This window comes from Komagataeibacter diospyri (genome assembly GCF_006538165.1).
GTDB lineage: Bacteria > Pseudomonadota > Alphaproteobacteria > Acetobacterales > Acetobacteraceae > Komagataeibacter > Komagataeibacter diospyri.
Genome location: NZ_BDLU01000037.1, coordinates 57488 through 114931, shown reverse-complemented (window position 1 = coordinate 114931; position 57444 = coordinate 57488). Strand labels below are relative to the sequence as shown.

Sequence of the window (57444 nt, the reverse complement as noted above, 5' to 3'; positions counted from 1 at the left end):
CCACGCGACAGGCTGGGTGGAAGCCGCGGCGGAGGGCGCAGGCGTGCCGGCCGGGGCCTTCCTGGGCGGGGTCAGCTGGGCTTCCGCCTTCATGAACACCTTGTTGTCGCTCTTGGCGCGGGTCAGGGCATTGTTGGCGTCGGTCAGCAGCTTTGCCGCACCGGCAGGGTCGTTATTGGCCAGTGCGGTACGGGCCATGGCGATGTCGTCAAATGCACGGCTGCCATCCGCCGACAGCTTGGCGAAGTCACGGTTGACGGCACGGCCGTTGGAAGGGACGGCATGGGCAACACCCAGCGCGGTTCCCATCATCAGGGCTGCGGCAGGCAGTAGGGCGAATTTCTTCATGGTTCATACTCCGGTCTCTGTCACCGCATCATCGCGCGGCGCCAGATGTAACAAAAGATGTAGCAACGCAATGCCGCTGCCCTGTCTTCGCATGTCAGGCCTGACCGGGCGCAATCGGTGTAAAATGCGGTATGGTCATGTTTCCGCCATGCGTTAGTATGAAACGGTGTCGTTCCCGTCTGGAACGGACCTGTCTATCAAGGAATGAACCATGTCTGAATGTACAACCAAGTGCCCTTCCAAGTCCCCTTGCCTCAAGGGCATCCTGGTTCTTGGCGCGATCGCCGGTGTCATCGCGTATTTCCTTAAGAAGAAGAAGTGCAACGGCTGATCCGCCGTAATGTCGTGCCGGCCATGCCCCATCGGGGCGTGGCCGCGCGCGGCACGCCATGCCACCGGGCGGATGGCGCGCCGTGACGCAGCAGCCTGCGCACCGCCGTATCATCCATGTAGACATGGATGCATTCTATGCTTCGGTTGAACAGCGCGATGACCCGGCCCTGCGGGGCAGGCCCCTTGCCGTAGGGGGACTGGGCCGCCGTGGGGTGGTTGCCGCAGCCAGTTACGAAGCCCGTCGTTTCGGTGTCCGTTCGGCCATGCCGTCCGTGACCGCGCTACGTAAATGCCCAGACCTGGTGTTCGTGCCACCGCGCTTTGATGTCTATCGTGGCGTCTCGGCACAGGTTCATGACATCTTTTCGCGTTTTACCCCGCTGATCCAGCCGCTTTCCCTTGATGAAGCCTATCTGGATGTCACCCGTCCTTTGCTGCCCTATCCATCCGCCACGGCAATTGCACAGACCATTCGTGACCTGATCCGCGCGGAAACGGGGCTGACCGCATCTGCAGGCGTGTCCTACAATAAATTCCTGGCCAAGCTGGCGTCGGATTATCGCAAACCGGACGGGCAGTTTGTCATAACGCCGCGTATGGGGGGCGATTTTGTGGCGGCCCTGCCGGTGGAAGAATTTCACGGCATCGGCCCGGCCACGGCGGCGCGGATGCATGCGCTGGGCATTCGCACGGGACTGGACCTGCGGCAGCAGCCACTGTCCCGCCTGCTGCGGCATTTTGGCAAGGCGGCAGATTTCTATTATGGCATCGCGCGCGGAATTGACGAACGCCCGGTCGAGGTCAATCGTCCACGCCGTTCGGTGGGAGCCGAAAAAACATTCGAAGCTGATATCCATGACTGGCCCATGGCACGCGATATTGTGGTGGACCTGTCGGCACGTGTCTGGGACCGCTGCACGTCCCGCAGCCTGACGGGCGTTACCGTGACAGTAAAAGTAAAATACAACGATTTCCGCCAGATCGTGCGTGGGCGCACGGCGGAGGAGCCAGTGCATGACGCAACCGATCTTACGGATCGGGCACAGGCATTGCTGGCCCCCTGCTTTCCCCCGCCACGGGGCATAAGGCTACTGGGCATTACCGTATCGGGACTGCGCACCCGCGATACACAGCCTGCGCCCCGGCAACTGGCACTGTTCGGGTAAAGGAAAATGCTACCTTTTTGAAAAAAAGGCGGCATCCATGAACTTTTATCTGTCTAAGGGCATGATGGCGTTCTTTTCGTTACGGCGTGCATATGAATTCGTCAGATCGTTCGTCATGTGAAAGGATGGTACCTGTATCGATAACAAACAGGATGCAGGAAAAGCCTAGATGGTAGAATCCACACGGGTCATTATGGTTTCGGGTGCCGCACGTGGCATGGGAGCCGCCATCGCCCGCAAATTTCATGACGAGGGCTGGTGCGTCAGCCTTGGCATGCGTACCCCCCACATGCCTGCATGGGCGGATGGGGAGCGTGTGCTGGTTTCCAGCTATGATGCCCTTGACGCCACGACCGAAGCGGCATGGGTAGCCGAGACACAGGCCCGTTTCAGACGGATTGACGCTGTCGTGGCCAATGCGGGAATCGGGACATGGAACAGCGTCATCGACATTTCCGAACGTGATATGAACGACATGCTGGAGGTCCATATCAAAAGCCCCCGCAGGCTTGTGGCCGCCGCATGGGACCAGTTGGTGGCCTGTGGACAGGGGCGGGTGATCGTGATTGGTTCACTGTCCAGCAAACGTGTCTATGATGCGGATTCGGGAGCCTATGCCGTGTCCAAATTCGGGTCGCTGGCGCTGGCCCACGCCATCCGGCATGCAGGTTTTGACCATGGCATCCGCGCTACCGTCATCTGCCCGGGATTCGTCAAGACGGACATGGTGGCTGGCATGATGCCGGACCTGAAAATGACCCCGCCGGAGGAAATCGGCCGTATTGCCCATTTCCTTGTCACATCGCCCAACGAGGTCAGCATTTCCGAAGTGCCGGTCAACTGCCGGGCAGAAGAAAGCTTCTGACCCGGCAGCCCGCACAACGTCCGCCGCGTTCCGTCGCAGCCGTTCAGGCAGGCGGATAGGCGGGCAGGGGGGCGGGACGCAGGTCGGCGGGCAGGTATAACGGATGTTCCGGCCGGCCCGAACGGCGGCTCAGGCGCATGGCGCTGACGGTAATGCCGTGCTGCTGCAGCATCCGTACCACTTCCGGCCCCCGCGGCAGCAGGCTTTTGATCTGGGGGGAGCCATAGGCGGCGATTACCAGATCGGCCCGGCGCGCCATTTCCAGCAGGTGACGGTCATTATCGGGGCCAACCGGGTCGGGCACTTCCGTCAGGCGTTTCTGGTCGGTGCAGCGATAGGCGAACGTATTGCCCACCAGCAGCGTGCCGTATCCCCATGCACGTGCATAACGCTGACACTTGGCCACGGTGCGGTCGTCCCCGTCCTCGGTCGCGACCGAAGGGTTCATCATGAGCCACATGACAGCGGGACGGTCCGCATCCCACGTGCGGGTCAGTTCGTAACGATAACATCTGTCCCGGCCGCCATAGACGGCATGGCTGACCACATCATCGGCCAGGCGCAGCGGACGGGAAGACCCCACATGGTGGGTGGCAGACGGCTTGGTATCCATGGCCGTATTCATACGCATGGCCGCGTGAAGGTCCACCCCACGCGGCCATGCATCATCCCATCGGACGGAAAACTGTCTTTCGAAAAGCTTCAGGAAGAATGCCGCCTTTTTAAGAAAGGCGGCATCCAAAAATTTTATTATTTTTTATCAATGATCTGTCTTGAAACGAGTCCTCAGCGCGGCGTGCCGATCTTGTGTGGGGCAACCATGATTTCACGCCCCTTGAGCATGCCATCCCAGTACAGCGCCGGCATGACCCATTCCTTCAGCATCCATGCCAGATGCGTGGGCTTCTGGCCATTGAGCAGCCATGTCGGCAGAGTCGGTTCCAGCTTGCCGCCATAACCGAATTCCGCCAGCACGATCTTGCCGCGTTCGACCGTCAGCGGGCAGGCGCCGTAACCGTTGTAATCGGCGACGGCAGGCTTGTGGTCCAGCGTGGCCAGCACGTTGACTGCAACCACTGGGGCCTGCACGCGCACGGCTGCCGCCGTCTTGGCGTTGGACGTGCCGGCAACATCACCCAGCGCGAAGACGTTTTCGTATTTTGTATGCCGCAGGGTGGCGGGATCAACCGATACCCAGCCGCCTTCACCCGCCAGCGGGCTGTTGCGGATCACATCCGGCGCGCGCTGGGGCGGGACGACATGCAGCATGTCGAATTCCGTCTCGGTCGTGGTCTTGGTTCCGTCTTCGGCCACGTTGGTGAAGGTCGCGACCCGGTTCTTGCCATCCACCTTCGTCAGGTTGGATTTCAGGCGCAGGTCGATGTGGTAGCGCTGGATGTATTCCATAAGGGCCGGCACGAATTCCTTCACCCCGAACAGCCCCGGCGTGGCGGTGTGGAAGGAGACGTTGATATTGTCGGCCAGCCCCCGCTTGCGCCATGCGTCACAGGCCAGGTACATCGCCTTCTGCGGGGCGCCTGCGCATTTGATGGGCATGGGCGGCTGGGTGAATATGGCATTGCCACGGCCCAGCGTCTGCACCAGTTGCCATGTGTAGGGGGCAAGATCGTAACGGTAGTTGGATGTCACACCGTTGCGGCCCAGCGTTTCGTTCAGCCCCTCGATTGCGTCCCAGTCCAGCGTCAGGCCGGTGGCGACAACCAGCACGTTGTAGCGGATGGACGACCCGTTCGACAGGTGGACAAGGTTCGATTCGGGTTCAAACCCGGTCGCCGCCGCCTGCACCCAGTCGGCACCCGCGGGGATCAGCCGCTTTTCCGAACGGCGCGTCTGGGACTGCTTGAATACCCCGCCGCCCACCAGTGTCCAGCCCGGCTGGTAGAAATGCGATCCCGACGGCTCGATGATCGCGACCGTGATACCGCCCCGACGCCTGAGGATGCTGGCAGCCGTGGACAGGCCGGCCGCCCCGCCGCCTACCACGACAACATCATAGGTCAGCCCGTGTGCGGGGCTGGACAGGTTCGGGGCGGCTGCGTCGGTATCTGTCATGAAGGGTCTCCGTAACTCAGAATGAATGATCGGCTGTAATCGGCTGCGGCAGGGATGTCATGAGCCGCTGACCGGAATTTTGATATAACTTACACCATTGTCTTCCGGTTCGGGCAGGTGCCCGCCACGCATGTTGACCTGCACCGAAGGCATGATCAGGTTTGGCAGCGACAGCGTGGCGTCGCGTGCGGTACGCATCGTGACGAATGTATTTTCATCCACGCCGTCATGAACGTGGACATTGTCGCGCCGTTCCGCGCCGATTGTGGTTTCCCACGCATATTCATCGCGTCCCGGCGCCTTGTAGTCATGGCACAGGAAAACACGGGTTTCATCGGGCAGGGAAAGCAGCCGCCGGATGGAATGGTACAGCGTGCGGGCATCGCCACCGGGAAAATCGGCGCGCGCGGTGCCGTAATCGGGCATGAACAGCGTATCACCGATGAAGGCGGCGTCCCCGATCACATAAGCCATGTCCGCGGGCGTGTGGCCAGGCACATGCATGGCGATGACGGGAAGTGAACCCAGCATGAACTGCGTCCCGTCGCTGAACAGGCAGTCGAACTGCGACCCGTCGCGCGCGAAGCGTGTGCCCGCATTGAACATTTTGCCAAAGATGTCCTGCACGCGGATGATGGATTCCCCGATGCCCAGCTTTCCGCCCAGCCGTTCCTGCAGCCACGGCGCTGCGGACAGATGGTCGGCATGGACGTGGGTTTCCAGCAGCCATTCCACCTTCAGCTTTTCCGCCGTCACGTAATCCACGATTTCCTGCGCCATGGCGTGGTCGGTGCGGCCGGATGCGGGGTCGTAGTCCATCACGCTGTCCACAACGGCGCAGGCCATGGTGGCCGGATCATGGACGACATGTGTGGCGGTGAAGGTCGGATCGTCAAAAAACGTCCTGACAACAGGCGTATGGCCTGTGGCGCGGCATGTTGTGATCTGGCTGGCGGCGGCCGCGATGACAGGGTCGGTCATGGAATATTTTCCATACTTTATGAATTACATAATAAATGTATGTTATAAGATGGCTTGCGTCAAGGCGCGACAGATGCAAAAGGGCAGGGTATGAGTAACGAGGGCAGCATTCCCGCAACCGGCGGCGTGATCGAAGCACGCCCGTTGCGTATTGGTGACGTGGCGCCGGACTTTCAGGCCCGCACAACGAAAGGTGAGATACGCCTGTCGGATTTCCGTGGGCGCTGGCTTCTGTTTTTTTCGCACCCGGCGGATTTCACGCCGGTCTGCACCAGCGAATTCATGGCGCTGGCCAAGGCGCAGGACCGTTTCGATGCGCTGGACTGCGCCCTGCTGGGGCTGTCGGTTGACAGCCTGTACGCGCATCTTGCGTGGCTGGAGACGATATACGAACGCTTCGGGGTCGAGATTCCCTTTCCGCTGGTGGAAGATCCCTCCATGGCGGTATGTCGCGCCTATGGCATGCTGGACCAGACCGCGCAGGACAGCGCGACCGTGCGCGCGTGCTACGTGATCGATCCCGATGGCATTGTCCGTGCCGTGATGTGGTATCCCATGTCTGTCGGCCGTTCGGTGGAGGAACTGCTCCGTCTTGTCGAAGCCCTGCGCCGCAGTGCCGGCAACGCCGTCATGACACCCGAGGGCTGGGTGCCGGGTGGTGATGTGGTCAGGCCAGTGCCTACCACGCAGGCCGGTGTGCGCAAGGCTGCGGGTGAATGCTGGTTCTATAACAGCGTGCCCGATACGGGCCGCACCCGCTAGCGCGCCATGTCCGGCAATGGGGAAATGATGCCCGACCACAAGAACCGCGATCGCCGTTCCTATATCCTGACACTGTCATGCCCGAACCGTCCGGGCATTGTCGCCGCGATCAGCCACACACTGTTCGAACTGGGTGGGGATATCGCGGGTGCCCAGCAGTTTGACGAACGCGAAAGCCGTATCTTCTTCATGCGCGTCGTGTTCAGCGTGCCGGCCGATGGCATCGCGCGCGGGGGGCTTGACGTCGCGCTGGCCCGGGTTGCCGCCCGGTTCAGCATGAAATGGTCGCTGCGCGAGAACCCGCGTCCCACCCGCACCGTCATCATGGTCTCGCGCTTTGACCACTGCCTTGTGGACCTGCTGTACCGCTGGCGCATTGGCGAACTGGCCATCGAACCGGTGGCCATCATCGCCAACCACCCCCGGCAGACCTACGCCCATATCGATCTGGACGGCATTGCGTTCCACTACCTGCCGGTCACCGCCGCCACCCGTGGCGAACAGGAAGCCCGCATCGCGGATATCGTGCGCGAGACGGATGCTGAACTGGTGGTGCTGGCGCGGTACATGCAGATCCTGTCCGATGGCATGAGTGAATGGCTTGCCGGGCGCTGCATCAACATCCATCATTCCTTCCTGCCCGGTTTCAAGGGGGCGAAGCCCTATCATCAGGCCTTTGCGCGTGGTGTGAAGCTGATCGGGGCCACGGCCCATTTCGTGACACCCGACCTGGATGAAGGTCCGATTATCGAACAGGATGTCGAACGCATCACCCATGCCGACAGCCCTGATGACCTGATCCGCAAGGGACGTGATATCGAACGCCGGGTGCTGGCCCGCGCCGTGCGCTATTTCACCGAATGCCGGGTCATTCCCAACGGGCACAAGACGATCGTGTTCAACCCATGACGCCAGCGGGACACGGTGGCGGACCACGGCGTGACCGGCACCCGCAGCCCATGCCGGACGCCGACATGCAGTCCGCCGGTTTCCGCCAGGCGCGCCTGGCGCGCAAGACCGCCCTGATCGAGGATTATGTCGAACTGATCGATGACCTGCTCAATGACGGGCAGGAAGCGCGACAGGTGGATATCGCCGCCCGGCTGGGCGTATCACAACCTACGGTGGCCAAGATGCTGGTGCGGCTGGAAGCGGACGGGCTGGTGACGCGCCGCCCGTATCGCGGCATTTTCCTGACCGCGGCCGGGCGTGACATGGCGGCCCTGAGCCGCGCGCGGCATCATACGGTTGAACGCTTCCTGCGCGCGCTGGGCGTAAGTGAAGCCAATGCCCGTATTGATGCCGAGGGCATGGAGCATTATGTGGGCGCTGAAACGCTGGATGCTTTCCGTCACGCACTGGATGCGGGTCTTGCCGCATTCATGAAAACCGCCAGCACGCACCGCCACGACTGACCCCCGCCGGGGGGGGGGGCAGGCCACGGGGGGACGCCCACAGGGGGGGGAACGCCATGACCAGACGCGCGGGTTCTGCCGACCTGCCGCTGCATACCGGCCGCGTGCCTGCATGGCTGGGCCAGCGCATGGCGCGCCTTGGCGCGGTCATGACACAGGCGATCATCCATCATTACGGGCGTGATGAATTCCTGCGCCGCCTTGCCCATCCTTTCTGGTTCCAGTCCTTTGGCGCGGTCATGGGCATGGACTGGCATTCATCGGGCATGACCACCAGCGTGATCGGTGCGCTCAAGCGCGGGCTGGCCCCGTTGCAGGACGAACTGGGCCTGTATGTGTGTGGCGGTCGGGGCCGACATTCGCGCCGCACGCCTGATGAGCTGCTGGAAGTGGGGCAGGCGACCGGCCTTGATGCAACCCCGCTGGTGGCGACCAGCCGTATGGTGGCGAAAGTGGACAGCGCCGCCGTGCAGGATGGGTTCGATCTGTACCTGCATGGATTCATGGTGGCGGCGGATGGGCGGTGGTGTGTGGTCCAGCAGGGCATGCATGCGGGCCAGCGCATGGCGCGGCGCTATCACTGGCTGTCCGAAGGGCTGGATGATTTTGTTGAAGCCCCGCACGCGGCCATTGATGGCCAGGTCACGAAGTCTGCGATCATGAACCTGACCGACCGGCGTGCCGATGCCTCGCGCCGGGGACAGGTGGACCTGCTGCACAACATGGGGCCGGACAGGCTGACACGCGAACTCATGCGTATCGAGGGGCGTCTACCCCCACCAGTGCCCGCGCAGGGGGAACTGCCGCACCTGTCCATGCCCGGCCACCATGATGTCCAGCCACAGGATGTGAACATGCGTCGCCTGCATGGCGCGCTGGCTGCGGCGGCGGAAGCGGGGCCGCGTGATTTCGCGGGCCTGCTGCGCGTGCCCGGTGTGGGCGCGCGGACCGTGCGCGCGCTGGCGCTGGTGGCGGAGGTCGTGCATGGCGCGCCGTGCCGTTTTTCCGATCCGGCGCGGTTTTCACTGGCCCATGGCGGCAAGGACCGCCATCCCTATCCCGTGCCGGTGGCGGTATATGACCGTACGCTGTCGGTCATGAAGGCGGCGGTGACGGCGGCGAAGCTGGGGCGTGAGGAACGGCTGGACGCCATCCGCAGGCTGGATGCGGCAGCACGCCGTCTGGAACGGGACGCGACCGGCCCCACCTTTTCCGCCATCATGGCAGAGGAATACAACCGTTCACACGAATATGGCGGCCGGTCGGTGTTTGGATATGAACCACCGCCGCCTCGACGGGTTTCAGAAGAAGGGGAGCGAAACCGGGTCATGCGCCATGATGGCCAGCCACAGGACCAGCAGGGACACGATCGTGATACGTCCCGCCAGTCGGGATAGGGGTGCGTCTGTCATGCAGCCATGATACCGGGCCGAATACGGCAGAAATACGGGTCATTCCGTTCGTCACGCCTGGAGGGCAGCATCACATCCATGACCGTCATTGATCCCCGTTTGCCCCATCCGGCAAACCCCGATCCCGCGCCCGATATGGCGGGGGTGGTCGACCTGCAGCGTTACCGGCATCATCCGCTTGCCTTCATTTTCCATTACGTGCGCCTGCATGCGCGCTGGCATGTCATCATAGTCAGCGCGATTGCGGTGGCGGTTGCGTGCAACGTGGGCATGTCCGCCATCATCCGCCATCTGGTCGATGGCATGACGCAGGGCGGGCGGGGGATGGGGGCGGTATGGGTATCCATCATCCTGTTCTGCGGTACCATCATCTGTGACAACGCGGCATGGCGTGTCGCGGGGTGGATGGCGTCGGGTGTGTTCGTGCGCGTGGGTGGTGATGTGCGCCAGGACCTGTTCCGATATCTGACCGGCCACGCCGCGACCTATTTCGCGGAGCGGCTGTCCGGTGCGCTGGCGGCACGTGTATCGGCAGCCGCGGCTGCGGTGGTGGCGCTGGAAAACATGGCGGCATGGAACCTGCTGCCTTCGGTGCTGAACCTTGTGCTGGCCATCGTCACCCTTGGCACGGTCAGCCCGTGGATGGCGCTGGTTCTGGTGGGCATGACCCTGCTGCTGGGCCTTGGCATATACCGGCTGGCAGGGCGGGGGCAGTTCCTGCACCTGTCCTATGCCGCCGAGGCGGCGGAGGTGGACGGCGAAATGCTGGATGTAATGCAGAACCTGCCGCTGGTGCGTGCGTATGGCATGATCGGTTCCGAACATGGCCGCATGCGCAGGCGCATTCAGGTGGAAACGGGCATGCACAGCCGGTCGCTGCGGTACATGGAACAGCTGCGCATGATCCATTCCACCGTCACCGCCTTCATGACCACGGGGCTTCTGGTATGGACGGTGCTGCTGTGGCGCATGCACCAGGCCACGACGGGTGATGTGGTGATGGTGACGACGCTGGGGTTCCTGATCCTGAACTGCACGCGCGACCTTGCTTTTTCAATGGTCGAGGCCATGAAGCATGTCACCCGCCTGTCCGAAACGCTGGGTCACCTGCTGGTGCCGCATGAACATAGCGGTGTCGTGGAGTCCATGACCCTGCCTTCCGCCGCATGTCGGGGGCATGTGCGGCTGCGTGATGTCACCTTTGCCTATCCCGGCAGTCCGCCCGTCCTGTCGCATTTCGATCTGGATATTCCCGCAGGCAGCCGTGTCGGGCTGGTGGGGGTATCGGGATCAGGCAAAAGTACGGTCCTCGCCCTGTTGCAGCGCCAGCGTTTCGTGCAGGCGGGGGCGGTGGAAATGGATGGCATCAACATTCTGGAACTGGATGAGGCCAGCCTGCGCGCCACCATGGCGGTCGTGCCGCAGGATGTGTACCTGCTGCGCCGCTCGGTAGGGGAAAATATCCGCTATGGCCGCCCCGACGCCACCGATGCCGAAGTCCGCGCGGCGGCGGAGGCCGCGGGATGTAGCGGTTTTATAGCCGCCATGCCGCGTGGGTTCGATACCGTGGTGGGGGAGCGTGGCGTGATGCTGTCGGGTGGGCAGCGCCAGCGCATCGCCATTGCGCGTGCCTTTCTGCGCAATGCGCCGGTGCTGATCCTGGATGAGGCCACCAGCGCGCTGGATGGTGAAAGCGAGCGCCATGTCCATGCTGCCCTTGAGCGGCTGATGGTCGGGCGCACCGTGATCGCGGTGGCGCACCGCCTGTCCACGTTGCGGGGGTTTGACCGCATCGTGGTGATGGAGAAAGGACGCATCGCCCAGCAGGGCAGCATGGCGGAACTCGAACGCGTGCCCGGTCCCTATCGTGACAGGCTGCTGCCCATGGGCGGCGACCTGCCGGCATAGGGATCAGTGCGCGGCAGGCTGGGCAGCGGGGCTGTCCGTTGGCGCCAGCAGGGTGCTGCTGCCCGCAGGTGGCGGCGGGGGGGTATCGACCATGCGGGCGATGGCGGTGCGCGTGCTCAGCACGCCATGTGTCGCCTGCCCCCGGTCATCGGGCATGTCCTGCTGCGGGGTCATGAAGATCATGTCCTGTGGAAAGGCCATGAGGACCTGCCTGCGGCGCAGGAAATTCATGCCAAGGACGCTGTAGGTGGTCTTTTCCACGTTCACGTCCAGACCAAGGTTCTGCCATGTCCCCAGCGTGACATTATCGAAATGATGCCGCCGTCCGTTCAGGATCTTGCCTGCATTGGTGCGCACATGCATATCCGCATGCAGCATGGCACTGGTCAGGCCCAGCGCGCGTGCATCCCTGCGTGAAAGGGAGGAGATGTCGGCCCCCGGTTCGATTTCCATCCGGACGGTGCGCTCCCCCACCCGCAGGGCCACCCCGGTCATCCGCCCGGTGGAATCGGGCAGAAGCGGCAGCGCCGTGCTGTCCGCCCCCAGCCAGTCACGCATTGGCGGGCACGCCTTGCCCTTACGCGGCAGGAACAGGACCATGCGCCGGGCCGGAAAATCGAACAGCACGTCATAATTACCCAGCACATCATACCCGATGATTCCCAGCACCGGCCGGGTGTTGATATGCGGCAGGCCGATCCCCTCCAGCAGGGCGGGTACGTTTTCCGCCATGCCGTTGTTTATGCGCAGGGTGTTCAGGGTGGTGGCGTAAGTGGTGTCCTCGCCTGCGATGGTCTTGATGTTGACGATGGATTCCACGGGGAAATCATGTGTCGTGGCGGCGTACACGCCCACCCTGTCCTGTGTCACGCTGATATAGGACAGCCCGTCCGTCGCGTTGAACGTGACGGGAATGATGGGGCTGCCGCTATTGGTCAGCAGCGGGGCCGTGATGACATGGGCAATGCAGGCGGCAGGCAGGCCATACAGCAGTTCCGGCGCGGCTTCGGGCGGTGGCGGGGGATGGTGAATGGGACGGGCATGGGTGGACCCCGCGCAGCTCATGATACCCATGGCGCACAGGCCCGCGCGCAGGATGCGCGGAGACATGTCAGTCAGGCTGGTCAGCCAGGTATTCCGCCACATCGGCAGTTGCGTCCTGTGGGGATTCGGTCTGGTCGAAACGGGTGTAGTCAACGGTGATCCGTCCATCCGGCCCGGCGTTTATGATATCCACGAAGCGATGGTTATAGAGCATACGGTCAAATCCGTAAGCCGAGCGAGCAAATACTGTCTGGCCGGATGCTTCGTCCGTGCCGGTCAGGCTGACGATGATTTCCGCTTCCTGTGCCGACAGGTCGGCTTCCGTCATGCCATATAGCGGGCTGTCTTCATCAATGACATGTGTGGGCGTGCAGGCAAAGCGCAGCACCGGCACATGGGCCTGCTGCAGGGGCAGGGGATCAAACTGTCGCACCACCCGGCCCGCGGGCGTGCGGATCAGGCGGGCCAGAGCGAATTCCACATCCACCGACAGGATCGGGCTGCGCCTGCAGTTGGCAATGCGGATATCAAGGTGAAGCTGGTTGTTTTCGCGTAGTATGAGCGCCTTGTCACTGAACATGACCCGGGCGCGGGGGCGGGAAAAACGGGCGAAGATCAGCCCGGTCGCCAGGGCGTTTATCATCATGCCGCCCAGTACCTCCACCGTGGCGATCAGGTTGGCGGTACGGCTGATGGGGATCATGCCACCATAGCCCACGGTGGACAGGGTCTGCACGCTGAAAAAGAAGAAATCGGCAAAGCTGTGCGGATGCGTGCCGCTGATCCCGTCACTGTCCGCCATGTACAGCAGGGCGAACAGCAGGTTGATGCCGACATAAACCAGCAGGGAGCCATAGAAGAACGTGCTCCACGGTGCGGTCAGGGCATGGTGATAGAAATCGGACCAGATGCGGTCAACCTGCCCCACGCGTATGATCGTATCATGCCCGTTATCTTCCAGACGGTGGGTATTCGCAGCCCCTGATGGCGGGGGCGTGGGTCTGGTGGGCCGGGCTGTGCGGTCTGGCGCGGCATGCTGGGCCATGACGTATCCTGTGTGCGCATGTCGTATTGCATCAGGATCAGGCCGACCTGACAAGTTTTGTAATATTCCATGTCGCGCTACAGGACAACGTCCGTTCTGCTGGACGGAACGGGCATGCAGTCTACATATCCATGCAGACATGCCTGCACAGGAGACCTGCGATGACAGACGACCCAGCCCCCGAACAGATGGAACACATGGCCAGGACGCTGGAGGGTACGGGTCGTTACCGTGTCCTGCGCCCGCTGGCGCCACGCGTGCTGGACCATTATCCGGCGGGGGCGGGCACGCGGCTTGGCATGTTCCTTGATCTTGAGACAACCGGGCTGAGTGCCGCCCAGGACGAAATCATCGAATTCGGGATCGTGCCCTTCGTCTATACGCTGGACGGTCGGATACTGGGATCGCTGGAGCCCTTCAGTCGCCTGCGTGAACCGTCCTGTCCCATTCCGGCCCAGATTACCGAACTGACCGGCATTACCCCGGCCATGGTGGCGGGACAGTCCGTCACCCCGGAAGAGGTGGAGCGTTTTGTCGCGCCTGCATCATTAATTATCGCTCATAATGCAAATTTCGACCGCAAGTTTGCAGAACGCTTCACGCCTGCCTTCACTACCAAGCCGTGGGCATGTTCCATGCGCGATGTCGATTGGGCGGCGGAAGGGTATGAAGGGCGCAAGCTGTCCTATCTGGGCATGCAGGCGGGCTTCTGGTTCGATGGCCATCGGGCGGTGGATGACTGTCAGGCGGGGATTGCGATTCTGGATCGTGACCTGCCGGTATCGGGGCGTCCGGCGCTGGGGGTGCTGCTGGAAAATGCGCGGCAGATCCGTTGCCGGATCTGGGCTGAAAACGCGCCTTATGAATACAAGGATATGCTACGCCAGCGTGGTTACCGCTGGAATGATGGAACCGATGGCAACCCGCGTGCATGGTCCATCTCGCTGCCTGAAGAGCAGGTGGCGGCAGAACTGGCATTCCTGTCGGCCGAGGTCTATGCGCGCCCCGTTGAACTGCCCGTAACCCGCATCACGCCGTGGGACCGTTTTTCCACGCGGTGCTGACGGCACGACCACAGGGTATATCGGGTGGAATGATCCTCAGAGCCTGAATCAGAAAGCGGTTTGATTGATTTTTCGCAGAACCCTGCGGATATGGGCAATCATCAACCACGCATGGGATGACGAGATTGTTGCCTCGACATCCTTCGTGAGGCGGCGGCAGCGTCCGAGCCATGCAAAGCTGCGCTCCACGATCCAGCGTTTCGGCAGGACGACGAAGCCTTCGTCTCGATTGCTACGCCTGACGATTTCGATCGTCCATCGGCCGCGTTCAGCCAGCGCACCACGCAACTTCTCGCCAGCATACCCGCCGTCACCGATCAGATGGCGAAGCCAGGGGAATAATGAGCGTATTCTGGTTGCTACCAGCGGCGCACCATCACGATCCTGAACGTCGGCGGGATGCACGACAGCCGCCACGACATGGCCCGGCGTGTCGGTCGCGATATGCCGCTTGCGTCCCTTGATCTTCTTGCCCGCGTCATAACCTCGTGGATCGCCGTTTTCAGTAGTTTTAACCGACTGGCTGTCGATAATGCCCACTGAAGGCGTGGCGTCTCGCCCGTCCTGCTCACGTGACAGGATCACGAGAATATGGTTCATCGCTTCCCATCGTCCCTCGCGGATCCAACGGTAGAAATAGCCCTGTACGGTCGTGAAGGCGGGAAAGTGCCGGGGCAACTGCCGCCATTGGCAGCCGGTCGTGACGATATGGAGGATCGCCTCCATGACCCGGCGCAAATCCGTACGTCGTGGTCTCCCCGGTCGTTTCCTCTCGGGCATCAGCGGCGCAATCTGCGCCCACTCCGCATCGCGCAGGTCGCTTGCATACTCCAGATCGTCCCTTTGATACTGCGCGCGGGTGATTTCAGTCCAGGCCATCCTGATCTCATCAGGTTCTCGCAAACCCATGAATCATAACCTGCTGAAATCACTCAACTCATTTTCGGTCAGACACTCAGATTATAAATAATAAAAGTTTTTTGTGAATATTTTTTTAAATATTACAAGATAATTTCATTTAAAAAATGAAGCGATTAAAAACTTTTATTATTTTTTATCAGTATATTTATTTTGAATATTTCTTAGGGAACGCCCATAAACTCATCGCCCAGATAATTGGGCGGCCCGCCATTCAGGCCTTCCGCCTCGAAGCCATCATCATACGGCCCGGAATAGAACCCCATGCCGTAATTATGTTCGTTCCAGTCATTGTTGGCGATCATCGGCCCATCAGGTCCCGATAACTGCGGGCCGGTCGGCCCGGCGCAGGCGGCAAGGGCTGCTGCCATCCCGATCAGGGGAAGCAGTCTGCAAAAGGGATTGCGTGTCATTTTTCCGGTCATGTCGGCTTTCTTTACTCGGGCCGGGATACCGGCCTGTCCTGTCCCGCCAGCGGGCCGGGTACCTGACGCCCACGGTGCCAGACCTGCTGGATACGATCCAGCGCCGTCGGGTCCTGTGCCGGATTGCCTGAGACCACCAGCAGGTCCGCCAGTTGTCCCGCCGCGATGGTGCCCCGGTCCGTAAGCTGCATGAGGTGGGCGGCATCCCCCGTCGCCAGCGTAATGGCCTGCAGCGGGGTCAGCCCGGCCATGATCGACAGCCGGAATTCCCGATGTTCGGCAAAACCGGGAATGCGGGTTGGCGTTGCCCCCGAATCCGTACCGAACCCGATGGAGATGCCCGCACGGTAAAGGGTCAGCAGATTGCGCATGTTCATCGCCAGCGCCTTGTGTGCTGCTGCGGTCAGAGGGGCTGCCAGAACCTTTTCCCGCCATGTCGGATCCGCGAACTGCTGGCGCAACGCAGGCGACAGCCCGAATGACAGGAAGGGATCATCCAGCCATTCGGGATGCTCGGCAAAGATATAGTTGGCTTCATCAAGGTCCAGCGTCGCGATATAGCCCGTGCCCTGCTGTGTCATGGCGTGGATCAGGGTGGCGTCAACCGGTTTGTCGCGCACGCCGTGGGCAAGGATGTCCACGCCCGCGGCCACCAGCGCGCGGGCATCGGACAGGTCATGGATATGGGCGGCCACGCGCTTGCCGCGCAGATGGGCCTGCGTAATGGCGGCGCGGTATATCTCGGGCTGCATTTTGGGCAGGCCACGTGCGCCGGGCACGCCGTTGCGGAAATCATCGACCCACAGCTTGATCAGGTCCGTACCTTCATCCGCCATTTTATTGACTGCGGCGCGGGCTTCATCGGGCGTGGTGGGACGGAAAACCTGATCCGCGCCAAGGTGGAACATGTTCTGCGGTGGCACACCATCGGGTGCGCCAATGCCCTGATCCACGCCAAACAGGTCGGCGCCGGGGTTAAGGCCCGCATGCTGCTCGCGCCGCAGGTCGTCAAACAGGGGTGAGCGGTTCAGTCCCAGCGCAACAATGGTCAGCACTCCGTAACGTTCATACTGCGACAGTTCGGACAGGATGTTGGCGCGGGTATAATTGACTTCCCCATTCTGCGTGCCGCTGACCTGTCCCACATGGCTGTGGTCGGAAATCAGTCCGGGCAGCACGGTCTGGCCCGACAGGTCAATGGTCCGTGCATGTGCTGCTGACGGCAGGTTGTGACCGGTTGCCGCAATATGCCCGCCGCGGATCAGGATATCCGTATCCGCCTGCGGCGCGCTGCCCGTGCCATCAATAACGGTGGCATGGCGCAGCAGCACCGGCCGGTCGGGCCGGGCATGGGCCATGCCGTGGGCCAGCAGAAGCCCCGTCATGAAGGTCAGCAGGGCAGGGCGACGGTAACGGAACATGGCGGGATCTCCATCCGGCGGGACGGCGCAGTGTGGAACGCGTGCAAACGCGCGTCCATTCACATCTGGGCGGGCCGGGCGACTGCTTGCTAACCCTGCTTGTGGAACATCCTGCAAATTGTGAAAAAACCCTTGGAAAACGCTGCCTTTTTTCAAAAAAAGGCCGTAACTGAAAACTTTCATTATTTATCAATAAGTTGTTTTCAGTCAGCTTTTTCAGGTGAAACCTAGCGCGGCAGGCGTGTCGCCCCGCCTTCGATCAGATCGGTAAATGCGTCGGCCACGTCACCGCTTTCAGGAAAGCAGACAAGGACGTCATCGCTTTCCGATTTGGCTTCGCGGGCAGGCGTGATCACGCTGTCCCAATCGCCCGACAGTGAGGTCACGGTGCCGATTGCCGGTTCCACAAACTGCCATGACCCGCCCTTGACCGTTGATCCCATGACGGTTGTTAGCAGGAATATGCAGGCCTGCGGCGGCAGGGGCGAGGGTGTGCGCCGGAACTGGTAGATCGTGCCGGATTTTCCAAATAGCGTGAAAGAAGTCCACGGTTCCATAAGCCTGTTCCCTCCTTGGGTGGTGGTCGCACTATGCCATATCTCATCACGCCGGTGGGATAGGGGCGCGTCGTCCATCAGCCATGCGGGCCACGTTGTGTCGGGCTCTCTGTCGATGGCGCAATGGATGCCTGATATCCCCGGCAAATAAGGGGGTATCCCGTAATTGATGATGCAATGCCTGCCATGACCCTGCCGACAGGCGACCGGAATTTTTGATCATTCATGGGATGTTTCATGGGGCGGCGGCCTGAAACAGGATTTTCACCATTAGAATGGGATGATGCGGTCCTTAAGGTTGAAGTAAGACGTTTTTCCAGGTCAAGAAAATGTTTCAAGGGGTCAAGAATGTTGCCGGTGGAGCGGTCTATCGTGGTGATGGAAGCCAGTCCGGGCTTCGTGTTAAGCGGGGGCATTCATCATGCGTGTTGCCTGTACAGGCCATCCTAAGATCTGTTGTGGACAATGACCCGACCTTCCGTGACTGCTGCCGCCCCGCTGACTCCGCCGCATGATGCAGATGGCCCCGCGCCCGCGCTCCAGCGCCGGTTCGGGGTCTTTCATCTATGGGGCATTGCCGTAGGTCTGGTGATTTCGGGGGAATATTTCGGGTGGAGTTACGGGTGGGCCACGGCGGGCACGCTGGGTTTCCTTGTCACCACGTTCATGGTTGCGCTCATGTATGCGGCGTTGATTTTTTCCTATACCGAACTGACCACTTCCATACCGAAGGCAGGCGGTCCGTTTGCGTATGTTCTGGCGGCTTATGGTCCCGTACCGGCATTCCTTACGGGCTTTGCGTCGATCATGGAATTTGTCTTTGCGCCCCCCGCCATCGCGCTGGCGATCGGGGCCTATCTGCATGTGCAGTATCCCGATGTCAGCGCATCGACAGCCGCGACTGGCGCCTATGTAGTGTTCATGGCGCTGAATATATTCGGTGTGAATATTGCGGCCACATTTGAACTGGTCATTACCATAGCGGCCATTGCCGAGCTTCTTGTGTTCATGATTGTGGTGATGCCCGGTTTTTCGTGGGCGAATTTCGTCCATGATGGCTGGGCCGGGTCCGATACGTTCAGCCTGCATGCCGTTGGCGGCATTCTGGCGGCGGTTCCCTTCGCCATATGGTTTTTCCTTGCGATTGAAGGGGTGGCCATGACAGCGGAAGAAGCGCACACCCCGCACCGGACCATTCCGGTGGCCTACATCGCCGGGATCATGACCCTGATGGTTCTGGCGTTTGGCATCATGATCCTTGCAGGCGGCGTGGGTGACTGGAAGACCCTGGCCAGCCTGAACGACCCGCTGCCACAGGCCATGCTGAGCGTGGTCGGCCCCCGCAGCGGTTATGTGCATATGCTGGTGTGGCTTGGGCTGTTCGGTCTTGTGGCGTCTTTCCATGGGATCATCATGGGGTATTCGCGCCAGATCTATGCCATGGCGCGTGAAGGCTACCTGCCTGTGGTGCTGGGGCGTCTGCATCCCCGGTTCGGGACGCCGTGGGCCGCAACGCTGGCTGGCGGGATCGTGGGGATGCTGGCCATCTATGGTGACCGGTATATTACCATCGGTGGCCAGCCGCTGACCGCCAATATCGTGACCATATCGGTATTCGGTGCGCTGACCATGTACCTGTTTGCCATGGCCAGCCTGTTCCGGCTGCGGCATAGGCAGCCGGAACGGGTGCGGCCATGGTCCGTGCCGGGTTATCCTGTGGTGCCCGTGTTTGCCTTTGTCGCGGCGTCCTGTGCACTGGTAGGCATGGCAGCCAGTCATCTGGCCATTTTTGGCATCTACGTCGTGTTCATGGTCATGGGGCTTACGGTTTATCTGATCAGCCGCAGGGCTGAAGCCTGAGGGGGGGGCTGACCGGCAGGTGCTGTCCGGTCGCGTGTATCTGGTTTTTCGGTGCGCGCTTGTGTCAATACTAAGTGTCTTGTTCCTTAATATTAAGGAATTCACCATCGCGCAGCTTTTGCGACGGGAATTGAAGTATAGTAAAATGACTTCCGTCCAGATCGTCATTGCTGGCATGGGGGGCACTGACGACATGCCCTACATAATTCTGGCATCATGGCGTTTAGGCTTGTTCCAGATCGTCAAAACATGAAAACTGGCAGTCGCTTCAGGATGTGGGGAAGGGACGATGCTGTCTGGCGATATACCTGGCCCGGCAGATGGCGCGATCAGGCAGCCGCACGTGCTTGCCGCCGCTGCTACAGGGGCATACCAGTTCATTCGTGAACAGGGCTGCGATCCTGATCGCGTGGCCCTGTCTGCCGGGCTGCGGCTTGATCCGGGCCTGTCGCAGACGGCCTTGCTCGACCTTGCCGGATACTGCCTTCTGTTTGAGGAAACCACCCGGCAGAGCGGGCATGCAGGGGTGGGCCTGTCATATGGCCGGCATTTTACCCCGGACATGCTGGGCCTGATCGGTTTTATCGCCATGGCGTCCCCCACGTTGGGCAATGCGGTGGAAAATGTGGCTGAACTGTTTCCGTATCATCAGGGCGGTACCATTACCCGCCTTGTCTATCAGGATGATGGATGCGCGCGGCTGGAATACCGGATCATGACGGGTGGCATCATCGGGCGTGAGCAGGATGCGGAACTGACCATGGGTATGTTCTGTAACATATTCCGCCATGTGCTGGGGCAATACTGGGTGCCACGGGCCATCTGGCTGGAACATCGCCGCATTGCCGCGCCGGGCGAATACGATAATGCCTTTGGCGCGCCGGTGCATTTTGGCATGGGCGTCAATGCGGTCGTGTTTGACAGGGCGGAAATGGGCTGCGCCATGCCGCAGGGAAATGTGCGGCTGCTTGATGTGCTGCGGTGTAGCCTGACAGCACTGTCATCTGCCGACATGCGCCAGCAGGCGCCGCCCGCCATGGATCCGCTGCTGTTGCGTATCCGCACCGAAATCCGGTATTCCATGGGCAATGGCGTGCCAGCCCTGTCGCAGATGGCGGAAACGCTGCGCATGCCGCGCTGGACCCTGCAGCGTCGTCTGGATGCAATGGGCATCACATTTTCCGCCCTGGTGGAACGGACCCGGCAGGAAATGGCCCGCGAATACCTTGCCCGTCCCATGATGCCTGTTGGCGAAATCGCGTTACTGCTGGGATATTCGGAAATCAGCGCTTTCAGTCGCGCATTCCGCAAATGGACCGGGGTATCGCCACGCCTGTACCGCGCGGCGCGGCAGTCAGGTCAAGTCTTTGTGCCTGTCGGTCAAGATATCTGAAAACAGACGTTTATAATTCAGCCGTGGATGAACTACCTCCCGTTGGGAAGGCTATTGTACTGTGTCATATCATGCTTTTCTGGGGGGGGAGAAATTCTGCTTTTCCTCCCTGAAACAGGTGCTTGCCTATGCTTCACCCTATCGCAGCGGTGATGAACTGGCAGGGGTTGCGGCACCTGATCCCCTGCAGCGCATCGGTGCGCGTGAAGCGCTGGCGAACATTCCGCTCCGGACCTTTCTGAACGAGGTTCCTGTCCCGTACGAGACGGATGAAGTCACGCGGCTGATTATTGACAGTCATGATGCCGCGGCCTTTGCCCCCGTCGCGCATATGACGGTGGGGGACCTGCGCGACTGGCTGCTGGATCACGAAACTGACGGCGCGACCCTTGCGGCGCTTGCGCCGGGACTGACGGCGGAAATGGTTGCGGCGGTCAGCAAGCTCATGCGCAACCAGGATCTGGTGGCGGTTGCGCGCAAGATTACGGTCCGTACGGCCTTTCGCAACACGCAGGGCCTGCCGGGATGCATGGGATCGCGGCTGCAGCCCAATCACCCGGTGGACAGCCTGCCGGGCATTGCCGCATCCATGCTGGATGGCCTGCTGCTGGGGGTGGGTGATGCCGTGGTCGGCATAAACCCCGCATCAGACAACATGGCCAATGCCAGTGACATCCTGCATATGCTTGAAGATGTGCGGGTGCGGTATGACATTCCCATACAGACCTGCCTGCTGACGCATGTGACCAATACACTCCAGCTTATGGAGCGGAATGCGCCGGTGGACCTCGTGTTCCAGTCCATATCGGGCACACAGGAGGCGAATGCCGGCTTTGGCATTTCCCTGTCAGTACTGTCGGAAGCGTATATGGCCAGCCAGTCGCTGGGGCGGGGAACGCTGGGCACGAATACCATGTATTTCGAAACGGGACAGGGGTCGGCCCTGTCGGCCGACGCCCATCATGGCATGGACCAGCAGACGGCGGAGGTACGGGCCTATGCCGTGGCGCGGGCTTTCTCGCCACTGCTGGTCAATACGGTGGTCGGCTTCATCGGCCCGGAATATCTGTACGATGGCAAACAGATCATCCGGGCGGGGCTGGAAGACCATTTCTGCGGGAAGCTCATGGGGCTGCCGATGGGGTGTGACGTCTGTTACACCAATCATGCGGAAGTGGATCAGGACGACATGGACAACCTGATGATGCTGTTATGCACCGCAGGCATCAATTTCCTTATCGCCGTACCCGGCAGTGATGACATCATGCTGAATTACCAGAGCCTGTCCTACCACGATATCCAGACCCTGCGTTCGCTGTTTGGCGTGCGGGCGGCGCCGGAGTTTGAAGAGTGGCTGGTTGCGCGTGAAATGGTTGATGCAAAGGGTCGGATACGCGTCAATTCCCCCAGCATTTTTTCCGGGATAATACCCTGTAATGACTGATGATCGTCCCATTTCCTGGCAGGCATTGCAGGCACGGACTTCGGCGCGCATCGGCCTTGCCCGTGCGGGCAACACGATTTCCGGCGCGGCGGTACGGGAATTCCAGTACGCCCATGTCCGTGCGCGTCATGCTGTCTCCATCACGCTGGATATCAACCAACTGAACCTGTCGCTGCCTCATATCGAGGTTGAAAGCAGGGCTGGGGACCGTGATGAATACGTCAGGCGTCCCGACCTTGGGCGACAGTTGTCCGACACCAGTCGGGAAAGCCTGCCACATGGGCGGTATGATATCGTGTTTGTCATTGCCGATGGACTGTCGGCTCTCGCGGCGCAGCAGCAGGGGCCTGCAGTACTGGCAGCGGTAATACCCTTGCTGGCGGACTGGTGTATCGCCCCGCTGGTTGTGGCGCAAAGGGCGCGGGTGGCGTTGGGCGATGAAATCGCGACCTGCCTGGGTGCGCGGTGCGTGGTGATGATGATCGGGGAGCGTCCCGGCCTGCGCTGTGCCGAAAGCATGAGTCTGTACATGACATGGAACCCGAAGGTCGGGATGCGGGATTCAGGACGGAACTGCATTTCCAATATCCATGGTCATGGCGGGTTATCCGCCATGACGGCAGCAAGCAGTCTGGTATGGTTGCTGAAGATGGCGCGAATGCGCAATTACAGTGGCGTCAATCTCAAAGACGAAACCTGTACTATTGAACAGACAGTCCGACCGGATGGGCAGAAAATGTTATTGGATAGAACAGACCAGTAAAAAAACGGTCGCTGAGAGGCTGGTTGGAAAGTCAAACCGGGAAACTTCCTGTAATTAAAGGAAGTTGTTTGGTGAAGCTTTGTCAGAAGCTTCATGGAATGCAGTCTTGTTTTGGCAAGGGCGGCGTCAAAATTTTTTACAATAAGTTTTGTTTTCAAACTGCCTTTATGGCCATAGGCGTGCCAGCCTATCCGCTGTAACCCGGGCAACGAAGCCCGCAGGATACAAATTAAAATAAAGCGGCAATCTGGAAAGTGCCTGTAATCAGCTTACATTCGCAAAAGACTGCGACAAAGTAGCTGGCGTCCCGTACGGGATTCGAACCCGTGTTGCCGCCGTGAAAGGGCGGTGTCCTAGGCCTCTAGACGAACGGGACTAAAGGCGTGAGCGGTAAGTATCCCGACACGGGGGTGGGGTCAACCCCCTGATTCAAAAATATTGAAATTATTGGGCGATTGCCGCGTCGCGGATAAAAAAAGTGGCGGATGTCCGGCCGTTCCAGCTTTCCGCGCGCAGCCATCCCGCCAGATGCAGCGGCGGGCTGTCGCGATCTTCCAGCACGGGGGCCAGGGGGCTTTCATTGGCGCGGAACACCAGCGCCTTCAGTCGGGGACCACGGCCTTCGCCCTGCAGCGTCAGGCGCAGGGTATTGCCTTCCCGCCCGATCCGTTCGGCATAGGCCACGCGCACGCGGGGCAGGGCGATCAGGGGTTCATCATTGCCCGCGCCAAAGGGGGCCAGACGGTCCATGTCGGTCGCCAGGGCCACATCGGCGGCAGCGACATTCACCACGGCGTCGATGGTCAGGTCCACGGCATCGGGCAGGCTGGCGGCGGTAGCCAGGTGGCGGTCAAGGAATTCCTGCAGGGCGGGAATGCCATCCGCTGGCAGGCCGAAGCCCGCCGCCATGGCATGTCCCCCCCCCGATGACAGCAGTCCCGCCTGTCGTGCCGCGATAATGGCGCCACCAAGGTCCAGCCCCGGAACGGACCGGGCGGAGCCTTTTATGCTGCCATCTTCCATTTCCGCACCCACCAGAACGGGGCGGTTGAATTTTTCCTTGATACGTCCGGCCACGATTCCGACCACGCCGGGGTGCCAGTCCCGGCCGCTCAGCACCAGTACGGCATGACCCTGCGCGCGTTGTTCGGCCGCCAGTTCCATGGCACGGTCAAGGATGCCGGATTCGACGCCCTGCCGGTTATGGTTGACGGAATTCAGCTTCTCGGCCAGTGCCTGCGCTTCCGCTGCGTCCGCGCACAGCAGCAGGCGCAGCCCCAGACCGGAATCCGCGATACGCCCGCCGGCATTGATGCGCGGCCCCAGCGCGAATCCACATGTAAATGCTGATAGCGGGTCACGTGCCCCCGCCGCATCCAGCAGTGCGGACAATCCCGTGCGCTGCCGTCGTGCCATGACTTTCAGCCCCTGGGTGACAAAGGCGCGGTTCAGGCCGCTTAACGGCATGACGTCGCATACGGTCGCCAGCGCGACGAGGTCGAGGCTGTCCATAAGCTGCGGGTCGGTATGGGTGTCGAACCACCCGTCGTGACGCAGGATGCGCACTGTGGCCACCACGGTCATGAATGTGACCGCGGCGGCACAGATGCCGTGTAGTCCCGAAGGGCAGTCGGGCCGGTTCGGGTTGACCGTGGCCAGCACGCGCGGCAGTGCGCCCTGCACCTGATGGTGGTCAAGGACAATGACGTCACCGCGCCCGCTTGCGTGTTCCAGCACCTCCACCGCCGCCGTGCCGCAGTCCAGGCAGACGATCAGGGTCGCCCCCTGGTCCTGCATGGCCGCGATTGCGGGTGCGTTCGGGCCGTAACCTTCCCGCATGCGGTCAGGAATATGGGTCAGCACCGTGCAGCCCTGACGGCGCAGGAAATCGGTCAGGAGTGCCGTGGAACACGCGCCATCCACGTCATAATCCCCGAACAGGCCCACCGTTTCTCCATTGCGGATGGCAGTGGCCAGACGGGCAGCCGCCGTATCCATATCCGTAAAGGTGGACGGATCGGGCATCAGCGCGCGCAGGGTGGGTGTCAGGTAGGTTGCAACCTGTTCGGGTGCGATACGGCGCAGGGCCAGCATGCGGCCCACGATTTCCGGTAGCCCGGTCTGCTGTGCAATGGCCATGCCCATGCGGTCGGTATGGCTGGCCTGTCCGCCTTCGCGCCAGTTCCACCGGCGGCCCGTAACACTGCGGGTAACCCCCAGCACGGCTGGCTCCTGTTCCTCCTGTGGCGCGGGGGACGCGGGAAAGGGGGCAAGCAGGTCGGCAGCGGACATGAAAACGGATCCTTGTTGGTATGCGGCGCACGGGAAGGCAGGGGGAATGGTCCGACCGGAACCATTCCCCGCCCGACGGTCAGGCCGCTTCGATACGGATCAGCGCAGGCTCATCCAGTACGGCGGACAGTTCCGCAATATGGTGCAGCGCGTGCTGCATCGCCGCCTCGCTGGTTTTGTGCGTCAGCAGCACCAGCGGCACGGCATGGGTACCATCGGCGCGGACGTCATGCGCATCGGCATGCTGGAGCATGCTGCGCAGCGATACCCCGTTGTCCCGCAGTACTGCCGTTATGTCGGCAATCACGCCGGGGCGGTCTTCCACATTCAGGCGCAGGTAGTACTCACCCGTAAACGACTTGCTGGGCAGGGCTACGGCCTGCATCAGGCTGTCAGCGGCACAACCCCAGACCGGCATGGCGGAGCCACGGGCTATGTCGATCAGGTCGGCGCATACGGCGGTGGCGGTCGGCCCTTCGCCCGCACCGCGGCCTTCCAGCATCAGGCGGCCGGCAAAGGCCCCTTCCGCCACCACGGCGTTGAAGACGCCATTGACTTCCGCGATTGGCGCATCCTGCGGCACAAGGCAGGGATGCACCCGGGCCTCGATGCCGTTTTCATGCTGGCGCGCGATGCCCAGCAGCTTGATGCGGTAACCCATCCTGCGCGCGAACTGCAGGTCCAGCGCGCCGATGCGGCGGATGCCTTCGATATAGACGGAGGCAAACACCACGGGCCGACCGAACGCCAGGCCGGCAAGAATTGCCAGCTTGTGCGCGGTATCGATGCCATCCACATCGGTCGATGGATCGGCCTCGGCATAGCCAAGCTTCTGCGCATCGGACAGAATTTCGGCAAAGTCCCGCCCGGTTTCATGCATGACGGTCAGGATGTAGTTGCACGTGCCGTTCAGGATGCCGCCGATCTTCAGGATCCGGTCCGCTGCCAGTCCCTCGCGCACGGTCTTGATGGCGGGAATGCCACCGGCCACAGCCGCCTCGAACATCAATGGCACGCCAGCTGCCTGCGCCGTGCAGGCCAGTTCGGCACCGTGAATGGCGATCAGCGCCTTGTTGGCGGTCACTACCGGGCGCCGGTTTTCCAGTGCGCGGGTCACCGTCAGGCGCGCAGCGCCTTCAGCCCCGCCAATCAGTTCTGCCACTACATCCACGTCGGGGTGGGTGGCCAGTTCCTCGGGCGTGTCACACCAGGCGACATTGCCCAGGTCTATGCCACGGTCACGCGTGCGGTCGCGCGCGCTGACGGCGGTCACCACCAGTTCGCGGCCCGCGCGGGCACGGATCAGGGACGCGTTTTCACGCAGCAGTTTTACAACGCCGGCACCAACCGTGCCCAGTCCCGCAATACCGATGCGCAGCGGCGGTTTGGGGGCGGGTTTGCAAGGGGAAGAAGTCATCTGTTTTCCGTCAACCGAGTGGGCAGTCATGAATGGGCAGGCTGCGAGTCAGGCAGCGGGGCAGCCTGCTGCGTGGTGGGGGCGATGCCGCCATGTTCCGTCATGAAATGGCGGATGGAACGGCAGGCCTGACGCAGGCGCTGGGTATTTTCCACCAGTCCGATGCGCACGAAACCCTCGCCATGTTCCCCGAAGCCAAGGCCGGGGGCCACCGCGACGCCCGCTTCCTTCAGCAGCAGCTTGGAAAAACCCACGCTGCCCAGTTCGCGGAAGCGTCCGGGGATGGGGGCCCATGCGAACATCGACCCTTCGGGGGAAGGAACCTCCCATCCTGCCGCCTGCAGTCCCTGGATCAGCACGTCACGGCGCTTGCGATAGATGTCGCGGATTTCAGCCACACAGTCCTGCGGGCCGCTGAGTGCCGCGACCGCCGCGACCTGAATGGGGGTGAACGCGCCATAGTCCAGATAGGACTTGATACGGGTAAGGGCCGCGATCAGCTTCGGGTTGCCCGCGGCAAAGCCCATGCGCCAGCCCGCCATGGAATAGGTCTTGGACAGGGACGTGAATTCAACGGCGATGTCCTTCGCCCCGGGAACCTCAAGGATGGAAGGGGGCACATTGTCGCCAAAATAGATTTCCGCATACGCAAGGTCCGACAGGATCCAGATTTCATGCTTGCGCGCAAAGGCCACAAGCTTGCGGTAGAAATCAAGGTCCGCGAGATATGCGGTGGGATTTGACGGAAAATTGACGATCAGCGCAGTGGGCTTCGGCACGGAATGGCGCACCGCGCGGTCCAGTGCTTCCAGCATTTCATCATCCGGTGTCGCAGGAATGGAGCGCACGGACGCGCCTGCGATGATGAAGCCGAACTGATGGATGGGATAGGACGGATTGGGCACCAGGATCGTATCGCCCGGGCTGGTGATGGCGGAGGCGAGATTCGCCAGCCCTTCCTTGGACCCAAGGGTCGCAATCACTTCCGTCTCGGGGTCCAGCTTTACGTTGAAACGTCGTTCGTAATACCCCGCCAGCGCCCGGCGCAGGCCCGGAATGCCACGGCTGACGGAATAACGGTGCGCGCGCGGGTCCGCCACCGTTTCCACCAGCTTCTGCACGATATGGGGCGGGGTGGGGGTGTCGGGATTGCCCATGCCCAGATCAATGATATCCTCCCCCCGCGCTCGGGCCTGGGCCTTGGCCTTGTTGACTTCAGCGAAGACATAGGGCGGCAGGCGGCGGATACGATGGAATTCTTCGGTCATGGGACGCTCTGTTGCGGGCGCACGGAAGGATGTGCGCCGGGTTGGAAAAATGACATGCCCGCCCGGCGGGGGGGCATGCACCACACTCTAGCGCACGATGGCAATTCTTGCACCATTGCCAAAGGCATGGGCGTGTACCACGATTCGGTTGGCTGGCACGCCACGCGCCCGCAGCATGTTGCTTAGGGTGCGGGTGCGCAGCAGGGCAAGATTGAGGGCCGCGGTCTGCCCTTCCGCCGTGGCGGTGGCGGCATTGCCATAACCATTCACGATCACAAAGCGGTTGCCCCGCTGTTTCACGACGTTGCCGACCACGTCTTCCTCGCCATCCTCGATCTGGTCCGACCCGGGCAGGAAGCGTACCGGGTCCCCGTCTTCCGGCGTTGCCAGATGATAGGTGGGCAGGTCCATGCCGTCTCGCGCGGCATTGTCGGGCAGGCTGATCCCACCCACGGAGGGCAGTTCGGGCGGTGCATCGGCGATCGATGGCAGGTTGGCGGGAATCGCCTCGGGCGTGTCGGATACCGTTTCCGTCACCTCCGGCATGACCAGCTGTCCATTGCTGTCACGCACGGGTTCGGCCTGATGGGACATGCCACGTTCGGATTTTGGCCTGGTGCCCGCTGCTGCCTGCCTTCCTGCCTGCGTGCCGTCATCCGCCGCCGCGAGGGAGGCGGATTGTCCCCCACCATTGCTGGCCGGGCGCGACGGGATGGGGGGAATGTCGGCAGCCGTGGGCATGGTGCCCATGATCGCGTCCTGGCGCTGGTTGAGTTCGCGCTGGGCCTCAAGGTCGGCGGTGATGTCCTGACGCAGGTCGGGTGAGGGGAGTTCGGGCGTTCTGTCCGGCCCCAGCCCGACCTTGGGATAGGGTTGGTGCGTGCCGGGTGGCGGGGGACGCTGCTGGCCGATCACGCCGCCCTGGTAGTTATGGTACCAGTCGGACACGGAATCGACCGTGTCCTGATGGTGCGCGCAGCCCGCCACACCGGTGGCAAGCAACGCCAGCAGGGCAGCCCGCGCGACGGCGGTCTGTCTGGACGGCGGAAAAAAAAATCTTCCGGGACTTGGCGATAGTGCCCGCTTTCCCAATCTTAGCTCCCATGGCCTTTTTTTGGCCTGCACACAACACGACCGGGGCAAACTAGCCTGCAATGCCGATCTTAGCGAGGGGGATCGCGCACCGGGGCCGTAGCCGGCAGCGGTCATCGTGGCTGATTGTCAGGTCGGGACTTGGCACCGGACGCAAGGCGGCGCAGGATAAGGACATGACCAGGACAGTCCCGGAGCATAGGGAGAACCCGATGAACGGCATGCAGCCGAAACACCGCATCCGCATGGATGATGAAGATCCCAGGGATCCCGATATCCCCGAACCCCAGGGCCCGGAAACCGAGGAACCTGACAAGAACCGTACGTTGTCCTCCCCCATCGGGGAACTGGAAAGTCGTCTGTTCGATCAGCGCAAGGTGCTGGTGTTCGGTCCGATCAATGACAAGATCGCCCGTGACGTGACAGGTCGCCTGCTGGCGCTGGCCGGTGCGTCGGACAAGCCGATCGATGTGTACGTGAACTCCCCCGGCGGTCATGTGGAAAGTGGCGACACCATCCATGACATGATCCGCTTTGTCGATTCGGTGGCGCCCGTCAACATGATCGGTACCGGCTGGGTCGCATCCGCTGGCGCGCTGATCTTTGCTGCGGGCAATAAGGAACGGCGCTACTGCCTGCCCAATACGCGTTTCCTGCTGCACCAGCCCATGGGCGGCGTGCGTGGCCCCGCGACCGATATCGATATCGAAGCGCGCGAGATCATCAAGATGCGTGAGCGCCTGAACCGCCTGTTCGCGCGTGAAACCGGACAGCCTTATGAAAAGGTGTGCAAGGATACGGACCGCAATTACTGGATGTCCGCGCATGAGGCGATCGAATACGGGCTGGTGACGCGCGTGATCGACAAAATCTCTGACCTGCATTGATTTAAGGCAAGGCGGACCGCCTGTCGGGTCCATAATGCTGATGGTGCGTTGTGCGGGGGGTGTTTCGGCATTCCCCGCAAATTTCAGATAACAGTTCTGCACTTCCTGGTTTGGTGTGATATGGACACCAGAAATCAGGGTGTCAGCTGTTGGGATGAATGCCACATCGGCCGGCGTATCCACGCGACACCGTTCCGAGCAGCGAGCCGACATGACGAAATCACTTTCTGACATCTACACTACTCTGCCCGAAGCCCGCGACCCGGGGGCCGCGACCCCTGATGCCGTGGCAAAGGCCGATTTCAATGCCCGTCACTGGTCCAGCCCGGTGCCGGGCCCGCTTACGCCCGGATCGGCGGAGCACAAGAAGGCGGTGGCGGACATGTTCCGCGACACCTTCAATCCCTACAAACCCTCGGTCATCGAATGGCCCAAGCTGGACAAGGAAACGCTGGAACGCGTGACCTCGCTGCCGATCTGGGACATTGCCGTGCAGACCGAAGGCAAGGCCCGCCTGCGCATGGCGGCCTATGCCCGCCTGATTGACGACCCGGACATGAAGGATGCCCTGTCACGCAACGCGTGGGAGGAAAACCGCCATAAGGAAGTCCTGTCCAAGATGGTGGCGGCCTACGATATCCCGCTGGCGTCCGAACCCCCCTACATCGAACCGCGCGATGTGGAATGGGCCTATCTGGTCACGGGTTTTTCGGAATGCGTGGACAGCTTCTTCGCGTTCGGCCTGTTCGCCATCGCGCAGAAATCCGCCTTCTTCCCCCCTGCGCTGATCGATACGTTCGAGCCGGTGATGCAGGAAGAATGCCGCCATATCCTGCTGTTCGCCAACTGGCTGGCGTGGCATCGCGCCACCATGCCGATGTGGAAGCGCCCCTGGTTCGAGGCGCGCGTGATCGGCGTATGGTTCTTCCTGCTGTATGAACGTCTGGGCATGGTCACGACGTTCGATGCCGAAGGCAACAAGCACGAACAGGACAACAACTTCACCGTGAATGGCACGAAGGAAGTCGCCAATGTCGACGTGCCGCTGCGCGACATGATCGACATCTGCCTGATCGAGAACGAACGCCGTTTTTCCGGCTACGACCCGCGCCTGCTGCGGCCGAAGCTTGCGCCCAATCTTGCGCGTCTCATCCGCTTCTTCCTGCCGCGCACGTCCAATTCCGCCAGCCTGGAAAGCCAGGCCGGCGCGGCGTAACCGTCCGGTCCCCACCCGCGAATGCGGCGGGTGGGGCCATATCCTCAGCCCAGGGTAGGGGTAGCTGTGCCTGCGCCGAAATCAAGCTGGCCCAGATAGGCCACGCGGCTTGCGGCCACGATGTCGCCGATCCGGCCACCCTCGATCCGGGCATAGGCATAGACCTTGCTTTCCTCCTCATCGGAGGAACCGATCGCAAGCCCCGCGAACTGCGTGCCCGCTTCATCCTTCAGCTGCCATACATCCCCGCGCACGACCGCATCGTATTTGTAGCGGAAGCCGGGAATGATCTTTGTCAGCAGCAGCGGCATGACTTCCGTGACATCCAGCGCCGTGCGTACGAAGGCGGTGCAGGCTTCATCGGGCACGAAATAGCCCTTGGCCGCCGCCGTCATCATGATCAGGCCGGGCGTTGTCCTGCCGTTCGTGACAAGGCGGCTGCGAATGACGATTTTCTGGTCATCGCGTGAGACTTCCGATGCAAGCATCACGGTGCCCACCGGTGCTGCCAGCAGGTCGGGCACAACGGTCATCTGGGTCAGGGGAAGGGTGGCGAGGATGGTCATCTCTCATTCTCCAGCAGGCAATGTGTCGGTAACGCTGCGGGTGGACCGTGTACAGCGTTACGTTTCATGACAACCATACGCCCGTTCACGTGTTTTAGGATGCATGGCACACGCGCGTCATATGCGTGGCAGAAATGTCCCGGTCCGGCCGTATGCGCAATACTATTGGCGCGGCGGGGTGCATGCCCCATGTAAACAGCATGAACGCCATGCGGACCAATTGCATGGCGCATAACGGGAGGAAAAGCCGGATGTCAGGTTATATTACGAAGGGTCTGGCCGCCCTGACGGTGATGGTGGCGGTCAGTCATGGTGGCGTAGCACATGCACGCAGCCATTCCAGCGGAAACAGCAGTGACATGGGCAGCTATACACCGGGTGAATCGGAAGCGAACGATGCATCCGCCGGGGTAAGGGGTAACTATAGCGCGCCGGAAACCGGTTCGGGCGGCGGCGTGCCACAGTTCCGTAATGATGGCGAGGAATCCGACCAGATGACAGGCGCCATGATGATGCCCGGCACCGCATCGGGCAGCGAAGCCCCCGGCATGAGTGACGGCAGTTATTCCAACATGCATATTGGTGGGGAAGACAGTTCGATTCTGCCCGGCGTTGACTGATACGACCGTCACGTTCCCAGTGTCTTCACGCAGCTACCAGGCCAGCAGGTGATCGGTATGGCAGCATATTCATCCGTCACGTCGCGTATGCCCCAGCGGTACAGTTGGGAAACCCGCTGGCTGCACTGGATCACCGCCGTCCTGGTGGTGGAACAGTTCGTGGTCGGGCAGGTGGCGTGGCACCTTATGGACCGCACGGCCCCCATGCGGTTGTTTCTGGCGGTTACCCATACGTCGCTGGGCGTGCTGCTGGCGGCGGTGTTCGTTACCCGCATGGCATGGGCAATGACGGGGGGGAAAGCAATTCGTTTTCCCGTTGTAACATTTCAGGATCGTGTCGCGCGCAGCATACACCGCCTGCTTTATCTGCTGCTGGGTGGGGAAATCGTGTTCGGTTACATGGCGCGCTGGACAACTGGGCGTCCCGTGATTGCATTTGGCGTGCCGATCAATTCCCCTTTTCCGGCATTGATGGGCGGGGCGCATTTCTTTTTTTCGTCGTTACATCATTGGAATGCATGGTTACTGTTCTGTCTGGCATGCTTTCACGCCGGCGCAGGATTTTATCACCTGCTGGGGATCCGGGATCAGGTTTTCCAACGCATGCTGCCCTAATGGCGGCATGCGGGGCTTGGTGGACTGCTACCGTTTGCAATCCAGCCAGAAACAAACAGAAACAATACGAAAATAGGTATAATTTAGGAAAATAAACCTATTATTGTATGTTGGTCTGGTATTTCCTTATTAATATTGGAGCAGTGTTCCTATCAGCATGATGTAGGGATGCGGGAGATTGGATATAGGATTTTGAACGGGATATTTGTTGTTGCATATTCTGGAAACCTTTACTAATATCCGATTAATCATAATAAATATAAAAATAAATATCTGATACTTTGTTAAATGCCCCTATTGTAGGCGTTTGATACCGGTCGGTTTTCCGCATTACGTGTGTGGTGGCAGATTTTACCCAGAAATCTGCTGATAACTGGATGGTATTGATCGTTGAAAAATGGAATCAATGAGCAATCATATCTATGAACTGAGGGTTTATAACCCCTTTCTGCTTTCTGGTGCGCTGATCGTTTGTGTGCTGGGTGCATGGATTACCATGCGACTGGTCGCCCGCGTATCTGAAACCAGTGGCAGGCAGCGTGTCGGCTGGTATTTTCTGACCGCCATGGCGGGCGCCAGCTTTGTCTGGTGTACTCATTTTGCGGCCATGCTGGCCTATCATGCCGGCGCCGACGTGAATCTGGACCCGCAGTATACCGTGCTTTCGCTGGTGGCCATGTTCGTGGCCATGCCCTGTGCGGTCATGGTGGCGGTCAGGCTGCGCGGGCGCGGGGGCTGCATGCTGGGGGGAATTATCCTCGGCCTTGGTATCGCCAGCATGCATTATATCGGCATGGCGGCGTACCATATCGATGCGCCCGTCGTGTGGAACATGCCGCTGGCGATCGTGTCGGTCCTGATCGGCATCGGGCTGTCCGCCGCGGCCCTGCTGCTGGCGTTGCGCCCGGTCAGCCTGCGGCGCGAGATCGAAATGACGCTGGCCATGGTGGGTGCCGTGGCCGGGCTGCATTTCACCGGCATGGCGGCCATGCATGTCACCATGCACCCGCATATGCAGATGCTGCATGACAATGAACAGTTTCAGGCCATCGGCTTCGCTGTCATTGCCGGTTCGATGCTGACAATCATTGCCGGTATCGCCTGCTTTGTCATTGACGGCAGCGTGCGGCAGGAATCGTATGACGAACTGCACCGCATGGCCATGTCCGATGCGCTGACCGGCCTGCCCAACCGCATAAGCTTCAATGAACGCCTCAATCAGGAAGTCGCAACGGCTGACCAGAATGGCGAACAGTTTGCGGTCATTGGTATTGACCTTAATAAATTTAAGGAAATCAACGATACCCGTGGCCATGCGGCTGGCGATGTCGTGCTGACCACACTGGCCGGGCGTTTCAGCGCGCTACTGGGGGAAGGAGAATTCGTGGCTCGCCTGGGGGGGGATGAATTCATAGCCATCCACCGCACGTCGGATCAGGCGGAACTGCATGATTTCGTAAACCGCATCCAGCAGGCGCTGAACCAGCCCATTCCCATTGATGATTACATGGTGACCAGTGGCGGCAGCATCGGGGTTGCGGTCTATCCGGTTGATGCGACGGACAGTGAAACCCTGATCTCGCGTGCCGATCTTGCCATGTATCGCGCCAAGACCGACCTGCAGCATACGATCTGGTATTATGAAAGCTCGCTGGACCAGAACGTGCGTGAACGCCGTGCGATGGGTGATGACCTGCGCGACGCCATGACCAATGGCCAGCTTTCGCTGTTCTTTCAGGTGCAGACTGTCGTCGCGACGGGCGCGGTTTCGGGATATGAGGCCCTGCTGCGGTGGGAACATCCGGTGCGTGGCAGCGTTCCCCCCACGGAAATCCTGGACCTTGCCTATGAAAACGGCCTGATTATCGAACTGGGTGAATGGGTGCTGGACCAGGCGTGCCAGGCTGCGGTGGGCTGGGATGGGGATGTCCGTGTCGCGGTCAACATGTCCGCATCGCAGTTCCTGCTGCCGCGTTTTGCCGATACGGTGCAGGCGACCCTTGCACGCACTGGCCTGCCCGCGGGCCGCCTTGTCATCGAAATTACCGAGGCAACGATACAGCGTGACCGTCCGCGTGCCCTGGCCATGGCCCGTAAGGTGCATGCGCTTGGGGTCAGGCTTGCGCTGGACGAATTCGGTGGCCCGAAATCGGTCCTGTCGATGCTGCGCGAATTCCCCTTTGGCAAGATCAAGATCGACCGCACCCTCATGCAGCAGGTGGGCACGGACCCGGCCATGGCCGAACTGGTGCGCTCCGTCATGATCGCGGGTCATGCGCTGCAGGTCTCTGTTCTGGCGCAGGGGATCGAGACGCCGGCCCAGCTTGCGCTGCTGTCATCCGAAGGGTGTGACGAAGGGCAGGGCTACCTGCTTGGCCGTCCCGCGCATGCCCCCATGGCGGCAACCGTGCCAGCGCCTGCAGCCCCCACGATGCCACAGGCGTTCGCTGCGACGCCCATGCGTGCGGCGTGCGCCCCGTCATTCTATCCCGCCGCCTGATTGCCGGCTGGAATATTCCTATGAAACTGTGTGAGAAAGTAATGAACCCCCACGAAGCGCCTGCCATGACTGACGACCACAAGCCTGCCACCAAGCTGGACATGACAGCGGATGTCAGCCTCCAGCTGCTGGAGCAGGCAACGGATGGCGTCGTGATCATCAATGAGCGCAACGAGGTCGTGTTTTTCAACCCGGCAGCGGAAAAACTGTGGGGTTTCACCGAGGAAGAGGTGATTGGCCGCAATGTCAGCTGCCTCGTTCCCTCGGTCTATCGCGCCGATCATGACAGCTATATCTACAAGAACCGCAAGACGGGCGTGAACCGTATTGTCGGCACCTCACGCGAAGTCACGTTCGAGAACAAGGCCGGGGACTACATTTCGGGCGAGATGTCGATCTCGACCGCGCTGCTGGGGCCGGAAAAGAAGCGCTACTACATGGCCTTCATGAAGGGCGTGACCGAGGAAAGCCACCGCCGCAAGCTGCTGGACCTGCAGAATACGGTATTCCAGGCCATTTCCAATGACATGCAGGTGGAGGACGTAGCCGACCTCGTCTGCCGTGAAGTGGAAAGCTTTGTTCCCAACACGGTGTCCGCCATCATCCTGCTGGATGAAAACAACCGCCTGAGCATCCTGTCCGGTCCCGGCCTGCCGCGGCGTTATGCCGCAGCCCTTGAAAACATGTCCCTGACCGAAGGGGATCTTGCCGCACTGGGCAATGACCTGTCCGAAGCGAACAGCATCGTGTGGGACAGCTACCGCTCGCTCGGGATCTCGCTGGGGCTGCATAATTGCTGGGCTTCGGCCATCAAGTCGCGCAACGGGCGGATTTCGGGCATTTTCGCGCTGTATTCGCGCAACCAGTACAAGCTGAGCGACTGGCCGCAGAAGATCGTCACCGGTTGCGTGCCGTTCTGTAGCGTCGTGATCGAGAATTATGAGGCCCAGCAGCATATCTCGCAGCTGGCCAACCATGATTCCCTGACGGGTTTCCTGAACCGGACCGCCATCCACAAGGTCATCAAGTCGATGATCGACCGGCCGGGTGACAATCAGTTCGCGGTCTTCATGATCGACGTGGACCGTTTCCGCGATATCAACGACACCCTTGGCCACCAGAATGGCGATGCCTTCCTCAAGGCGATTGCCGAACGGCTGAAGGGCATGTCACGCAGCAACTATATCCTCAGCCGTTCGGGCGGTGATGAATTCGTCATCGTCATGCCCGACAGTGATGAAGCAAAGGCATCCGCCTTTGCCGAAAGCCTGATCAAGGCCATGCAGGAACCCATCGAGATTGCGGGCAACCTGCTTGTCGTCTCGCTTGGCATCGGCATCAGCGTGTTCCCTGAAAACGGGCCGGATGGCGAATCCCTGCTGGGCCATGCCGAAATCGCCATGCGCCGGTGCAAGAAGGAGGCGCGTGGTGGCTACTGTGTGTCCAGCACGGCGGATAACCGCGCGGCACAGGACCGGCTGCTGCTGGGGTCCGCGCTGCGTGAGTCGCTGGCCAAGGGCATGCTCAACCTGAATTACCAGCCGCAGGTCGATATCAAGACGGGCAGGCTGTATGGCGTGGAGGCCCTGTCGCGGTGGCAGCATCCGACGCTGGGCAACATCTACCCTTCACGTTTCATCGCGGTGGCGGAAGATACCGGGCAGATCGAGACGATCGGCACGTGGTCGCTGGAAGAAGCGACGCGCCAGATCATTGACTGGGAACGCCAGGGGCTGCATGTCCCTACGGTTTCGGTCAACCTGTCGGCAGCACACTTCCGCAACCGTGGCCTGCCTGCGCTGATCGAGCGTATCCTCAAGGAGCGCAAGCTGCAGCCTGAACGCCTGTGTGTCGAGATTACCGAAAGCGTCATGATGGACGAAAACGAGGACACGATGGAGGGGCTGGCCGCCATCCGTAACCTTGGCGTCGGGTTGTCGATGGATGATTTCGGGACGGGTTATTCATCCCTGTCACGGCTGACGCGCCTGCCGCTGACGGAAATCAAGATCGACCGCAGTTTCATCATGAACCTTGAACACGATCCCAATGCGCAGGCCGTGACCACGGCGGTGATCGGGATTGGCAACCGCCTGAACATGACCGTCGTGACCGAAGGGGTCGAGACGGAGGCGCAGCTCAAGCTGCTGCGGGGGCTGAACTGTGATGTGGTGCAGGGTTACCTGTTTGCCCGTCCCATGGCGCCCGATGCCCTGCTGAAATGGGCGAAAGGGCCGGACATGAAGCGCGTGTCCGACATGGCGCGCGATGTCCCGCATGAAGGCGAGCAGACAAAATAGGTCCCCGGGCGGTCCATGACCGCCCGCCCGTCCTGGTGCCTGCCTGGAAACAGGCATTTATAATTTTGGATTACCATGAAAACCGAGAACCCCAAGCCGCTTCCAGCTACCGAGACCATTCCTGACATCAGCTTTGAACTGCTGAATCAGGCCCGCGACGGGATGGTCATAATCGATGATCATAACATGATCCTGTATGCCAACCCTGCGGCTGAAACGCTGTGGGGTTACGACACCGGCGCGCTGGCGGGCAGGCCGGTGGGTGAACTTCTGGCCGCATCGGTCGGGAACAGCAGCCTGCCGATCGCCGTGGAGGCACCGGCACTGGAGCCGGTCGCGGGTGAGGTCACGTTTGAAAACCGCAGCGGGGATTACATCTCCGCCGAGGTCAGCCTGACGGCGGCACGGCTGGGGAAGGGTGGACGCACCTATCGCCTGATGATGGTGCGTGGCATTACCGGCGCGGGCCATCGCAGCCGGGTGATGGAACTGCAGAATACTGTTTTCCGCTCCCTTTCCAGCGAGATCCAGATTCAGGACGTGGCCGACATGGTCTGCCGCGAGGTGGAGGTGCTGGTTCCCAATACCGTCGCCGTGCTGATCCTGCTTGATGAACAGAACCGCCTGCGCATCCTGTCCGGTCCCGGCATGCCGCGCCGCTTTGCCGCGGCCCTGGAAGAAATGCGCCTGACGGATGCGGATATCGCAGCCCTGGCCAATGATCTGGGTGAGGCCACCACCATTGTGTGGGACAGCTACCGTTCCGTGGGCATCTCGCTTGGGCTGCACCATTGCTGGGCATCGGCCATCCGTACCCGCAACGGGCGCATCACGGGCATTTTCGCGCTGTATTCGCGTTCCGAACGCAACCGGGGCGAATGGCCGGCCCAGATCGTCAGCAGCTGCGTACCGTTCTGTGGCGTGCTGATCGAGCAGCACGAGGCGCGCCAGCATATCTCGCAGCTGTCGAACTATGACCCGCTGACCGGTTTCCTGAACCGTACGGCGGTGCATAAGGTGATCCGCTCCCTGATCGGTCAGCCGGGTGACAATCATTTCGCGCTGTACATGATCGATATCGACCGTTTCCGCGATATCAATGATGCGCTGGGCCATATCAATGGCGATGGGTTCCTGAAGTCCGTTTCCGAACGGCTGAAGGGTATTTCACGCAGCAATTATATTCTCAGCCGTTCCGGTTCGAATGAATTCCTGATTATCGTGCCGAATACGAACCAGGCAGACGCACTGAAATTTGCCGACAGGCTGCATGAATGCGTAAAGCAGCCGATTGAAATCGGTGGCAACATGATCGTGCCGACCCTGGGTATCGGCATCAGCCTGTTCCCCGAAAACGGGCCGGACGGCGAATCCCTGCTCAGCTATGCCGAACAGGCGATGCGTCAGGCCAAGCGTTCGGGACTGGGCATGACCCACCTTGCGCGTTCGGAAGACAACAAGGCGGCACAGGACCGGCTGCTGCTGGGGTCGGCGCTGCGTGAATCGCTGGCGCAGGGCCTGCTCAACCTGCATTACCAGCCCCAGATCGATGTGCGGAACAATACGCTGTATGGTGTGGAGGCCCTGTCGCGGTGGAACCACCCGACACTGGGCAACATCTATCCCTCGCGCTTCATTGCCGTGGCCGAGGAAACCGGGCAGATCGAAGCCATTGGCACATGGTCGCTGGAACGCGCGGTGCAGCAGATCCTGGAATGGGACGCCCATGGCATTTATGTGCCGACGGTAGCGGTTAACCTGTCGGCGGGGCATTTCCGTAACCGTAATCTGCCCGGTTTCATTGCCCGCCTGCTCAGTGACAGCAATCTGGAGCCGCACCGCCTGACGGTCGAGATTACCGAAAGCGTCATGATGACGGAAAACGAGGATACGAACATGGTCCTGCAGGCCATTCGTAACCTTGGCGTCGCCCTGTCGATGGATGATTTCGGGACGGGATATTCGTCGCTCTCGAGGCTGACGCGCCTGCCGCTGACGGAAATCAAGATCGACCGCAGCTTTATCATGAACCTGGAGCACGACGCCAACGCACAGGCCGTGACCACGGCGGTGATCGGGATTGGCGGGCGCCTTGGCATGACGGTGGTGACTGAAGGTGTCGAGACCGTGCGTCAGCTTGACCTGCTGTGTCAGCTTGGCTGTGACGTGGTTCAGGGATACCTGTTCGCCCGTCCCATGACGCCGCAGAAGCTGGAGGAATGGATCAAGGAAGGCAGCTTGCAGACCGTTCTGCAAAAAGCGCAGGAAGAACGTAAGATCGCGTCTGCGGACTGACATCCTCCCAGCATGTCAATGTAATGGCAGCACCCCGGTCCGAAAGGGCCGGGGTGTTTCATTATGGGGGTCATTACGGGTGAGGATGGTTTGCATGCTACCGGGCGCGTGCCATACATCGGGTCAGGACGTGGCGGGCACAGGCGTGGCCCGGCGCGATATTTTCCGCCCGCGCTGCCGACCTGCGGGCAATGGCCACAGGATAGTCCCATGACCTTACCCGTTTTTGATCTTTGTCTGAAAAATGGCAGCGTTGTCCTGCCTGATGCAACGGTCGTGACCGATGTATACGTGCGCGACGGGCGGATTGCCCGGATCGGGGGGCAGGGGGATGCCGGTCGCGTCATTGACTGTACCGGCCTGACCATCCTGCCCGGCGTCATTGACACGCAGGTCCATTTCCGTGAACCGGGCCTGACTGCGGCGGAAGATCTGGCGACCGGCAGCATGGCCGCCGTGATGGGAGGGATTACCGCCGTATTCGAAATGCCCAATACCAAGCCCGCCACCGACCGGCCCGAAGCCGTTGTCGACAAGCTGGAACGCGCGCGTGGGCGCATGTGGTGTGACCATGCGTTTTATGTGGGGGCCACGACCGACAATGCCGATCGGTGTGGTGAACTGGAAATGCTGCCCGGTACGGCGGGGATCAAGATTTTCATGGGGTCTTCCACCGGCAGCCTGCTGGTATCCGATGACGCGGTGCTGGAGCGCGTGCTGCGTTCGGGCCGCCGCCGTGTCGCCATCCATGCCGAAGACGAGGCCCGGCTGCATGAACGCCTGTCTGAACGCAAGGCAGGTGATCCATCCAGCCATCCTGTCTGGCGTGATGAGGAAACGGCCCTGCGCGCGACACAGCGTATCGTGCGTCTGGCGCGGCGCACGGGCCGGCGGATCCATGTGCTGCATGTCACGACACCCGCGGAACTGGAATTCCTGTCGGGGCACAAGGATATCGCCAGTTGTGAGGTAACCCCCCAGCATCTGACGCTGGCGGGTGAAGAGGCCTATGCCGAACTGGGCACGCTGGCGCAGATGAACCCGCCCATCCGTGGCCGCAAATGGCGTGATGGCCTGTGGTACTGGATGGGGCAGGGGGTGCCTGACATCATCGGGTCCGATCATGCGCCCCATACGTTGGAAGCCAAGCAGCGCAGTTATCCTGAAACGCCTTCGGGCATGCCCGGCGTGCAGACCCTGCTGCCGCTGATGCTGGACCATGTGGCGCATGGCCGCCTGTCGCTGCGTCGGGTGGTGGACATGACATCGGCCGGTCCGCAGCGCCTGTTCGGGCTGGTGCGCAAGGGGCGCATTGCCGTGGGGTATGATGCCGACTTCTCGGTGGTCGATCTTGCCGCGCGCTGGACGGTTCAGCAGGAATGGCTGGCTTCCAAATGTGGCTGGTCACCTTTTGTTGGTCGCGAACTGACGGGGCGCCCCATCGGCACGATCATTCGTGGCAATGTTGTCATGTGGGAAGGCCAGCTTGCCCCGACGGCCCAGGGTAAACCCCTGCTGTTTGACGCTACGGACCGCCCGCAATCCGTTTGAGCGTTGTCGCAGACAGGCAGACAGAAGGGCAGTAAAAGTTTCTGGATGCCGCTTTTTTCAAAAAAGCGGTATTCCCTGTAGCCCTTTGAAAAAAGCTTCACCTAAAACTTCTTGATGATTTGCAGTCTGTTTCAGACAGTCTCTTACTGGCCACAGGGGTAGCTACTCCGATTCCTTCTGCGGTCGTCTCCCATTTTTCAGCGCCAGACGGGCTAAACAGTAATGAAGCCCTGACCCAGGCAGATCATATGACCCGCGACATGATGGTGACCGCCGCATCGGCCTGATGCCACCTGTGCTATGGGGCGTCCCCAGGCATGTCAGGAATATGTGGGATAAGACAGCCGACTGGACCATGAACCGCAGGCTGTGCGGAATGACATGGACTTACAGATTTCATTATATTTTTTGAAATTTGAATGGTGCCCAAGGGCGGGATCGAACCACCGACACTGCGATTTTCAGTCGCATGCTCTACCAACTGAGCTACTTGGGCACCGGGCCGTCTGTCCGGCTATGTCAGGGCAGTCGGGACCGCCGTGACGTTGGACAAGCGTTTAACCTACCTCATCATCGGGATCAACCCGTCTTGTGTATTTTTCATCCTCTCCGGATGGAATCTCCGTCGAGGGCACGCGGTACTGGCCGGAAAACCAGCGACCCAGGTCAACATCGGCGCATCGGCGCGAACAGAACGGCCGGTATTGCTGCTGTGCGGGTTGACCGCAGACGGGGCAGGGGGGAAGGGTAGACTGTTCAGCCATGATCGAATCTCCAGCCATTGGCGGGCAGGCCCTGATCCATGACAGGCTGAAGTACGCGGCCCGTCAGGCGCATGAAGTCCTCCATCCAGCCCGGATGGTCCTGCAACAGCGCCATGATGCCATAACCACACGCCAGCATGACAGGGCCGCCATCGGGCGGCATGCCACGATAGGCCTGCATCTGCCCACGCAGCGCATGGAGCAGTCGGCCTTCGCGCGACTGGAACAGTTCATGCAGCGGCGGATGGATGCGCGGGCGGACAATTTCTGCCAGCCCAAGCGCCGTAAAGCCCAGGAAGCGCGGACGCAGCGGGTCGTTTTTCAGTAATGCCTCGACCGTTTCCGACAGCGCCCGGCGCTTGCGTATGGCAAGCCCCGCGACATCGACAATGATCGCGCCGGACAGGTTGCGCAGCCGCAACTGGCGCAGCAGGTCAGGCAGTGCATCACGGTTGGCGGCAAACTGTGCCGTCTGCTTGGGGCGGCGGTCCATGCTGGTGCCTCCGCCATCCATGTCGATCGCTACCAGCGCGGGTGTGGGCGTAATGCTGGCCGACATGCCGCCGGGCAATGGCACAACGGGATCTTCCAGCGCATCGGCCTGCGCGCGGAGGTCACTGTCGAACGCGCAGTTGACGCGGGTCAGGCGTGGGTGAAAGACAGCAGGCAGCAGGGTGCCAATGGCGACGTCATCAATGATGATGGGCGCCAGCGGGTAATATCGGGCCAGTCGTTCCAGCGGCGTAGGACCACGACGCAGCAGTTTTGGTTCCGCCCCACCGGGCAGGTCGGACGGCAGGTTGCGCGCACCCAGCCGCACGCCCTTGCCCCCCTGTGCGCTGCGGGTGACGGTCACAAGGACGGTCTGCCCCTGTGTCAGGGGACCAAGTCCTTCAGAATCCGGCAGGAAACCTGCCTGCTCCAGTCCCGGCAGGGTGATGAACGTGCCGCCAAGTGCAGGGACATGGGCGCTGACACGGGCGCGATAGATATCGCCCACGCCATCAGCCATGTCAGGCCGCCACAGGGCAAAATCCTGCATGACGTCATTGTCCATGACGGCGATGCGGACCTCTCCAGGGCTGCTGCTGGCGCAGATGCGCATGCTCACCGGAGCCAGCATCCCTTCTGGCCACGCAGCATCTGCGCGGTTTCAAACAGTGGCAGGCCGACAATGCCGGTGTAGCTGCCAGACATGAAGCGCACGAACGCCGCCGCCTGGCCCTGGATGGCATAGCCCCCGGCCTTGCCGTTCCAGTCACCTGCTTCAATCAGCGCATCGATCTGCACCGACGTCAGGCGGGAGAATGTGACCGTGCTGGCGACCAGCCGGTTGCCCGCGCGGCCACCCTGCCATGCGGTGGTGGGACGCAGGGCCACGGCGGTAAAGACGGTATGGCGCCGTCCGGACAGCAGGTTAAGGCACCTGCGTGCCGTATCCGCATCCTCCGCCTTGGGCAGGATGCGTCGGCCAAGGGCCACAACGGTATCGGCCGCGATGACCAGTGCCGGAATATCCAACGCGTCCGCTACGTGTTCGGCCTTTTCCGTCGCCAGACGCTGGGCATGGGAACGGGGCAGTTCGTCAGGCCGGGGCGTTTCATCGATATCTGCTGGATGAACCTGATCAGGAACCAGCCCGATCTGTCGCAGGAGCGCGAGCCTGCGGGGGGAAGCCGAGGCGAGGACAAGCTGCGCACCCGTATCCGCCCCGGATGGAGCGGTGTCTGCGGTCATGACCGACAAAGGGCGGCTTACTTGAAGCGGAACGTGATGCGACCTTTTGTCAGGTCATAGGGCGTCATTTCCACATTCACGCGGTCGCCCGCCAGCACGCGGATACGGTTCTTGCGCATCTTGCCGCTGGTATGCGCCAGGATGGTATGCTCATTATCCAGTGTCACGCGGAACATGGCATTGGGCAGCAGTTCGGTTACTGTGCCACTGAATTCGATCATGTCTTCTTTAGACATCGTGTCCTTCAATCATCAAAATTGCCGTCATGCTGCGGGCCCGCAGCGCAATACGGTTGGTTTATGTGGGGATACTCGTCGCCCGGGTCAAGTTTCCTTATGCGCGGCGATCAAGGTCGGCCAGCCGGACCGACACGCTCAGTGCATGTGCATCAAGGCCTTCGGCCTGTGCCAGGCTGACGGCGGCGGGCCCGATCCTGCGCAGCGACTCGGGCTGTGCCTCGATGAATGTCGTGCGCTTGATGAAGTCGAACACCGACAGCCCGGACGAGAAACGCGCCGTGCGGCTGGTCGGCAGCACATGGTTGGGACCACCGACATAATCGCCAATGGCCTCGGGGCAGTGCCGACCGACAAAAATGGCGCCAGCATGCCGCACGCGGTCAAAGACCGGGGCCGGATCATCGATCATGAGTTCCAGATGTTCAGGCGCTATGGTGTTTACAAGGTCGGCGGCCTCATTCAGGTCACGCACCGTGATGATTGCGCCATGGGCGTCCCAGCTGGTGCGGGCGATTTCAGCGCGCGGCAGGGTTTCCAGCTCGGTTGCGACCGCCTGTTCCACCTTCGCCGCCATGCCTGCATCCGGCGTAATCAGGATGGACTGGGCCATGGGGTCATGTTCCGCCTGCGCCAGCAGGTCGAGTGCGATGGCGCGGGGATCGTTGTTGCCATCCGCAATCACCACCACCTCGGATGGACCGGCGATGCTGTCGATTCCCACCGTGCCGAAGACCTGCCGCTTCGCTTCGGCCACATAGGCGTTGCCCGGTCCCACCACGCGGTCCACAGGTGCGATGGTGGCCGTGCCATAGGCCATGGCGCCCACGGCCTGCGCGCCGCCCACGCGGTAGATTTCAGTCACACCCGCGCGTCGCGCCGCCGCCAGCACCAGCGGATTGAGCGCGCCATCAGGCGTGGGCACGCACATGGCGATGCGCCCGACCCCCGCCACATGGGCGGGAATGGCGTTCATCAGCACGGAGGACGGATACGCCGCCTTGCCGCCCGGCACGTACAGCCCTACCGAGTCCAGTGCCGTCCAGCGCATGCCCAGCGTAACACCCGCATCATCCACGTAACGCATGTCGGATGGCATCTGCGCCTTGTGGAACGACTCGATCCGCGTGGCTGCGACTTCAAGGGATTCCAGCAATCTGGCCGGAACCTGCGCACAGGCGGCTTCGACTTCCGCTGCCGTGATCCGCAGGGTGGCGGGGGTGACATTGGCCCGGTCGAAACGGTTGGTGAATTCGCACAATGCGTCATCACCGCGTGCCCGCACGGCAGCCAGAATTTCGGTTACGGGGCCGTCCACGCGGGCGGTGTCGCTGTCACGGTCAGCCAGCAGGCCGGCGAATTCGGCTTTGAAATCAGGCTGGGTGGTATCAAGGCGCTTCATGCCTGCTGGTCCTTGGCTGGTGCGGAATTGGACGCCAGCGCCGTGCGGAAACGGTTGATGATGGCGCTTATGCGCTCGGGCTGGGTTTTCAGCGCCGTGCGATTCACGATCAGGCGGCTGGTGACATGGGCGATGGTGTGGGTTTCCTCCAGTCCGTTGGCGCGCAGGGTGGACCCCGTATCAACCAGATCAACGATCAGGTGGGACAGGTCCAGAACCGGGGCCAGTTCCATCGCGCCATGCAGGTGGACGATGCTGGCGTTGATGCCGCGCGCGGCAAAGTGACGGCGCGTGATGGAGGGATACTTGGTCGCGACCCGCACCTGTGACAGGCGGTTGGGATTGTCTTCAAGCCCGCTGCGGTCCTTGGGCTGGGCGATGGAAATGCGGCAGCCGCCGATGCCCAGATCAAGCGGGGCGTAGATTTCGGGGTAGTCGAATTCCATCAGCACATCAGCGCCGCATATGCCGATCTGCGCGCCGCCAAAGGCAACGAAGGTCGCGACATCGAACGAGCGCACGCGCACCACGTCAATGTTGGGATCATTGGTTTCAAAGCGCAGCAGGCGGCTTTTCTCGTCATTGAAATCCGGTCCGGGCACAATGCCCGCCCTATGCAGAAGCGGCGCCGCGGCTTTGAGGATACGGCCCTTGGGCAGGGCAAGTATCAGCGGGCTATCCGTTTCCGGAACGGCGGTCTGGGCCGGTGACAGGACGGTCAATGCATTCTCCGACATTGAAGGCTGGAGTTGCCCCGCATGGTACGGGGTGCCTCTGGTGACATGCGCGCATACCACATTCAGCCATCATGCAGGAAGGGCGCTTTTCTGGCGGCAGCTAGTCGGAAACGCGTTCGATATGCGCGCCGCACTGCGCCAGCTTGCGTTCCACGGCCTCGTAACCCCGGTCAAGGTGGTAGACGCGGCTCAGGATCGTCTCCCCATGGGCTGCAAGCCCCGCGAGGATGAGCGAGAACGATGCCCGCAGGTCGGTCGCCATGACTGGCGCACCAGACAGCGAATGCACGCCCCGGATAATGGCCGATGACCCATGCACGTTGATGCGCGCGCCCATGCGGTTGAGTTCGGGCACATGCATGAAACGGTTTTCGAAAATGGTTTCGGTCACCATCGATGCTCCTTCGGCAACCGACAGCAGCGCCATGAACTGGGCCTGCATGTCGGTGGGGAAGCCGGGATAGGGCTCGGTCATGATATCGACCCCGCGCAGTGCGCCGGTACGCTGTACGCGCACGGCCCCTTCCTCCTGCACCATCTCCACGCCCGCTTCTTCCAGCGCGCGCACGACGGCGCCAAGGTGTTCGACCTGACCGCCCACCAGGCGCAGCTCGCCGCCGGTAATGGCGGCAGCACAGGCATAGGTGCCGCATTCGATCCGGTCGGGCATGACGCGGTAATGCGCGCCATGCAGCCCGTCCACCCCGTCAATGACCAGCTTGCCCGTGCCGATGCCGGTAATGCGCGCGCCCATGGCGTTGAGGCAGCCGACAAGGTCCCCGATTTCGGGTTCACGTGCGGCATTGACGATTTCGGTGCGCCCCTTGGCCAGGGTTGCGGCCATCAGCAGGTTTTCCGTAGCACCCACGGAGGCGAACGGCAGGATCACCCGCTCCCCCTTCAGGCCGTGGGGGGCTTCGGCATGGATGTAGCCATTTTCCAGCGTGATCTTTGCCCCCAGCGTTTCCAGCGCCTTCAGGTGCAGGTCAACCGGGCGCGTGCCGATGGCGCAGCCACCGGGCAGCGACACGCGGGCTTCGCCACAGCGTGCCAGAAGCGGGCCGAGCACAAGGATCGATGCCCGCATCTTGGATACGATATTGTAGGGGGCCTCGGTATTGGTGATCTCGCCACCAACCGACAGTGTGCCACCGTCGCCGCTGACATCTTCCACCGTCAGGCCATGCTGTTCAAGCAGCCTGCGCATGGTGCGGATGTCCGCAATGCGCGGGACATTGTTCAGCACCAGCTTTTCGGAGGTCAGCAACCCCGCCACCAGCAGCTTCAGGGCGGAATTCTTTGCCCCGCCAATGACGATGTCCCCACGCAGCGGGTGGCCGCCGTGAATGATGAAACGGTCCATGACTTGCGCTTCCTGCCCTTACATACGCGGCGGGGCGACGCCGACCTGCCCCATGTATTTGCCCTTGCGGTCGGCGTAGCTGACTTCACACGGTGATGCCCCCTGGAAGAACAGGAACTGGCAGATCCCTTCATTGGCGTAAATGCGCGCGGGCAGGGGGGTAGTGTTGCTGATCTCGATCGTGACCTGCCCTTCCCATTCCGGTTCCAGCGGGGTCACGTTCACGATGATGCCGCAGCGCGCATAGGTGGACTTGCCCAGGCAGACCACCAGCGTGTCGCGCGGTATGCGGAAATATTCGACCGTGTGCGCCAGCACGAAGCTGTGCGGCGGAATGGTGCAGCAGTCGCCCCGGCGGGTGACAAAGCTGTTTTCGGCAAAGTTCTTGGGATCGACCACCGCGTTGTCCACGTCGGTGAAAATCTTGAATTCATTGGCGACGCGCGCATCATACCCGTACGATGACAGCCCGAAGGAAATCACGCCCTCCCGGCTCTGCTTTTCCACGAAGGGTTCGATCATGCCATGGTCCGTGGCCATGCGACGAATCCACGTATCGGGCATTATTGGCATGCTGTCCCTTCCTTCGGCATCAGTGGCGCGGCACGCGGGCAACCCGTCGGCCGTTGCGCGACCACTAACGAAGTGGCCGCCCGACCGCAACCGCAATCACGCTTCGTTGCTGGATATGTCGCCGCTGCCGGGAGTAGGGGCATCGGATGCAGGGGCCGTGCGGGCACGGGTCTGCTGCTTGCGCCGGCGCAGGTTGGCGCGCAGGGCCTCGGCTTCCCGGGCGAGGCGCTGCTGGCGGGCGGCCTCGGCCCGATCGGTCAGGCGGGGTGTGTCAGGCCGTTCGGTCATAGGGTGTTTTCACGTAGCGACGGGAAGGGGAATGCCCGCCATCCATGGGGATGGCGGGCGGACAATCAGGCTGATGTGGCGGGTTCGGCCGGTGCGGGAGCAGCAGGCTGTTTCGCGTCCGTAGCGGGCGGCATGTCCTGCGGAATGCCACGACGGATAAGCAGTTCACGCAGCGCCTTGACCACGGGGAAGATTTCCACGTTGCGGTCGTAGCCAGCCTCGTTCCACGCGGCCTGTTCCAGTTCCACGATTTCCTTGTCTTCAAGGAAGATGCGGTTGGTGAACCAGCCCAGCGCGGGCCAGATCATGTCGATCAGGAACGGGGTCTGCGGGCGCAGGATGGACAGCAGGCCAAAGGACTGGGTTACGCGTTCGTCCTTGTCCACCGGCACGTAGGCGGTCCACAGATCCATGATCAGGTCACCGTCCTTGTCGGTGATGCGCAGGGTCTGGTACGGATATTCCGTGCGGATCGTCACAACTTCCTCAACGGGCTGTTCCTTGCCCTGCAGGTCCTTGTGCTTGCCAAAGATCAGGCGTTCGGCCAGCGGCTGCTGTCCCGCGCAGCGCATGAAGCTGTAACGTGCCTCGATAAAGTCCTCGCCCTTGTCCTGCCCCAGGAAACGGGCCTTGATCTGGCCCATCTGGCGGCGGTGCAGGAACTGATGGTTCATGTCCATCAGGTTTTCATGCATGAAGGTGTAGTGGCAGTTCACCCGCGGGCTGAAATGCTTGGTCTTGTATTTGGGGTTGTCCGTCTGGGCCAGCTTGGGGAAGGGGGTGCTGTCTGCCTTGTCCGGGTCGCCGGGGAAGATGAAGATCAGCCCGCCCGCTTCACGCACCGGGAAGGTACGTACGCCATTGGGCAGCTTGCCCTTGCCAAGATAGGGCACGTCGATGCAGCGGCCCGAACGGCCAAAGGCCCAGCCATGATAGCAGCAGCGCACGGTCTGGCCGTTCACGGTGCCCTTGCTCAGCGGGACCTGCCGGTGGGGGCAACGGTCATACAGCGCGAAGACGCTGCCCTCTTCGGGGCGGACCAGCACGATGGGAATGCCAGCATAGCTGACGGCCAGCGTCTTGTCGCGTTTCAGGTCGGCTGACCATGCCACCGGATACCAGAAATCCGGGTTGGAGTTGACCCGGCGCAGGTCGGGGTGGTGGGGGCCGGGTACGGGGGTGATATCGTCGGTCTGGGCGGGGGAAATCTGGTTCATGTGGTGCAGTCCCGAAGTGTTCGCGTTGAAACGGCGGGCCGCGGGTCATCCCCGTCCGCCAGAAAGAAGAATGCGCAATGGGTGAAGAATTTCAGTCGTCTTGTCGACTGTAAAACCACCCGTTGCATAAGGCCCATGCTGAATACTGGATGCTCGGCCCGGCTTTTTGGAATGCCATGAGGCAGATCAAGGTAATCCCGCACCCGATATGGCACAATTACCGCACACGTGCTGCTATCCTGCCTGTGGCAGGGCTTCATCACCCCAGCCCATGTCCGCCATGGCGGCATGGTAGAAGGTATTCGCCAACTGCGTGTGCAGCAGTTCATCATATACGGACAGGGTCGCGTACTGCATCGCCTGTGTTGAATAATGGTCGCGCACATTCTCGCGCGCGTGCCATGCCAGCCGGGTGCGTTCTTCCTGCGTCATGGTGGCGATATGGCGCATGCAGGCTGCCAGTGCCTGCACGTCATCGGGGGGGAATACGAAACCGGTCACGCCGTCATCCACCGTTTCCAGCGCCGCGCCATGGCCCGCCACGATAACGGGGCGGCCCATGGCCTGGGCCTCCACCACGACGCGGCCGAAGGGTTCGGGCCGCAGCGAGGGTACAACCACCATGTCCGCCAGCATCATGGCGGCCGGCATGTCGGCGCAGTGCCCGGCAAAACGCAGGTGCGTGGCGATTCCCCTGCGCTGGGCGAGAGTGACGAGTTCGCGGCCCAGCTTTTCGTTCGCCTCACCCACGAAAATGCACACCCAGTCCCCGTTGAAGCCCGCTGTTTCATTCATCCGCGCCAGCGCCTCGATCAGCAGCGCATGCCCCTTCCACGGGGTCACGCGCGCGGGCAGCATGATGACGGTGGCGCCGTCGGGGATGTTCCACAGGTTGATCAGGTTCTGCACCCGGTTGCCGCGCACGCCCTGCGGGTCGAAGCGCAGCATGTCTGCCCCGCGCGGGATCAGGCGCAGGCGATCGTCGTCCACCCTGTATTCCTCACGCAGGCGGTTTTCGATGTAGCGGCTTATGGCAATAACCCGGTTGCCGGACGCCAGCACGCTGTTGTACCGCCGCTTGCCCGGCAGGTTGGCGGCGTGCACGCCATGCCATGTAGTGACCAGCGGTATCTTCAGCCGCCTGCATGCCAGGGAGGCCGCCCATGCAGGCGCGCGCGAACGCGCATGGACCAGATTGACACCGAATTCCCGGATGACATGGCGCAGGCGGGCCGCGTTGCGCATGATGGAAAGGGGATTCTTCGCTTTCAGGTCCATCTCGACCGGAATGGCCCCGATGTATTTCAGGCGCGGGACAAGGCGTCCGCCCGCACTGGCCACGATGGCCGTGCCACCGCCCTGGACGATGGCACGCGCCATTTCCAGCGTGCCATGTTCTATCCCGCCGGATTCGAGGGCTGGCAGGGCCTGCAGGATGACAGGTCGGTCGCTCACGGTTTGCATCACCCTTCCCCATATCATGATCGTATCGGAACTGCACGGGTCGGTGGCGAATGGGGGGCTGGCCCTTGACCTTCTTGGCGGGCAGGCCGACGAATGCGGTAATGAGAGTCTTTGCGTGCCTGCCTGTATCCCCCTTTTCCCTGCCGGAGGGGTGTCCCGTTCGTCCCGCCATTGCGCCGGTCCGGCCCGCCCGCCGGGTGCGGGTGGGATGCCGGGGCATCATGGCGGCTGGTGTCGTGATTGTGGGGGCATGCCTGCTGCTGGCGGTCAACGTCGCGTGGAATGGCCGTGTATGGGCGGCTGATGCGCCACGGGCCGCCGCCCCGACACCTGTCCCCACCGTGCCGGAGCATGAGGGGGCCGGGCATGAGGCATGGAGCTTCGCCCGCTGCACCGCCACCGTGTCCGATGATCCCGATGGCGCGCGTGATTATGCCGAGGACTGGCTGAACCATGGCGGTGGCCTGGAGGCCCAGCAGTGCGAAGCCCTTGCGCGCATCGAACTGGGGGATGTGGCGACGGCGGCGGCATCGCTGGACCGTCTGGCGCATGTGCCCGGCTGGCCCGTGGGGGACTCGGCCCATGCGGGCATGCAGCCTGATACCCCGCAGTCCCTGCGCCGCCGCGCGGCCGTCGCTGAACAGGCAGCGCGGGCATGGCAGGCGGATGACAGCCCGAAACAGGCATTTGATAGCGCGACCTATGGCCTGATGCTGGAACCGGATGACGTGCCGCTACGTCTGGTCTACGCGCGGGTCGCGGTTGAACTGGATCAGCCCCAGAGGGCGATCGATACCCTGACACCGCTGCCATCCGTTCCGGCGGAACGTGATGAGGCACTGGTCGCGCGCGCGGCTGCATGGCGCCGGATGGGCCGGATCGAACAGGCCATGACCGATATCAACGCGGCCCTGAAGGACATGCCCCGCAATGGCGCGGCACTGCTGGAACGCGGTATCCTGTACCAGCGCGAGGGCCAGATGGCGCAGGCGCGCGCCGACTGGCAGGATGTCGTGACGCTGGCCCCGGATTCGGATGAGGCCGATCTGGCGCGTCAGGATCTGTCGCTGCTTGAAACCGACCCCGAGGCACCCTGAACCCATGGCCCGCATTCTGGTTATCCGGCTGGGCGCGCTGGGCGATTTCATCCAGTCCTTCGCGCCGTTCGCGGCCATTCGCGCCCATTATGTGCATGATACGGTCGACCTGCTGACGCAGGCGCCCTTTGCCGAGCTTGCACGGCATGCACCGTGGTTCGACCATGTGCATGTCGACCGCAGGCCGCCATGGCGTGACCTGCCCGCGGTCATGGCGCTGCGCCGGCTGCTGCGGTCGTATGACTTTATTTATGACCTGCAGACATCTGGCCGCAGCACGCGCTATTTTCACCTGTCGGGCATGAAGGCATGGTCGGGAATCGCTCGCGGCGCGCAGGCGGTGCATGACAGCCCGCAGCGGCGCATCATGCATACCCGTGCGCGCCAGCGTGACCAGTTGCGCCGCGCGGGAATCGACAGCCTGCCGGTGCCCGACCTGTCGTGGCTTATGCACGATGGTCCTGTTTTGCCCGCGCCCTATGGCGTGCTGGTGCCGGGGGCGGCGGCGCATCGCCCGGCCAAGCGCTGGCCTGTGGAACGCTACGCCGCCCTTGCGCGGCACATGCATGCGCAAGGGCTGTCGCCCGTTATCGTGGGGGGCAGGGGGGAAGGCACGCTTGCCGCCACCATCCGCGACACCTGCCCTGTTGCGGTGGACCTGACGGGGCGGACATCGCTGCTGGAACTGGGTGGCGTGATGGCGCGGGCAGCATGCGCTGTGGGAAACGACACCGGCCCCATGCATCTTGCGGCGGCTCTTGGCGTGCCCAGCACCGTGCTGTTTTCAGCCGACAGCAACCCTGCCCTGACCGCGCCCGTGGGCCAGTATGCGGGGCAGGTGCGGATCATTTATGTACATGATCTGGCTACTCTGCGCGTTGACAGGGTTGCGGCAACGCTCGCCTGACGCCATTACAGCGGAATATCTTCTTACCGGAGCAATGAAACCATGCCTGCCATAACCCTGCCTGACGGATCCGTTCGCCGCTTTGACGGGGCAGTGACGGGCACTACCGTGGCGCAATCCATCGGTGCCGGACTGGCCCGTGCCGCCCTCGCCATGGAAGTGGATGGCAGGCTTATGGATATTGGTCGCGAGATCGATCATGACGCCAGGGTCCGCTTTGTCACGCGCAAGGACCCCGAGGCGCTGGAAATGATCCGTCATGATGCCGCCCATGTGCTGGCCGAAGCGGTGCAGTCGCTGTTTCCCGGAACCCAGGTCACGATCGGCCCATCGATCGAAAACGGATTCTATTACGATTTCTATCGCAACGAACCGTTCAGGCCGGAAGATTTCGCCGCGATCGAAAAGCGCATGGGTGAAATCGTGGCCGCGAACGAGCCTTTCGTGCGTGAGACATGGCCGCGTGAGAAGGCCATCGAATTCTTTGAAAACAAGGGTGAACGCTTCAAGGCCGAACTGATCCGTGATCTGCCCGAAGATGAGGAAATATCGATCTACCGTCAGGGTGAATGGCTGGATCTGTGCCGTGGGCCGCACCTGCGCGGCACGGCGGATGTGGGCAATGCCTTCAAGCTTATGAAAGTGGCAGGGGCCTACTGGCGCGGCGATCACCGCAACCCCATGCTGACGCGCATCTATGGCACGGCATGGCGCGACCGCAAGGAGCTGGAGGCGCACCTGCACCAGCTTGAGGAAGCCGAGCGCCGCGACCACCGCCGCATCGGGCGCGAGATGGATCTGTTCCACATTCAGGAAGAAGCCGTGGGTCAGATCTTCTGGCACCCCAAGGGCTGGCGCCTGTATTCGGTGCTGCAGGACTATATGCGCCGCGCGCAGAACGGTAACGGCTATCAGGAAGTGCGCACGCCGCAGCTTGTGGACCGCGCCCTGTGGGAAGCGTCCGGGCACTGGGACAAGTACCGCGAGCACATGTTCATCGCCACAGTCGAGGACGAGGACAAGACCCTTGCCCTGAAGCCGATGAACTGCCCGTGCCATGTGCAGATCTTCCGCCACGGGCTGCGGTCCTACCGTGAACTGCCGCTGCGCATGGCTGAATTCGGTGCCTGCCACCGTTACGAACCGTCTGGCGCGCTGCACGGTATCATGCGCGTGCGCGGCTTCACGCAGGATGATGCGCATATTTTCTGCACCGAAGACCAGATCGCCGATGAAACCGCGCGTTTCGTGCGCATGCTGGCTGATGTGTATCAGGATCTCGGGTTCGAGCATTTCCGCGTGAAATTCGCCGACCGTCCCGAACAGCGCGCCGGTGATGATGCGACATGGGACCGCGCGGAAAACGCGCTGAAAGTCGCGTGTGACATGGCGGGTGTCACGTATGAGCACAATCCCGGCGAGGGCGCGTTTTATGGCCCCAAGCTGGAATTCGTGCTGCGTGACGCCATTGGGCGTGACTGGCAGTGCGGCACGCTGCAGGTCGATTACGTGCTGCCCGAACGGCTGGATGCATCCTATGTGGGTGAGGACAGCGCGCGGCATCGTCCCGTCATGCTGCACCGGGCGATTCTGGGATCGTTCGAGCGATTCCTTGGCATCCTGATAGAACAGCATGCGGGCCGTTTCCCGCTATGGCTTGCGCCGGTGCAGGTGGTGGTGGCGTCCATCGTGACCGATGCGGCGGATTATGCCCAACATGTGACCGACAGCCTGCGCAAGGCGGGTCTGGTGGTGGAAGCCGACCTGCGGAATGAAAAGATCAACGCCAAGATTCGCGAACACAGCCTTGCGCGCGTGCCGGTCATTTTAGTGGTTGGCCGCAAGGAAGCGGAGGAAAATACCGTCGCCCTGCGTCGTCTTGGCGGCAAGGCGCAGGAAGTCCTGCCGCTGGAAGAAGCGGTGTCCGCCCTTGCATATGAAGCCCTGCCACCCGATATCCGCAGGGCACGCGGCTGATCCATCTGGTTCCGTGCCACGATTGCATGGCTGTTTTCGCAGGTACGGGACAAGACAGTACTTGATCTGGGACGCGTCTTTGCGTCACATATCTTTCCATAATGTAAGGTCATGCCTTGCCTGTGCGTTTTCCATGGTTTCAGCCACGGACGCGCGGGTATGCGGGATGGCCTTATCTGCCGTTTGAATGAAACAGTTACAGGAGCTGACCATAGCCAGACCCCCGATGCCCACTCCGCCAAATCGAGAGGGCCCCCGTGTCAATGAAGAGATCCGCGTACCGCAGGTCCGTCTGATCGACGAAGAAGGCGAGATGCTGGGCATCATGTCCACGCGTGATGCGCTGGCCCGTGCCTATTCTGTTGGCCTTGACCTTCTGGAAATCAGCCCGAACGCCGAGCCGCCCGTGGCGAAGGTCCTTGATTACGGGAAGTTCAAGTACGAACAGCAGAAGAAGCGCAACGAAGCGCGCAAGAAGCAGAAAGTCATTGAAATCAAGGAAGTCAAGGTTCGTCCGAATATTGACGAAAATGACTATCAGGTGAAAATGCGTGCGATGAAGACCTTCATCGGCGAAGGCGACAAGGTGAAGGTCACCCTGCGTTTCCGTGGCCGTGAAATGGCGCATCAGGATCTGGGTGTGAAGGTTCTGGAGCGTATCCGCGCAGAAATGGATGAGGTCGCCAAGGTTGAGCATATGCCCAAGCTTGAAAACCGCCAGATGATCATGGTGCTGGCCCCGCGCTAGGCGCAGTGTCACTGTTCGCATCATGAAAAAGGCCCGGTGGGATTATTCCACCGGGCCTTTTTCGTCTGTCCTGCATATGAGGAAACAGGAACGGCGGACAGATCCTGCCCCTTATCCACCGTCGTGCGGTATGTATGGGGGATATCGGTCAATCCGTTCTGCATGGTTTTGGGCATGACAGAAAGATTCGGTCCGTTAACTCATTAATATGGAAAAGGTTCTGGGTGCCGCCTTTTTTCAGGAAGGCGGCGTTCTTGGAAGCTTTTTGAAAAAAGCTTCACCAGAAACTTTCCATTATTGGCGGGCTTTTATCCGGCGGGCTTCAGGATCAGCGTGGCGCGGACGGTTGCCGTGACATCCTGCAGGCCGGTCGGCGCTTCCGGGGCGGGCATGTCCATGCTGGCGGCGCGGGCCATCATCATCATGGGCATCGGACGCGGCATGTTCTGGTCTTCCAGCGTCACGCTGCGGATGGAGGCGATAGTCAGCTTCAGCGTGGATGCTGCCGCCTGGGCACGCTGCTGCATGTCCTGCAGGGCCAGCGTTTCGGCCCCGCGGGTCAGTTCCATCCGCTTTTCGCGTGACAGGGACCAGTCCAGCCGCGTCAGGGCCAGATTATCGGCCTGTAACTGACCCACCAGTGGCAGCAGGACCTTGCCATCCGTGGCGGTCAGACGGATGCTCTGGCGTGCCACCCACTGCGGTCTGCGGTTCTGGTGCGCGTCACCATCATCATGATGCACGAAATACGACTCGGCATTCAGGGTCAGTCCCGTTACATGGGCACTGGCCGCCGTGACCTTGCCCACCAGCGCGTTGACCTGCGCCTGTGCGCTGGCGGCCGTATCGGCCCGCGCTTCGGCCAGGAAGGTGGCGGTCAGTTCATCCGGCTGGGCCTGCACCGTGCCGGATGCGGACAGTTCCAGTTCTGTTGCATTGGGGGGAAGTGCGTTGTTCGCGGGCTGGGTCTGGGCCATGCTACCTGCCGGGTGCAGTGTTGCCGCCGCCAGCATGCCGGGCAGGGCTATACGCAGGCTGTGACGGGCAAGGGTCGTGAAAGCTGGAAAAGTCATGAATGCGTAGTCTCCTTCAGTTCGACCAACGCACGACGCAGCCGC

General features: G+C 61.6%; 52 protein-coding genes and 2 tRNA genes (2 of these 54 only partly in view). 24 read left to right on the top strand and 30 right to left on the bottom strand.

The annotated features are described in order from the left end of the window. Positions 1-348, bottom strand: partial view of a YfdX family protein gene (locus tag MSKU9_RS09080; protein ID WP_141261073.1) — the 5' portion only. It extends 345 nt beyond the left edge of the window; 348 of the gene's 693 nt are visible here — the first part of the coding sequence; it begins with the start codon at positions 346-348; its stop codon lies off the left edge, out of view. Between the two features lie 389 nt (positions 349-737). Between MSKU9_RS09080 and dinB the strand changes: the two genes are divergently transcribed. Both dinB and MSKU9_RS09070 read left to right on the top strand, forming a co-directional pair. Beyond that, positions 738-1847, top strand: a complete 1110-nt coding sequence (gene dinB / locus MSKU9_RS09075; RefSeq protein WP_370685922.1) for a DNA polymerase IV — start codon at positions 738-740, stop codon at positions 1845-1847. Between the two features lie 169 nt (positions 1848-2016). Next, complete coding sequence (locus MSKU9_RS09070; protein ID WP_141261069.1) at positions 2017-2712, top strand: SDR family NAD(P)-dependent oxidoreductase; 696 nt, start codon at positions 2017-2019, stop codon at positions 2710-2712. Between the two features lie 43 nt (positions 2713-2755). On the opposite strand, the gene MSKU9_RS09065 is transcribed toward MSKU9_RS09070, so the two are convergent. The 3 genes from MSKU9_RS09065 to MSKU9_RS09055 all read right to left on the bottom strand — a co-directional run bounded on the left by MSKU9_RS09065 (position 2756) and on the right by MSKU9_RS09055 (position 5766). Further along, the gene (locus tag MSKU9_RS09065) at positions 2756-3343 is read right to left on the bottom strand and encodes a DUF1643 domain-containing protein (protein ID WP_193557670.1); all 588 of its coding nucleotides are present in this window, start codon (positions 3341-3343) and stop codon (positions 2756-2758) included. 155 nt (positions 3344-3498) lie between these two features. Then, positions 3499-4785 carry an NAD(P)/FAD-dependent oxidoreductase gene (locus MSKU9_RS09060; RefSeq protein WP_141261065.1) on the bottom strand — a complete coding sequence of 429 codons (1287 nt, stop codon included), beginning with the start codon at positions 4783-4785 and terminating at the stop codon, positions 3499-3501. A 57-nt stretch (positions 4786-4842) separates the two neighbouring features. After that, positions 4843-5766 carry an MBL fold metallo-hydrolase gene (locus MSKU9_RS09055; protein WP_141261063.1) on the bottom strand — a complete coding sequence of 308 codons (924 nt, stop codon included), beginning with the start codon at positions 5764-5766 and terminating at the stop codon, positions 4843-4845. Positions 5767-5856: 90 nt separating this feature from the next. On the opposite strand from MSKU9_RS09055, the gene MSKU9_RS09050 reads away from it, so the two are divergent. The 5 genes from MSKU9_RS09050 to MSKU9_RS09030 all read left to right on the top strand — a co-directional run bounded on the left by MSKU9_RS09050 (position 5857) and on the right by MSKU9_RS09030 (position 11263). After that, on the top strand, positions 5857-6528 hold the full coding sequence (locus tag MSKU9_RS09050; RefSeq protein ID WP_141261061.1) for a peroxiredoxin: 672 nt from the start codon (positions 5857-5859) through the stop codon (positions 6526-6528). A 6-nt stretch (positions 6529-6534) separates the two neighbouring features. Further along, the gene (gene purU, locus MSKU9_RS09045; protein ID WP_141261059.1) at positions 6535-7437 is read left to right on the top strand and encodes a formyltetrahydrofolate deformylase; all 903 of its coding nucleotides are present in this window, start codon (positions 6535-6537) and stop codon (positions 7435-7437) included. Further along, entirely contained in the window at positions 7434-7943 is a 510-nt protein-coding gene (gene mntR, locus MSKU9_RS09040; RefSeq protein ID WP_141261057.1) for a manganese-binding transcriptional regulator MntR, read from the top strand. The genes purU and mntR overlap by 4 nt, the downstream gene beginning before the upstream one ends. A gap of 56 nt (positions 7944-7999) precedes the next feature. Continuing rightward, complete coding sequence (locus MSKU9_RS09035) at positions 8000-9340, top strand: DUF763 domain-containing protein (protein WP_141261055.1); 1341 nt, start codon at positions 8000-8002, stop codon at positions 9338-9340. A gap of 93 nt (positions 9341-9433) precedes the next feature. Then, positions 9434-11263, top strand: a complete 1830-nt coding sequence (locus MSKU9_RS09030; RefSeq protein ID WP_370685921.1) for an ABC transporter ATP-binding protein — start codon at positions 9434-9436, stop codon at positions 11261-11263. Between the two features lie 3 nt (positions 11264-11266). On the opposite strand, the gene MSKU9_RS09025 is transcribed toward MSKU9_RS09030, so the two are convergent. Continuing rightward, complete coding sequence (locus MSKU9_RS09025) at positions 11267-12409, bottom strand: retropepsin-like aspartic protease (RefSeq protein WP_141261053.1); 1143 nt, start codon at positions 12407-12409, stop codon at positions 11267-11269. Beyond that, positions 12375-13352, bottom strand: a complete 978-nt coding sequence (locus MSKU9_RS09020; protein ID WP_141261051.1) for an ion channel — start codon at positions 13350-13352, stop codon at positions 12375-12377. Before MSKU9_RS09020 ends, MSKU9_RS09025 begins: the two co-directional genes overlap by 35 nt. A 161-nt stretch (positions 13353-13513) precedes the next feature. On the opposite strand from MSKU9_RS09020, the gene MSKU9_RS09015 reads away from it, so the two are divergent. Beyond that, the gene (locus MSKU9_RS09015; protein ID WP_141261050.1) at positions 13514-14416 is read left to right on the top strand and encodes a 3'-5' exonuclease; all 903 of its coding nucleotides are present in this window, start codon (positions 13514-13516) and stop codon (positions 14414-14416) included. A gap of 48 nt (positions 14417-14464) precedes the next feature. Here the strand turns inward: MSKU9_RS09015 and MSKU9_RS09010 are convergent, their stop codons facing one another. The 4 genes from MSKU9_RS09010 to MSKU9_RS08995 all read right to left on the bottom strand — a co-directional run bounded on the left by MSKU9_RS09010 (position 14465) and on the right by MSKU9_RS08995 (position 17737). Continuing rightward, entirely contained in the window at positions 14465-15295 is an 831-nt protein-coding gene (locus tag MSKU9_RS09010) for an IS5 family transposase (protein ID WP_141261198.1), read from the bottom strand. A 203-nt stretch (positions 15296-15498) separates the two neighbouring features. Further along, entirely contained in the window at positions 15499-15747 is a 249-nt protein-coding gene (locus MSKU9_RS09005) for a hypothetical protein (protein ID WP_227002436.1), read from the bottom strand. A gap of 23 nt (positions 15748-15770) precedes the next feature. Beyond that, entirely contained in the window at positions 15771-17180 is a 1410-nt protein-coding gene (locus tag MSKU9_RS09000) for an amidohydrolase family protein (RefSeq protein ID WP_141261046.1), read from the bottom strand. Positions 17181-17407: 227 nt separating this feature from the next. Next, positions 17408-17737 carry a hypothetical protein gene (locus MSKU9_RS08995; RefSeq protein WP_141261196.1) on the bottom strand — a complete coding sequence of 110 codons (330 nt, stop codon included), beginning with the start codon at positions 17735-17737 and terminating at the stop codon, positions 17408-17410. Between the two features lie 465 nt (positions 17738-18202). Here MSKU9_RS08995 and eat point away from each other — a divergent pair, with 465 nt between their 5' ends. The 4 genes from eat to eutC all read left to right on the top strand — a co-directional run bounded on the left by eat (position 18203) and on the right by eutC (position 23197). After that, entirely contained in the window at positions 18203-19597 is a 1395-nt protein-coding gene (eat, locus tag MSKU9_RS08990) for an ethanolamine permease (protein WP_141261044.1), read from the top strand. Positions 19598-19886: 289 nt separating this feature from the next. Further along, positions 19887-20990, top strand: coding sequence for an AraC-like transcriptional regulator QhpR (gene qhpR / locus MSKU9_RS08985; protein WP_141261041.1), 1104 nt, complete (start codon positions 19887-19889; stop codon positions 20988-20990). A 61-nt stretch (positions 20991-21051) separates the two neighbouring features. Next, positions 21052-22434 (top strand): ethanolamine ammonia-lyase subunit EutB, encoded by a 1383-nt coding sequence (locus MSKU9_RS08980; RefSeq protein ID WP_141261040.1) that lies wholly within the window; start codon positions 21052-21054, stop codon positions 22432-22434. Further along, on the top strand, positions 22427-23197 hold the full coding sequence (gene eutC, locus MSKU9_RS08975) for an ethanolamine ammonia-lyase subunit EutC (RefSeq protein WP_141261038.1): 771 nt from the start codon (positions 22427-22429) through the stop codon (positions 23195-23197). The genes MSKU9_RS08980 and eutC overlap by 8 nt, the downstream gene beginning before the upstream one ends. Positions 23198-23497: 300 nt before the next feature. Here eutC and MSKU9_RS08970 read toward each other — a convergent pair. From MSKU9_RS08970 to MSKU9_RS08950, 5 genes are all read right to left on the bottom strand, one after another. Beyond that, a tRNA-Glu gene (locus tag MSKU9_RS08970) sits at positions 23498-23573 on the bottom strand. 68 nt (positions 23574-23641) lie between these two features. Beyond that, a complete protein-coding gene (gene recJ / locus MSKU9_RS08965; protein WP_141261036.1) occupies positions 23642-25489 on the bottom strand; it encodes a single-stranded-DNA-specific exonuclease RecJ in 1848 nt (615 codons plus the stop codon). A 79-nt stretch (positions 25490-25568) separates the two neighbouring features. Beyond that, on the bottom strand, positions 25569-26906 hold the full coding sequence (locus tag MSKU9_RS08960; protein ID WP_141261035.1) for a homoserine dehydrogenase: 1338 nt from the start codon (positions 26904-26906) through the stop codon (positions 25569-25571). Between the two features lie 26 nt (positions 26907-26932). Beyond that, entirely contained in the window at positions 26933-28174 is a 1242-nt protein-coding gene (locus MSKU9_RS08955) for an LL-diaminopimelate aminotransferase (protein WP_141261033.1), read from the bottom strand. A gap of 87 nt (positions 28175-28261) precedes the next feature. Continuing rightward, positions 28262-29176, bottom strand: coding sequence for an OmpA family protein (locus MSKU9_RS08950; RefSeq protein WP_227002435.1), 915 nt, complete (start codon positions 29174-29176; stop codon positions 28262-28264). Positions 29177-29478: 302 nt separating this feature from the next. Here MSKU9_RS08950 and MSKU9_RS08945 point away from each other — a divergent pair, with 302 nt between their 5' ends. Then, entirely contained in the window at positions 29479-30153 is a 675-nt protein-coding gene (locus tag MSKU9_RS08945) for an ATP-dependent Clp protease proteolytic subunit (protein WP_141261194.1), read from the top strand. Between the two features lie 211 nt (positions 30154-30364). After that, complete coding sequence (locus tag MSKU9_RS08940; RefSeq protein WP_141261029.1) at positions 30365-31369, top strand: ferritin-like domain-containing protein; 1005 nt, start codon at positions 30365-30367, stop codon at positions 31367-31369. Positions 31370-31413: 44 nt separating this feature from the next. Here the strand turns inward: MSKU9_RS08940 and MSKU9_RS08935 are convergent, their stop codons facing one another. Further along, a complete protein-coding gene (locus MSKU9_RS08935) occupies positions 31414-31935 on the bottom strand; it encodes a hypothetical protein (RefSeq protein ID WP_141261027.1) in 522 nt (173 codons plus the stop codon). 251 nt (positions 31936-32186) lie between these two features. Between MSKU9_RS08935 and MSKU9_RS08930 the strand changes: the two genes are divergently transcribed. The 6 genes from MSKU9_RS08930 to MSKU9_RS08905 all read left to right on the top strand — a co-directional run bounded on the left by MSKU9_RS08930 (position 32187) and on the right by MSKU9_RS08905 (position 41816). After that, positions 32187-32555 (top strand): hypothetical protein, encoded by a 369-nt coding sequence (locus MSKU9_RS08930; RefSeq protein WP_141261025.1) that lies wholly within the window; start codon positions 32187-32189, stop codon positions 32553-32555. A gap of 57 nt (positions 32556-32612) precedes the next feature. Beyond that, positions 32613-33170 carry a cytochrome b gene (locus MSKU9_RS08925; protein WP_141261023.1) on the top strand — a complete coding sequence of 186 codons (558 nt, stop codon included), beginning with the start codon at positions 32613-32615 and terminating at the stop codon, positions 33168-33170. Positions 33171-33576: 406 nt separating this feature from the next. Beyond that, the gene (locus MSKU9_RS08920; RefSeq protein ID WP_227002434.1) at positions 33577-35670 is read left to right on the top strand and encodes a putative bifunctional diguanylate cyclase/phosphodiesterase; all 2094 of its coding nucleotides are present in this window, start codon (positions 33577-33579) and stop codon (positions 35668-35670) included. Between the two features lie 65 nt (positions 35671-35735). Beyond that, positions 35736-37970, top strand: coding sequence for an EAL domain-containing protein (locus MSKU9_RS08915; RefSeq protein ID WP_141261020.1), 2235 nt, complete (start codon positions 35736-35738; stop codon positions 37968-37970). A gap of 75 nt (positions 37971-38045) precedes the next feature. After that, positions 38046-40265, top strand: a complete 2220-nt coding sequence (locus tag MSKU9_RS08910; RefSeq protein ID WP_141261018.1) for a sensor domain-containing protein — start codon at positions 38046-38048, stop codon at positions 40263-40265. Positions 40266-40475: 210 nt separating this feature from the next. Further along, positions 40476-41816, top strand: coding sequence for a dihydroorotase (locus MSKU9_RS08905; protein WP_141261016.1), 1341 nt, complete (start codon positions 40476-40478; stop codon positions 41814-41816). A gap of 420 nt (positions 41817-42236) precedes the next feature. Here the strand turns inward: MSKU9_RS08905 and MSKU9_RS08900 are convergent. The 12 genes from MSKU9_RS08900 to MSKU9_RS08845 all read right to left on the bottom strand — a co-directional run bounded on the left by MSKU9_RS08900 (position 42237) and on the right by MSKU9_RS08845 (position 51597). After that, positions 42237-42312: transfer RNA gene (locus MSKU9_RS08900), tRNA-Phe, on the bottom strand. A 61-nt stretch (positions 42313-42373) separates the two neighbouring features. Further along, positions 42374-42580, bottom strand: a complete 207-nt coding sequence (locus MSKU9_RS08895) for a DNA gyrase inhibitor YacG (protein WP_141261013.1) — start codon at positions 42578-42580, stop codon at positions 42374-42376. After that, positions 42573-43703, bottom strand: a complete 1131-nt coding sequence (locus tag MSKU9_RS08890) for a ribonuclease E/G (protein ID WP_141261011.1) — start codon at positions 43701-43703, stop codon at positions 42573-42575. Before MSKU9_RS08890 ends, MSKU9_RS08895 begins: the two co-directional genes overlap by 8 nt. Beyond that, positions 43688-44317 (bottom strand): Maf family protein, encoded by a 630-nt coding sequence (locus MSKU9_RS08885; protein ID WP_162853806.1) that lies wholly within the window; start codon positions 44315-44317, stop codon positions 43688-43690. The genes MSKU9_RS08890 and MSKU9_RS08885 overlap by 16 nt, the downstream gene beginning before the upstream one ends. Before the next feature lie 17 nt (positions 44318-44334). Beyond that, a complete protein-coding gene (gene infA, locus MSKU9_RS08880) occupies positions 44335-44553 on the bottom strand; it encodes a translation initiation factor IF-1 (protein WP_010508114.1) in 219 nt (72 codons plus the stop codon). 97 nt (positions 44554-44650) lie between these two features. Beyond that, positions 44651-45955: a histidinol dehydrogenase gene (gene hisD / locus MSKU9_RS08875; RefSeq protein WP_141261007.1), complete on the bottom strand. Its 1305-nt coding sequence runs from the start codon at positions 45953-45955 to the stop codon at positions 44651-44653. Then, positions 45952-46752, bottom strand: a complete 801-nt coding sequence (gene hisG / locus MSKU9_RS08870) for an ATP phosphoribosyltransferase (protein WP_141261005.1) — start codon at positions 46750-46752, stop codon at positions 45952-45954. Before hisG ends, hisD begins: the two co-directional genes overlap by 4 nt. 40 nt (positions 46753-46792) lie before the next feature. Beyond that, positions 46793-48055, bottom strand: a complete 1263-nt coding sequence (gene murA, locus MSKU9_RS08865; protein WP_141261003.1) for a UDP-N-acetylglucosamine 1-carboxyvinyltransferase — start codon at positions 48053-48055, stop codon at positions 46793-46795. Positions 48056-48073: 18 nt separating this feature from the next. Continuing rightward, on the bottom strand, positions 48074-48628 hold the full coding sequence (dcd, locus tag MSKU9_RS08860; RefSeq protein ID WP_010508118.1) for a dCTP deaminase: 555 nt from the start codon (positions 48626-48628) through the stop codon (positions 48074-48076). Positions 48629-48724: 96 nt separating this feature from the next. Further along, complete coding sequence (locus MSKU9_RS08855; RefSeq protein ID WP_141261002.1) at positions 48725-48916, bottom strand: hypothetical protein; 192 nt, start codon at positions 48914-48916, stop codon at positions 48725-48727. A 65-nt stretch (positions 48917-48981) separates the two neighbouring features. Continuing rightward, positions 48982-50133, bottom strand: a complete 1152-nt coding sequence (locus MSKU9_RS08850; protein WP_141261000.1) for an aromatic ring-hydroxylating oxygenase subunit alpha — start codon at positions 50131-50133, stop codon at positions 48982-48984. Positions 50134-50367: 234 nt separating this feature from the next. Beyond that, the gene (locus MSKU9_RS08845) at positions 50368-51597 is read right to left on the bottom strand and encodes a glycosyltransferase family 4 protein (protein ID WP_141260997.1); all 1230 of its coding nucleotides are present in this window, start codon (positions 51595-51597) and stop codon (positions 50368-50370) included. 101 nt (positions 51598-51698) lie between these two features. On the opposite strand from MSKU9_RS08845, the gene MSKU9_RS08840 reads away from it, so the two are divergent. From MSKU9_RS08840 to infC, 4 genes are all read left to right on the top strand, one after another. Then, the gene (locus MSKU9_RS08840; RefSeq protein ID WP_227000978.1) at positions 51699-52694 is read left to right on the top strand and encodes a tetratricopeptide repeat protein; all 996 of its coding nucleotides are present in this window, start codon (positions 51699-51701) and stop codon (positions 52692-52694) included. 4 nt (positions 52695-52698) lie between these two features. Further along, positions 52699-53601: a glycosyltransferase family 9 protein gene (locus MSKU9_RS08835; RefSeq protein WP_141260995.1), complete on the top strand. Its 903-nt coding sequence runs from the start codon at positions 52699-52701 to the stop codon at positions 53599-53601. A gap of 42 nt (positions 53602-53643) precedes the next feature. Then, positions 53644-55578: a threonine--tRNA ligase gene (gene thrS / locus MSKU9_RS08830; protein WP_141260993.1), complete on the top strand. Its 1935-nt coding sequence runs from the start codon at positions 53644-53646 to the stop codon at positions 55576-55578. A gap of 226 nt (positions 55579-55804) precedes the next feature. After that, positions 55805-56326, top strand: a complete 522-nt coding sequence (gene infC / locus MSKU9_RS08825; protein WP_010508127.1) for a translation initiation factor IF-3 — start codon at positions 55805-55807, stop codon at positions 56324-56326. Positions 56327-56634: 308 nt separating this feature from the next. Here infC and MSKU9_RS08820 read toward each other — a convergent pair whose 3' ends face one another. Beyond that, complete coding sequence (locus MSKU9_RS08820) at positions 56635-57399, bottom strand: SIMPL domain-containing protein (RefSeq protein ID WP_141260991.1); 765 nt, start codon at positions 57397-57399, stop codon at positions 56635-56637. Next, a protein-coding gene (locus tag MSKU9_RS08815) for a hypothetical protein (protein WP_141260989.1) crosses the window boundary here: on the bottom strand, positions 57396-57444 show its final stretch. The gene runs 275 nt beyond the window's last position; only the last 49 of its 324 coding nucleotides appear in the window; the start codon falls outside the window, past its right edge; its stop codon occupies positions 57396-57398. Before MSKU9_RS08815 ends, MSKU9_RS08820 begins: the two co-directional genes overlap by 4 nt.

Excerpts from the sequence above, each read along its gene's own strand:
- MSKU9_RS08905 (WP_141261016.1), top strand. The coding sequence starts at position 40,476 with ATGACCTTACCCGTTTTTGATCTTTGTCTGAAAAATGGCAGCGTTGTC.
- MSKU9_RS08935 (WP_141261027.1), bottom strand. The coding sequence starts at position 31,935 with ATGACCATCCTCGCCACCCTTCCCCTGACCCAGATGACCGTTGTGCCC.
- purU (WP_141261059.1), top strand. The coding sequence starts at position 6,535 with ATGTCCGGCAATGGGGAAATGATGCCCGACCACAAGAACCGCGATCGC.
- eat (WP_141261044.1), top strand. The coding sequence starts at position 18,203 with ATGACCCGACCTTCCGTGACTGCTGCCGCCCCGCTGACTCCGCCGCAT.
- MSKU9_RS08885 (WP_162853806.1), bottom strand. The coding sequence starts at position 44,317 with ATGACCGCAGACACCGCTCCATCCGGGGCGGATACGGGTGCGCAGCTT.
- MSKU9_RS09060 (WP_141261065.1), bottom strand. The coding sequence starts at position 4,785 with ATGACAGATACCGACGCAGCCGCCCCGAACCTGTCCAGCCCCGCACAC.
- MSKU9_RS08960 (WP_141261035.1), bottom strand. The coding sequence starts at position 26,906 with ATGACTTCTTCCCCTTGCAAACCCGCCCCCAAACCGCCGCTGCGCATC.
- MSKU9_RS08940 (WP_141261029.1), top strand. The coding sequence starts at position 30,365 with ATGACGAAATCACTTTCTGACATCTACACTACTCTGCCCGAAGCCCGC.
- MSKU9_RS09065 (WP_193557670.1), bottom strand. The coding sequence starts at position 3,343 with ATGCGTATGAATACGGCCATGGATACCAAGCCGTCTGCCACCCACCAT.
- MSKU9_RS08855 (WP_141261002.1), bottom strand. The coding sequence starts at position 48,916 with ATGACCGAACGGCCTGACACACCCCGCCTGACCGATCGGGCCGAGGCC.
- MSKU9_RS09035 (WP_141261055.1), top strand. The coding sequence starts at position 8,000 with ATGACCAGACGCGCGGGTTCTGCCGACCTGCCGCTGCATACCGGCCGC.
- MSKU9_RS08945 (WP_141261194.1), top strand. The coding sequence starts at position 29,479 with ATGAACGGCATGCAGCCGAAACACCGCATCCGCATGGATGATGAAGAT.
- thrS (WP_141260993.1), top strand. The coding sequence starts at position 53,644 with ATGCCTGCCATAACCCTGCCTGACGGATCCGTTCGCCGCTTTGACGGG.
- MSKU9_RS08915 (WP_141261020.1), top strand. The coding sequence starts at position 35,736 with ATGACTGACGACCACAAGCCTGCCACCAAGCTGGACATGACAGCGGAT.
- MSKU9_RS08835 (WP_141260995.1), top strand. The coding sequence starts at position 52,699 with ATGGCCCGCATTCTGGTTATCCGGCTGGGCGCGCTGGGCGATTTCATC.
- MSKU9_RS09015 (WP_141261050.1), top strand. The coding sequence starts at position 13,514 with ATGACAGACGACCCAGCCCCCGAACAGATGGAACACATGGCCAGGACG.
- MSKU9_RS09000 (WP_141261046.1), bottom strand. The coding sequence starts at position 17,180 with ATGTTCCGTTACCGTCGCCCTGCCCTGCTGACCTTCATGACGGGGCTT.
- qhpR (WP_141261041.1), top strand. The coding sequence starts at position 19,887 with ATGCTGTCTGGCGATATACCTGGCCCGGCAGATGGCGCGATCAGGCAG.
- MSKU9_RS08955 (WP_141261033.1), bottom strand. The coding sequence starts at position 28,174 with ATGACCGAAGAATTCCATCGTATCCGCCGCCTGCCGCCCTATGTCTTC.
- MSKU9_RS09070 (WP_141261069.1), top strand. The coding sequence starts at position 2,017 with ATGGTAGAATCCACACGGGTCATTATGGTTTCGGGTGCCGCACGTGGC.
- MSKU9_RS09030 (WP_370685921.1), top strand. The coding sequence starts at position 9,434 with ATGACCGTCATTGATCCCCGTTTGCCCCATCCGGCAAACCCCGATCCC.
- MSKU9_RS09010 (WP_141261198.1), bottom strand. The coding sequence starts at position 15,295 with ATGGCCTGGACTGAAATCACCCGCGCGCAGTATCAAAGGGACGATCTG.
- MSKU9_RS08845 (WP_141260997.1), bottom strand. The coding sequence starts at position 51,597 with ATGCAAACCGTGAGCGACCGACCTGTCATCCTGCAGGCCCTGCCAGCC.
- MSKU9_RS09055 (WP_141261063.1), bottom strand. The coding sequence starts at position 5,766 with ATGACCGACCCTGTCATCGCGGCCGCCGCCAGCCAGATCACAACATGC.
- hisD (WP_141261007.1), bottom strand. The coding sequence starts at position 45,955 with ATGAAGCGCCTTGATACCACCCAGCCTGATTTCAAAGCCGAATTCGCC.
- MSKU9_RS08920 (WP_227002434.1), top strand. The coding sequence starts at position 33,577 with ATGAGCAATCATATCTATGAACTGAGGGTTTATAACCCCTTTCTGCTT.
- dcd (WP_010508118.1), bottom strand. The coding sequence starts at position 48,628 with ATGCCAATAATGCCCGATACGTGGATTCGTCGCATGGCCACGGACCAT.
- MSKU9_RS09020 (WP_141261051.1), bottom strand. The coding sequence starts at position 13,352 with ATGGCCCAGCATGCCGCGCCAGACCGCACAGCCCGGCCCACCAGACCC.
- dinB (WP_370685922.1), top strand. The coding sequence starts at position 738 with ATGCCACCGGGCGGATGGCGCGCCGTGACGCAGCAGCCTGCGCACCGC.
- MSKU9_RS08910 (WP_141261018.1), top strand. The coding sequence starts at position 38,046 with ATGAAAACCGAGAACCCCAAGCCGCTTCCAGCTACCGAGACCATTCCT.
- infC (WP_010508127.1), top strand. The coding sequence starts at position 55,805 with ATGCCCACTCCGCCAAATCGAGAGGGCCCCCGTGTCAATGAAGAGATC.
- MSKU9_RS09005 (WP_227002436.1), bottom strand. The coding sequence starts at position 15,747 with ATGACACGCAATCCCTTTTGCAGACTGCTTCCCCTGATCGGGATGGCA.
- MSKU9_RS09050 (WP_141261061.1), top strand. The coding sequence starts at position 5,857 with ATGAGTAACGAGGGCAGCATTCCCGCAACCGGCGGCGTGATCGAAGCA.
- MSKU9_RS08995 (WP_141261196.1), bottom strand. The coding sequence starts at position 17,737 with ATGGAACCGTGGACTTCTTTCACGCTATTTGGAAAATCCGGCACGATC.
- MSKU9_RS08820 (WP_141260991.1), bottom strand. The coding sequence starts at position 57,399 with ATGACTTTTCCAGCTTTCACGACCCTTGCCCGTCACAGCCTGCGTATA.
- MSKU9_RS08840 (WP_227000978.1), top strand. The coding sequence starts at position 51,699 with ATGAGAGTCTTTGCGTGCCTGCCTGTATCCCCCTTTTCCCTGCCGGAG.
- MSKU9_RS08850 (WP_141261000.1), bottom strand. The coding sequence starts at position 50,133 with ATGAACCAGATTTCCCCCGCCCAGACCGACGATATCACCCCCGTACCC.
- MSKU9_RS08895 (WP_141261013.1), bottom strand. The coding sequence starts at position 42,580 with ATGGCTGAACAGTCTACCCTTCCCCCCTGCCCCGTCTGCGGTCAACCC.
- MSKU9_RS08930 (WP_141261025.1), top strand. The coding sequence starts at position 32,187 with ATGTCAGGTTATATTACGAAGGGTCTGGCCGCCCTGACGGTGATGGTG.
- mntR (WP_141261057.1), top strand. The coding sequence starts at position 7,434 with ATGACGCCAGCGGGACACGGTGGCGGACCACGGCGTGACCGGCACCCG.
- eutC (WP_141261038.1), top strand. The coding sequence starts at position 22,427 with ATGACTGATGATCGTCCCATTTCCTGGCAGGCATTGCAGGCACGGACT.
- MSKU9_RS08925 (WP_141261023.1), top strand. The coding sequence starts at position 32,613 with ATGGCAGCATATTCATCCGTCACGTCGCGTATGCCCCAGCGGTACAGT.
- MSKU9_RS09025 (WP_141261053.1), bottom strand. The coding sequence starts at position 12,409 with ATGTGGCGGAATACCTGGCTGACCAGCCTGACTGACATGTCTCCGCGC.
- recJ (WP_141261036.1), bottom strand. The coding sequence starts at position 25,489 with ATGTCCGCTGCCGACCTGCTTGCCCCCTTTCCCGCGTCCCCCGCGCCA.
- murA (WP_141261003.1), bottom strand. The coding sequence starts at position 48,055 with ATGGACCGTTTCATCATTCACGGCGGCCACCCGCTGCGTGGGGACATC.
- infA (WP_010508114.1), bottom strand. The coding sequence starts at position 44,553 with ATGTCTAAAGAAGACATGATCGAATTCAGTGGCACAGTAACCGAACTG.
- MSKU9_RS08890 (WP_141261011.1), bottom strand. The coding sequence starts at position 43,703 with ATGCTGGCTCCGGTGAGCATGCGCATCTGCGCCAGCAGCAGCCCTGGA.